The organism is Escherichia sp. KTE52, from assembly GCF_000408325.1.
Taxonomy (GTDB): Bacteria; Pseudomonadota; Gammaproteobacteria; order Enterobacterales; family Enterobacteriaceae; genus Escherichia; species Escherichia marmotae.
The window spans coordinates 1,253,740-1,296,479 of the sequence record NZ_KE138680.1; the positions used below are offsets into that span (position 1 = coordinate 1,253,740).

A 42,740-nucleotide genomic window follows, 5' to 3' on the forward strand; every position below is an offset into this window, starting at 1 on the left:
GCAACTTTTGCAGAGAAGTGAACAACATTGGCAGCATCTGCCGGGAACCGGATCTCGTCGCGCCAGCCAGATTATTGAATGGAAGAATAATGTGCAAATCAAGACGCTAGGTAGCTGGTTGGCTACCCAGCAGATCGCAGGTTTTGTACCTTAATGACCTTCGTGGCTGTAATAAAAAACGGGTAATCCCAGTTTAAGACGCAGTGCCAGCAAGCGAGCAAAAAAGCCAAACACCAGGGTGGAGATAATCACCACATCATGGTTGGAAACATAGTGTTGCAGTGCGATATACAGCACGGCGGAAGCAAATGAAACCCCGGCATACAGTTCTTTCTGAAAGACCAGCGGGATGCGTTTACAGAACATATCGCGCAAAACACCGCCAAATACGCCGGTTGTCACCGCAGCGACAACGGCAATGACCGGGCCGTGGCCCATATCCAGCGCGACCTGTGCGCCAATGATAGAAAAGACCACCAGTCCGAGCGCATCTAACACCAGAAAGACTTTGCGCAGGTAAGGCATTACGGGAGCAACAATAGTGGTGAGTACCGCGGCGGTGGCGACGATAATCACATATTCCGGATGTTTGACCCAGCCGAGCGGATAGTGGCCCAAAAGTATATCCCGTACTGAACCGCCGCCGATTGCAGTGGCGGTCGCAATAATAATTACGCCAAATGTATCCATGCGCCGCCGTCCGGCCGCCAGCGCTCCCGTCATGGCTTCGGCAGTAATGCCAACCAAATACAAAATGTGTAACAGCATGGTTCTCTCCCTAAAAATCTGTCTGGCAGGGTAGCGATTTGTACGCATCGTCACGATTGAGATTTTTTAAGGTGAGAGGTTATTGATAATATTTAGTTATGTGAAATTGGTGTTTTCTGTAGTTTTAATGCGTTTCTCTTAGATTGTCAGAAGAAAAATGCATTAGAAATATTAGGGCGTGTTTTAAAGTAAATAAGAAGTCTGTATACGTAGTGCCGTTGTAATTTAACAACGGCCTACGGAATTATGAGGGTTACTCGATATTCTGAATCTGTTCGCGCATTTGTTCGATCAGTACTTTCAGTTCAATAGCTGAATTAGTTACTTCGGCATTGATAGACTTCGAGGCCAGGGTGTTCGACTCGCGATTAAACTCTTGCATCATAAAGTCCAGACGACGGCCAACCGCTTCTTTTTTCTTCAGAATGTTGTAGGTCTCTTTGACATGCGCTTCGAGGCGGTCCAGCTCTTCGGCAACGTCAATTCGTTGCGCCAGCAGCACTAACTCTTGCTCCAGGCGATTGTTTTCCAACTGTACCTGAGCATCTTCCAGTTTCGCTACCAGACGTTCACGCTGCCATTGCAGGATTTCCGGCATATGGGCACGAACTTTAGCCACTTCGGCGGTGACACCTTCCAGACGCTGCTCGATCAACGCTTTCAGCGCCTGACCTTCGGTTTCGCGCGCGACAATAAAGTCGTCAAGAGTACCATCCAGCGCAGCGAGAATTTCAGCGGCAATGGCGTCGAGATCCTGCTCCTGAGCTGCCATCACACCCGGCCAGCGCAGGATATCAACCGGGTTGATTTCCCCTTCGTCGCTCTGCATTTTTACCCAGTTAGCAGCAGTTACGAGCTGTTTAGCCAGCTTTTCGTTGAGAATCAGCTCGCCTTGTGCGCTAACATCTGGCTCATAGCGCAGGGTGCATTCCACTTTACCGCGCGTCAGGCGAGAACGAATACGCTCGCGAACGACAGGTTCAAGGCTACGGAACTGCTCCGGCAGACGAAAGTAAGTTTCCAGATAACGCTGGTTTACCGAGCGCATTTCCCAGGTTGCGCTCCCCCATTCACCCTTGATTTCACGCCGGGCGTAGGCGGTCATACTGCGGATCATAGACGTTCCTGTTTTTGAAAGGAGAGGTGGAAGGATTATAGCCATCGATGCCTTGTCAGGATAGGAATAACCGCCGGAAGTCCGTATAATGCGCAGCCACATTTGTTTCAAGCCGGAGATTTCAATATGCGTCCAGCAGGCCGTAGCAATAATCAGGTGCGTCCCGTTACCCTGACTCGTAACTATACAAAACATGCAGAAGGCTCGGTGCTGGTCGAATTTGGCGATACCAAAGTGTTGTGTACTGCCTCTATTGAAGAAGGCGTGCCGCGCTTCCTGAAAGGTCAGGGGCAGGGCTGGATCACCGCAGAATACGGTATGTTGCCGCGCTCCACCCACACCCGTAACGCCCGCGAAGCGGCGAAAGGTAAGCAGGGCGGACGCACGATGGAAATCCAGCGTCTGATCGCCCGTGCATTGCGTGCAGCGGTTGATTTGAAAGCGTTGGGTGAGTTCACCATTACGCTGGACTGCGACGTACTTCAGGCCGATGGCGGCACGCGCACTGCTTCGATCACCGGTGCTTGCGTGGCGCTGGCAGATGCGCTGAATAAGCTGGTTGAGAATGGCAAACTGAAAACCAACCCGATGAAAGGCATGGTAGCTGCGGTTTCGGTGGGTATCGTTAATGGCGAAGCGATTTGCGATCTGGAATATGTTGAAGACTCTGCCGCAGAAACGGACATGAACGTGGTGATGACCGAAGATGGGCGGATCATTGAGGTTCAGGGAACGGCAGAAGGCGAACCATTCACCCACGAAGAACTCCTCACCTTGTTGGCGCTGGCCCGAGGGGGAATCGAATCCATTGTAGCGACGCAGAAGGCGGCGTTGGCAAACTGATTTTTAAGGCGACTGATGAGTCGCCTTTTTTTTGTCTGTAGAAAAGTAAGATGAGGAGCGAAGGCATGAAACCATATCAGCGCCAGTTTATTGAGTTTGCGCTTGGCAAACAGGTATTAAAGTTTGGTGAGTTTACGCTGAAATCCGGGCGTAAAAGCCCCTATTTCTTCAACGCCGGACTATTTAATACCGGGCGCGACCTGGCACTGTTAGGCCGTTTTTACGCTGAAGCGTTAGTGGATTCTGGCATTGAGTTCGATCTGCTGTTTGGCCCCGCTTACAAAGGTATTCCGATCGCGACCACAACCGCTGTGGCACTGGCGGAGCATCATGACCTTGACCTGCCATACTGCTTTAACCGCAAAGAAGCAAAAGACCACGGCGAAGGTGGCAATCTGGTTGGTAGCGCGTTACAAGGACGAGTAATGCTGGTGGATGATGTGATCACCGCCGGAACGGCGATTCGTGAGTCGATGGAAATTATTCAGGCCAATGGCGCGACGCTTGCTGGCGTGCTGATTTCGCTCGATCGTCAGGAACGTGGTCGTGGCGAGATATCAGCGATTCAGGAAGTTGAGCGTGATTACAACTGCAAAGTGATCTCTATCATCACCCTGAAAGACCTGATTGCTTATCTGGAAGAGAAGCCGGACATGGCGGAACATCTGGCAGCCGTTAAGGCTTATCGCGAAGAGTACGGGGTTTGATAAAAAACGCCGGATGGTAAGTCATCCGGCGTCATTTTATTGCAACTGCGCGGCAATCAACGGCCAGCGAGCGTCAAAGTCATCCGTCGGGCGGTATTTAAACTCGCTGCGGACAAAACGAGACAGCATCCCTTCACAAAATGCCAGAAGTTGGCTTGCCAGCAACGTTTCATCGGTGGTGTAACCTTCACCCTCACGCATTCTCTTTTCACGCAATACCTGACGCAGTTGCGCTTCAATACGCTCGAACAGTTGGTTGATGCGCCCTTGCAGGCGGTCTTGTTCGAACATTAGCGCATGGCCGGTGAGGATACGGGTCAGGCCTGGATTACGCTCGCCAAAACCGAGAAGTAGCAACACAATCAGACGCAGACGCGCAGTGGTGTCCTTCTCATCTTTCAGAATCAGATTAATGCGAGTAATCAGGCTATCTTCGATAAACTCAATCAGGCTATCGAACATGCGGGTCTTACTGGGGAAGTGGCGATACAGAGCCGCTTCGGAAACGCCGACAGAGGCGGCCAGTTTCGCCGTCGTGATACGTTGGCTTCCATCGCTGGATTCCAGCATCAGCGCCAGAGACTGAAGTATTTCTTCGCGACGGTTCCTTTTCGCAGTTTGTTTTTCTGCCATGTTACAAAATACCCCTGAAAATAAGCACTTGCCAGGCGGCACCCACGCTATGACCGCAAACAAAATGTTTGCGGCGATGTTATGACGTTATTTGGATGCGTATGTGTTACTGACGACCAGAGTGACCAAAGCCGCCTTCACCGCGGTCAGTAGCGTCAAAATCTTCCACCAGATTAAATTCAGCCTGTACCACCGGAACAAAAATCATCTGTGCGATACGTTCACCAGGTTGAATGGTGAAGCTGTCCTGACCACGGTTCCATACAGAGATCATCAATTGGCCCTGATAGTCGGAATCGATCAATCCCACCAGGTTGCCGAGCACGATACCGTGCTTATGGCCCAGCCCGGAGCGCGGCAGCATCATCGCCGCCAGTGAAGGATCGGCAATATGAATCGCCAGTCCGGTCGGCACAAGTGTCGTGTCGCCCGGTGCCAATTCTACGGCGTCGTCGAGGCAAGCGCGCAGGTCAAGTCCGGCAGAACCAGAAGTGGCATAAGTCGGGAGTGGAAATTCCTTCCCAACGCGCGGGTCCAGAATCTTAACGTCGATTTTCTTCATCATAACGGGTCACAATCTCGTCGAGTAATAATTGGCCAAGGAGCTCTTTTCGCTCAAGCGGTAAGATTTTATCGCCATCTTGCCAGAAAAGGTGTAATGCGTTTTTGTCGCTATTAAAGCCTTGAGTTGGCTGGGAAACATCGTTCGCGCAGATCAGATCAAGGTTTTTACGGATACGTTTTTGTCGGGCGTATTCTTCCACATTATTTGTTTCGGCCGCAAATCCAACAACATAAGGCCGATGGTCTTTTAATGCGGCAACACCGGCGACGATATCGGGGTTTTTAACCATTTTTATTGTTAATTCATCGCCCGGCGTGGCCTGCTTTTTGATTTTTTCGCGGGCAACGGTAGCTGCGCGATAATCCGCAACGGCAGCGCAACCGATAAATATATTTTGCTGTTGTACAGAAGCCTTCACGGCCGCTTCCATCTCCAGTGCGGTTATCACGTCAATACGTTTCACAAACGGTGGCGTCGGTAGCGAAACCGGGCCAGAAACCAGCGTGACGTTTGCTCCTCTACGTGCTGCTGCTGCGGCAATGGCGAATCCCATCTTGCCGGAGCTGTGATTAGAGATGTAACGCACCGGATCGAGTGGTTCACGTGTCGGACCCGCGGTAATCATAATATTCAGATGTTTCAGGTCGTTGACGGGGGAGAAATGGGCCACCGCCATATCAACAATGGTTAACGGATCGAGCATTCGCCCTGGGCCGATATCACCACAGGCCTGGCTGCCGCTATCTGGCCCCCAGATCAACAAACCTCGCGAGGCAAGTACCTCTAAATTATGCTGAGTAGCTGCAGCCCGATACATCTGCTGGTTCATTGCTGGCAGCACGGCAACAGGCGCAGGCGTCGCAAGGCAAATCGTTGATACCAGATCATTCGCCATACCAGCAGCAACGCGGGCAATCAAATCCGCTGTCGCTGGAGCAAGAATCACTAAATCAGCCCATTTTCCCAGCTCAATATGGCCCATTGCCGCTTCGGCAGCCGGGTCCAGCAGACTGTCGGAAACGGGATAACCAGAGACTGCCTGCAAGCTAAGTGGAGTGATAAAGGCTTTTGCCGCTTCGGTCATGGCTACACGGACGTCGGCCCCGCGATCGCGCAAACGACGCACCAGTTCAGGGGTTTTATAGGCAGCAATACCGCCGCTGACGCCGAGAACGATTTTTTTACCGGCCAGGCTCATGATGATTTTTCCTGTTGGGTGACACCAGAAGTTGGCGATTTTATCACAATACTTTTGTTGTCGTGCTTTCACCTGAGAATCACTTTGCGAGGCGCTTTCCAGGATTGAAAACTGACCGTCGATTTAACCAAACGACTATGACAGGATGCGCCCTCCACAAAGGAGGTGAAGGTGAAAAGCAATGCTGACTTGTTGATGCCACGTGAAAAAATGCTGAAGTTGGGTATTAGCGCGTTAACGGATATTGAACTGCTGGCGCTGTTTCTGCGTACAGGAACGCACGGAAAAGATGTGCTAACCCTGGCAAAAGAGATGCTGGAGAATTTCGGCTCTCTTTACGGCTTGTTATCCTCTGAATATGAACAAGTTAGAGGCGTTCATGGAATAGGTGTGGCGAAATTCGCCCAGTTAAAGGGGATTGCCGAACTGGCCCGGCGTTACTACAACGTGCGGATACGCGAAGAAAGCCCGTTACTTAGCCCGGAGATGACGCGCGAGTTTTTACAAAGCCAGCTTACGGGCGAAGAGCGCGAGATCTTTATGGTGATCTTTCTCGACACTCAACACCGGGTACTTACTCACAGCCGATTGTTTTCCGGCACACTAAACCATGTGGAAGTCCATCCGCGTGAGATTGTTCGGGAAGCGATAAAAATAAACGCGGCGGCACTGATCCTTGCCCATAATCACCCTTCGGGTTGTGCTGAACCCAGTAAAGCGGATAAACTCATCACCGAACGGATAATAAAAAGTTGTCAGTTCATGGATTTACGCGTGCTCGACCATATCGTGATTGGGCGTGGAGAGTATGTTTCTTTTGCCGAACGCGGCTGGATTTAACCCGCTATGCGCGATCCTTCGGGATCTTTGTCTGTTCGGGACTTGAGCACATCGCTGAGTCAGCGTATACTACGCCACCTTTGAGAATCTCGGGTTTGGCATTTGGGCCTGGCAATCGAGAGTTCACATAGAACTGCGATGACCGGGCTGTAAAGCCTGACGAGGCGCCAATACCCCATACGAAGCTCGAGCTAATTTGATTTTTGGAGAATAGACATGTCCCGAGTCTGCCAAGTTACTGGCAAGCGTCCGGTGACCGGTAACAACCGTTCCCACGCACTGAACGCGACTAAACGCCGTTTCCTGCCTAACCTGCACTCTCACCGTTTCTGGGTTGAGAGCGAGAAGCGTTTTGTCACCCTGCGCGTATCTGCTAAAGGTATGCGTGTAATCGATAAAAAAGGCATCGATACAGTTCTGGCTGAACTGCGTGCCCGTGGCGAAAAGTACTAAGTACTTAGAGGAAATAAATCATGGCTAAAGGTATTCGTGAGAAAATCAAGCTGGTTTCTTCTGCTGGTACTGGTCACTTCTATACCACTACGAAGAACAAACGTACTAAGCCGGAAAAACTGGAACTGAAAAAATTCGATCCAGTTGTACGCCAGCACGTGATCTACAAAGAAGCGAAAATCAAATAATTCTCGCTTTGATGTAATAAAAACCTCGCTCCGGCGGGGTTTTTTGTTATCTGCTTGCCCCCATATTGACTGCATCTGTTCATTCCAGGAGATGCTATGCCTGAATTACCAGAAGTTGAAACCAGCCGCCGCGGCATTGAACCGCATCTCGTTGGCGCGACCATTCTTCATGCGGTGGTCCGCAACGGGCGTTTGCGCTGGCCAGTCTCGGAAGAAATCTACCGTCTAAGTGACCAGCCGGTGCTTAGTGTGCAGCGCCGCGCTAAATATCTGCTGCTGGAATTGCCGGAAGGCTGGATCATCATTCATCTGGGTATGTCTGGCAGTCTGCGCATACTTACGGAAGAACGTCCTCCTGAAAAGCATGACCATGTTGATTTGGTGATGAGCAACGGCAAAGTGCTGCGATATACCGATCCTCGTCGCTTTGGTGCCTGGTTGTGGACCAAAGAGCTGGAAGGACACAATGTGTTGGCACATCTTGGACCGGAGCCGCTTAGCGATGATTTCAACGGCGAATACCTGCATCAGAAATGCGCGAAGAAAAAGACAGCGATTAAACCCTGGCTGATGGATAACAAGCTGGTGGTGGGCGTGGGGAATATCTATGCCAGCGAGTCACTGTTTGCTGCGGGGATCCATCCGGATCGGCTGGCGTCATCGCTGTCGCTGGCGGAGTGCGAACTGCTGGCACGGGTGATTAAAGCAGTGTTACTGCGTTCTATTGAGCAGGGCGGCACGACGCTGAAAGATTTTCTGCAAAGCGACGGAAAACCAGGTTATTTCGCGCAGGAATTACAGGTTTACGGGCGTAAAGGCGAACCGTGTCGGGTTTGTGGTACGCCGATTGTGGCGACTAAACATGCGCAGCGGGCGACATTTTATTGCCGACAGTGCCAGAAGTAATTCATGCGAGCCGGATGGCATTCCATCCGGCATAAAAGCTACGCTAACTTCGCCATCAGCGCCTGATGGACATTCTTCGGCAGGAAATGGGTGACATCACCCTGATGGCGCGCAACTTCTTTCACCAACGATGAAGAAATAAACGACCACTCTTTCGAAGGCATCAAGAAGACGCTTTCCAGCTCCGGCATTAAGTGGCGATTCATATGCGCCAGTTGCATTTCATATTCAAAATCTGCTACCGCACGCAGGCCACGAATCAGTACCGTGGCTTGTTGATTACGGGCGAAGTTCGCCATCAAATCACTAAAACCGACCACTTCAACGTTATCCAGATGTGCGGTTGCCTGCTGAGCCAGCGCCACACGCTCTTCCAGGGTAAACATTGGTTTTTTACTGGGGCTGGCGGCAATCGCCAGAATAACGTGATCGAACATCTGCGTAGCGCGCGTCACGATATCGATATGACCATTGGTAATGGGATCGAAAGTCCCCGGATAAATCGCCCGTTTTTGCATAACAACCTCAATGCGTTTTCGGTGGCAGGTAAGGTTCCAGCAGTTGAAGCAGACGCTGCAGCGCGCCCTGGTTTTGATACAGCACTTCAACGGCATGACGGCCATAGAAACTACGGTAATCGGCGTCAGTGAGCAAAGAGGAAACCTCTTTTGCCAGTGACGCGGCATCGGTGACGGTAATCAGCCCGCTTGCCTGCTCCAGCCGTGCGCAAATGTCTTTAAAGTTAAAAGTATGCGGCCCCATCAGTACCGGAATAGCGTGTGCGGCGGCTTCCAGCGGATTATGCCCACCGCGTTCGACCAATGAACCGCCAACAAAAGCGAGATCGGCAATGCCATACAGCAGCATCAGCTCGCCCATCGTATCGCCAATTACCACTTGTGTACTGGCGGAAGGGATTTCTCCGGAAGAGCGTGTGATATAGCTTAGCCCAGCCTGGCGGACAAGGTTAATCGCATCCGGGAAGCGTTCCGGATGACGTGGAACAAGAATAAGCAATAAATTAGGGAACTGCTGCAACAGCGCCTGATGTGCGGCAATCACCACACTCTCTTCGCCATCGTGAGTGCTGGTGGCAATCCATACCGGACGATGAGGAGCCCACTGGCGGCGCAGCGTTACTGCTTTAGCGGCTAGCTGCGGAGTTACTGAGATATCGAATTTCAGGCTACCAGTCACAGTCACCTGATTATTTTTTGCGCCCAACGCTACAAAACGCGCGCCATCTTCTTCGTTTTGCGCGGCGATTAGTGTAATACGACGCAACAAGCGACGAACAAATTTGCCCAGTTTGGCGTAACCCGCCGCAGAGCGTGCAGAAAGTCGCGCGTTGGCGATAACCAGCGGGATCTTGCGCTTATGTAGTGCCGCAATCAGGTTAGGCCACAGCTCCGTTTCCATAATCAACACCAGTTTAGGATCGACTTTATTAAGAAAACGGTTGAGCGCATCGGGTAGATCGTAAGGCAGATAGACGTGCTGAACATCTTTACCGAAAGCAGATTGCACGCGTTCCGAGCCGGTCGGCGTCATAGTCGTGACGGTAATTGGCAAATCAGGATAGCGATGACGCAGTGCGCGCACCAACGGGATCGCCGCCAGGGTTTCACCGACGGAGACGGAGTGCAGCATGATGCCGCCTTGTTTCAGCGGATGGCGGTAAAAACCGTAACGTTCACCCCAGCGTTTTCGATAGGCCGGAGCCTTACGTCCGCGCACCCAAAGCCGTATCCAGATCAACGGCTGAATAAGGTAGAGAAGGGCGGTGTAAAGCAATTCAAGCATAATAAATAGCTGACTTATGGATGTGCTGGGGATTCTATGTATTTAGCTGGGGCTTTACCATTACTTTTCCCGTTTTTGACTTAAATAGCTTCTGTTTGGCCTGAACTGCCGCTACATCTCCAGTTTTTTTGTATTTTTATGCGATTTATTGAAACTCGACCCTATTTTCAACTCTACATCGGCTATACCGGTATTATCTGCGCGCTTTTTCTTATCTATATGATTTTTATGATTAAAACATATTTTGTGTATAAAAATCATTCGGGTCGGATTGCTGCGAAAGAAATGCTACACTAGCACGTCAAAGTAAGTGCGTTATCAGTATTCAGGTAGCTGTTGAGCCTGGGGCGGTAGCGTGCTTTTTTTCTGCTTAACTTAACCAGACAATCATACAAAAGAGTCGCTAGTGGAAAAGCCATTTCGAAAAATCCTGGTCATAAAGATGCGATATCATGGAGATATGTTATTAACCACTCCTGTCATCAGTACGCTCAAGCAGAATTATCCTGATGCAAAAATCGATATGCTGCTTTATCAGGACACCATCCCTATTTTGTCTGAAAACCCGGAAATTAATGCGCTCTACGGTATAAGCAATAAAAGTGCAGGAACATTCGATAAAATTAAAAATGTGCTTTCATTGATAAAAACTCTGCGTGCGAATAATTACGACCTGGTCATTAATCTTACGGATCAGTGGATGGTGGCACTGTTGGTACGTTGTTTACCCGCACAGGTGAAAATATCGCAACTTTATGGTCATCGGCAGCATAGCATCTGGAAAAAAAGCTTTACACACTTAGCGCCAATACACGGCACACATATTGTTGAGCGTAATTTATCGGTCCTTGAGCCATTAGGTATTACCGATTTCTACACTGATACAACAATGAGTTACGCCGAAGATTGCTGGAAGAAGATGCGCCAGGAATTAGATGCTCTGGGCGTGAAAGAGCATTATGTTGTTATCCAGCCGACTGCTCGTCAGATATTTAAGTGCTGGGATAACGATAAATTTTCTAAGGTTATCGATGCGTTGCAACAGCGAGGGTATCAGGTTGTGCTGACCTGCGGGCCTTCGGCAGATGATCTCGCCTGTATCGATGAAATAGTGCAAGGCTGCCAAACAAAACCTGTCGCTGGCCTTGCGGGTAAAACACGGTTTACTGAACTGGGTGCTTTAATTGATCATGCCGTACTCTTTATTGGTGTGGATTCTGCACCAGGACATATTGCAGCGGCAGTGAAAACGCCAATAATTAGTTTATTTGGTGCAACTGATCACATATTCTGGCGTCCCTGGACTGAGAATATTATTCAATTCTGGGCGGGGAATTATCAGCAAATGCCGAGCCGACATGAACTTGACCGCAATAAAAAATATCTTTCTGTTATCCCCGCGGAAGATGTTATCGCCGCTACGGAAAAGCTGCTGCCAGAAGATGCCCCTTCAGTTGACAGGAATGCACAATTATGATCGTGGCGTTTTGTTTATATAAATATTTTCCTTTTGGTGGGCTTCAACGTGATTTTATGCGTATTGCATCAACCGTTGCCGCACGAGGCCACCATGTTCGGGTCTATACGCAGTCGTGGGAAGGCGAGTGCCCAAAAACATTTGAGCTTATTCATGTGCCAGTTAGGTCCCATACCAACCATGGACGCAATGCAGAATATTATGCCTGGGTACAAAATCATCTCAAAGCGCATCCCGCTGATCGCGTTGTTGGGTTTAATAAGATGCCTGGGTTGGATGTTTATTTTGCCGCTGATGTTTGTTACGCCGAGAAAGTTGCGCAAGAAAAAGGTTTTTTATATCGTCTAACATCACGTTATCGTCATTATGCCGCATTTGAGCGAGCGACTTTCGAGCATGGTAAATCGACGAAACTCATGATGCTGACTGATAAGCAAATCACCGATTTCCAGAAGCATTATCAAACTGAACCTGAACGTTTTAAAATTCTTCCCCCCGGCATCTATCCGGACAGAAAATACAGCGCGCAAATCCCAAATAGCCGTGAAATTTATCGCCAGAAAAATGGCATAAAAGAGCAACAAAACTTATTGCTACAAGTTGGATCAGATTTTGTTCGTAAAGGTGTGGATCGCTCAATTGAAGCTTTGGCAGCGTTACCGGAATCATTACGCCACAATACGCTTTTGTTTGTTGTTGGCCAGGATAAACCGCGAAAATTCGAAGTGCTGGCAGAAAAACTCGGCGTGCGGAGCAACGTGCATTTCTTTTCCGGTCGCAATGATGTGTCAGAATTAATGGCTGCAGCCGATTTATTATTGCATCCCGCTTATCAGGAAGCTGCTGGTATCGTTCTCCTTGAAGCGATCACTGCTGGATTACCTGTTTTGACAACAGCGGTATGCGGCTACGCGCATTATATTGCCGATGCCAATTGTGGAACGGTTATCGCTGAACCTTTCTCCCAGGAACAATTAAATGAAGTTTTACGTAAAGCATTAACACAATCTTCATTGCGAATGGCCTGGGCGGAGAATGCTCGCCATTATGCCGATACTCAGGATTTGTATAGCTTGCCAGAGAAAGCCGCGGATATCATTACAGGTGGTTTAGATGGTTGAATTAAAAGAGCCGCTTGCCACACTTTGGCGTGGTAAAGATGCTTTTGCCGAAGTTAAGGAACTGAATGGTGAGGTCTTCCGCGAACTGGAGACACGTCGCACATTACGCTTTGAACTGTCCGGGAAAAGCTATTTTCTTAAATGGCACAAGGGGACAACATTAAAAGAGATTATAAAAAATCTGCTCTCATTGCGGATGCCCGTTTTGGGTGCAGACAGAGAGTGGCATGCTATTCATCGCCTGAGTGATGTCGGTGTTGATACGATGAATGGCATTGGGTTTGGTGAAAAAGGTTTAAATCCATTAACCCGTACATCATTTATTATTACCGAAGATCTCACTCCCACGATTAGCCTTGAAGATTATTGTGCAGATTGGGCAGTCAACCCACCTGATGTGCGTATTAAACGTATGTTGATCACGCGAGTGGCAACCATGGTGCGTAAAATGCACGCAGCAGGGATAAATCACCGTGACTGTTACATTTGCCACTTTTTGCTTCATTTGCCATTTACTGGCCGGGAAGATGAATTAAAAATTTCGGTTATCGATCTACATCGGGCGCAGATACGCTCAAAAGTACCGCGCCGTTGGCGCGATAAAGACTTGATTGGCTTATATTTCTCATCAATGAATATTGGTCTGACGCAGAGAGATATATGGCGATTTATGAAGGTTTATTTTGGAATGCCTTTACACGAAGTTCTATTGCGGGAAGTTAACTTAATTAAAGAAGCAGGAATTAAGGCGCAAAAAATAAAAGAAAGAACAATAAGGAAAAAGCTTTAAATGTTCATTTCTTATAATAAGGGCTTAAAAATTGTTAAATATTAGGAACTTCGTCGCTAAGAAACAAAATTTATTTCAACACGAAATACCGAATGTTAAACATTTGCATATAGCATTATGCTTTGACCGTGGATTCATAATGCCAGCGGGTGTTGCATTATATTCAATCATTTCAAATAATAGTGATATTAATCTTCACTTTCACCTTCTTGTTTCAGGAATAAGTGAAAATGAATGCTCCGTATTTTCCGAACTAGAGGGACCGAATACGTCAATATCAGTATATCATGTGACAGATGAATTTGATATTAATCCGGACACCTTAATCCTGGGCATCCCTTTATCAACGTGTTTGCGTTTTTTAATCCCAGAGGTTATTGATGATAAAATAACAAATATACTTTATCTTGATTGTGATATCATATGTAATAGCTCTTTATATGAGCTCGTTGATTACGATTTAAATGATTATATAGCATGCGTTATCCCTGACTCACCAGATATGCAAGACCGTGTGAAACAGTTAGACTATGGCATTGAATTTATCAATTATTTTAATGCCGGAGTTATGCTTATTAATACCAGCGCATGGAAAAACGAGAACATAACACAAAAAGCGTTGGAGATGATCAACAATGGGAAAGTATATAGGTATGCAGACCAGGATGTGCTAAATATTTTACTTAATGGGCGATTATATTATCTCGATAAAAAATATAATAAAAAGACAACATTATCAGTAAGATGTGATGAAGAACAAAAAAATTTACCCAACACAATTATAATGCATTATGTTACTCAGAATAAACCATGGTATAAAATATTTAGGGCACAAAACTTTGAACGTTATTTTTATAATTCACCGTGGAGACATCATAAAAGGATGTTATCACCATCATCAAGTGATATTAGGTTAAAAGCTAAAGTTTATTGGTCCGAAGGGAAATATGGCAAAGCCATTTCTTATTATTATCATTATCTGTTCGCTAAATTATTCAACGTGAAAATTTAGATGGAAAACTAATATAATTATGAAAATAGCATTTATCGGCGAAGCGGTTTCTGGATTTGGTGGCATGGAAACGGTTATCCGCGATGTCATTAATACCTTCAGGCAACAACACATCCAAAGTGAAATGTTTTTCTTTTGTCGCAATGACAAAATGGATAAGGGATGGTTGGAAGGTATTGAATACTCGTGTTCATTTTCCAATATTCGGTTAGGTTTTTTGCGTCGAACGAAACATATTCATGCTTTAAGCAAATGGCTTCAGAATTATCAGCCAGATGTTGTTATTTGTATTGACGTTATCTCGTGTTTGTATGCGGCCAAAGCACGTAAAAAATCAGGAATTGATGTGCCAGTATTTTCATGGCCACATTTTTCTTTAGATCACAAAAAACATGCTGAATATGTCACCTGTGCCGACTATCATTTAGCAATCAGCTCTGGCATTAAACAGCAAATGATTAATCGGGGTGTACCAGAATCGACGATAAATGTTATTTTTAATCCAGTCGAAGCTAAAGACACAGTCATTCCTGCGCCTGAGGAAGGCGAAACGGCAACGTTCATTTATGTTGGGCGTATGAAATTCGAGGGCCAGAAGCGGGTTAAAGACCTCCTTGATGGCTTATCACGAGCGCAAGGTGACTGGAAACTCCATGTACTGGGTGATGGCTCCGATTTTGAAAAATGCCAGGCTTATAGTAGAGAATTAAATATTGATGACCGAATTGTCTGGTATGGTTGGCAACAACATCCTTGGGAATTAGTCCAGCAAGATATTAAAAAAGTGAGTGCGTTATTACTCACGTCATCTTTTGAAGGTTTCCCAATGACTTTACTTGAAGCTTTATCATGGGGAATTCCTTGTATCAGTGCCGATTGTGTCTCCGGACCTGCTGACATTATTCAATCTGATGTTAATGGTCATCTGTATCAACCGGGAGATATTACTGGTTTTGTAACTCTTCTGAATAAATATATAGCAGGTGAAATTCATATCGAACATGGAAAAATTCCTTCATCGATAGATAAGTTTTATAAACCGAAGTATTACGACAGATTACATAAGATAATTATTTCTGCTATTTCCCGGAGGAAATAATGCAGCAGGTGTTTTTCCAGGAAACTGAGTTTCTTAATTCAGTTATTGATTATAATCATAAAGTAGAAACAGAAAATCTTTGTCTGGACATCGCTTATGGAACTGACAAAAATTTTCTTTTTGGTTGCGGAATATCGATTGCTTCTATATTAAAATATAATGAAGGAAGTCGATTGTGTTTCCATATTTTTACTGATTATTTTGGTGATGATGATCGTAAGTATTTTGATGCCCTGGCGTTACAGTATAAAACCAGAATTAAAATATATCTGATTAATGGTGATCGACTTCGATCATTGCCAAGTACCAAGAACTGGACTTATGCAATATATTTTCGATTTATTATTGCGGATTACTTTATTAATAAGGTGCCTAAAGTCCTTTATCTGGATGCAGATATCATTTGCCAGGGGGCTATTGAGCCACTAATCGATTTCTCGTTTCCAGACTATAAAGTCGCAATGGTTGTTACGGAAGGCCAGGCTGACTGGTGGGAAAAACGCGCACATTCGTTAGGTGTTGCGGGGATTGCTAAAGGTTACTTTAACTCCGGTTTTTTATTTATCAATACAGAACAATGGGCAGTCGAGCAGGTTTCTGCGCGAGCCATTGCAATGTTAAATGAACCAGAAATAATCAAAAAAATAACACATCCTGATCAGGATGTATTAAATATGCTGCTGGCAGACAAACTTATTTTTGCTGATATTAAATATAACACCCAGTTTAGCTTAAATTATCAACTCAAAGAAAGTTTTAAAAACCCAGTAAACGAAAATACTATTTTTATCCATTATATCGGTCCAACCAAGCCCTGGCATGACTGGGCCTGGGATTATCCTGTATCACAAGCCTTTATGGAGGCAAAAAATGCTTCGCCATGGAAGAATACGGCGTTGCTGAAACCTAACAATAGCAATCAATTAAGGTATAGCGCAAAACATATGCTTAAAAAGCATAGATATCTAAAAGGATTTAGCAATTATCTTTTGTATTTTATTAAAAAGATAATGCATTAAAACTGGGAAACTATAAAATAATGATATAAGGGTAGCATTGTGGACTCATTTCCTGCCATAGAGATAGATAAAGTTAAAGCCTGGGATTTTCGGCTAGCTGATATAAATACTTCTGAATGTTTAAATGTTGCCTATGGTGTCGATGCTAATTATCTTGATGGTGTAGGTGTTTCTATCACATCAATTGTTCTAAATAATCGACATATTAATCTTGATTTTTATATTATTGCTGATATCTACAATGATGACTTTTTTCAAAAAGTCGCAAAACTTGCAGAACAATACCAATTAAGAATCACGTTATATAGAATTAATACTGATAAGCTTCAGTGCTTGCCTTGTACACAGGTCTGGTCAAGAGCAATGTACTTTCGTTTATTTGCATTTCAATTGTTGGGTTTAACGCTTGATCGTTTGCTTTATCTTGATGCGGATGTTGTTTGTAAAGGTGATATTAGCCCGCTATTGCATCTGGATTTAAACGGAGCGGTGGCTGCTGTTGTTAAAGATGTTGAGCCAATGCAGGAAAAGGCAGTATCAAGGTTGTCTGATCCTGAACTACTGGGGCAGTACTTTAATTCTGGTGTCGTTTATTTAGACTTAAAAAAATGGGTTGACGCAAAACTAACAGAAAAAGCGTTGTCTATTCTTATGAGCAAAGATAATATTTATAAATATCCTGACCAGGATGTTATGAATGTCTTACTGAAGGGAATGACAATATTTTTACCTCGTGAGTACAATACAATTTATACAATTAAAAGTGAATTAAAAGATAAAACACATCAAAACTATAAAAAGTTGATTACAGAAAGTACTCTTCTTATTCATTATACAGGTGCTACTAAACCGTGGCACAAATGGGCAATATATCCATCGGTGAAATACTATAAAATAGCGTTAGAAAATTCCCCCTGGAAAGATGACTCTCCGCGAGATGCAAAATCAATTATTGAATTTAAAAAAAGATATAAACATCTGTTAGTGCAACATCATTATATCTCAGGAATCATAGCAGGAGTCTGTTATCTTTGCCGAAAATATTACCGTAAATAACATTTAACTGGTTTATCATGATTCAGAAGAACAAGATCAAAGACTTAGTTGTTTTTACCGATGAAAGCAATTCAAAGTATCTCAATGTATTAAATGACTTCTTGTCTTATAATATAAATATCATCAAAGTTTTTCGTTCTATTGATGATACGAAAGTCATGCTTATTGATACCGATTACGGTAAATTAATACTTAAGGTCTTTTCCCCGAAAGTTAAGCGTAACGAACGTTTCTTTAAGTCGCTGTTAAAAGGTGATTATTACGAACGCCTTTTTGAGCAAACCCAAAAAGTACGAAATGAAGGGTTAAATACCCTCAATGATTTTTATTTGTTGGCTGAGCGAAAAACCTTACGATTCGTCCATACTTATATTATGATTATCGAGTATATTGATGGTGTAGAGTTGTGTGATATACCCGATATTGATGATGTGCTAAAAAATAAAATTCAGCAATCAATTAATTCATTGCATCAACATGGTATGGTTTCTGGTGATCCCCATCGTGGTAACTTCATTATAAAAAATGGTGAGGTTAGAATTATTGATCTTTCAGGAAAACGTGCTTCAGCACAGCGTAAAGCGAAAGATCGTATTGATTTAGAGCGTCATTACGGTATTAAAAATGAGATTAAAGATCTAGGTTATTATCTTTTAGTATATCGTAAAAAAATGCGCAATTTTATGCGGCGTTTGAAAGGGAAACCAGCACGCTAAAATAGAAATATCCAACAATTACGTGTCTTCACCAGGACAGTTTTAAGCGGAGTTATTTATTTCACAGGTTTATCATGAAGAATATTAGATACATTGACAAAAAAGATGTTGAAAACCTGATAGAAAATAAGACATCTGATGATGTTATTATTTTTCTGTCTGGTCCCACATCGCAAAAGACGCCTTTGTCGATATTACGGGCAAAGGATATTATTGCTGTCAATGGTTCAGCGCAATATCTGTTAAGTCATAATATTGTTCCCTTTATATATGTACTTACAGATGTTCGCTTTTTACATCAGCGTCGTGATGATTTTTATAAATTTAGCCAGAGAAGTCGTTATACCATAGTAAACATTGACGTTTATGAACACGCTTCCGAAGAAGATAAACTTTATATCCTCCAGAACTGCCTTGTATTACGGTCTTTTTACCGCCGGGAAAAAGGTGGTTTTATAAAGAAGATCAAATTTAATATTTTGAGTCAGATTCACAAAGAACTGCTGATCTCTGTACCTTGGTCTAAAAGAGGTCGTCTGGTCGGATTTTGCAAGGACATCAGTCTTGGTTATTGCTCATGTCATACTATTGCCTTTGCTGCAATTCAAATAGCATATTCACTGAAGTATGCACGGATTATTTGTTCTGGTCTGGATTTAACTGGTAGCTGCTCGAGATTCTATGATGAAAATAATAATCCCATGCCCTCGGAATTGAGTAGGGATTTATTCAAAATATTACCATTCTTCCGTTTTATGCGTGATAATGTAGAAGATATTAATATTTATAATTTATCTGATGATACAGCTATTTCTTACGATGTAATTCCATTCATTAAACTTCAAGAAATCAGTACCGAAGAATCAAAAGATGAGACAAGAATAAAAATACAATATGAAGTCTCAACTGATTCTTATGCTAATTAAACATCATGAAACTAAAATAATATGGTATAAAAATGCGCCTAGGAACTTTTCATAAAAAGAAAAGATTTTATATAAACAAAATCAAGATTAATTTCCTTTCTTTTATGTTTCGTAGGGAAATTAATAATCAAGTTACAGAACCTGCGCAAGTTAAATCATGTCTTATAATTCATGATAATAATAAACTCGGTGATCTAATTGTATTAAGTTCGATTTATCGTGAACTTTACAGTAAAGGGGTTAAAATAACCATTCTCACAAATAGAAAGGGTGGGGAGTTTCTCTCTAATAATAAAAATATATTTGATTTCTGTATTAAAGAATCAACTGGCTTCCTTAAAATGCTTAGTCTATGTAAGCATCTGCGGGATTTACAGTTCGATATTGTATTAGACCCCTTTGAAACTATGCCTTCATTTAAGCATAGTTTAATATTATCAAGTTTAAAAGATTCTTACATTTTGGGTTTTGATCAATGGTATAAGCGTTACTATTCATTTTACCATCCCCACGATGAATGTTTAAAAGAACACATGAGTACACGAGCAACAGAAATACTGAAGCATATTTATGGTGAGGGTGAATTTTCCACCGACTACGACTTGCATTTACCTGTAGATGTTGAAAATAAAATAAAAGATTTTATTGGAAATACAAAAATAGTCATCATTAACCCATTAGGTGCAAAAAAAATATGCCGACTTACTCCTGAACAAATAAAATTTATATATCAAGAAGTGAAGATATGGTTTAAAAATTATCGAGTGATATTTACCGGGTTACCGCAAGATTTATTGACAATACCAATATCTGAAATTGAAACACTACCTTTCAACGAATTTATTTATACTGTTGCGTTGACCAGGTATAGTGATTTTGTCATTTCTGTTGATACAGCTCTTGTTCATATCGCTGCGGCTTATCATAAACCAACGCTTGCATTTTATCCTAATTCACGTGCTCCGGAATATCCCTCACATTTAATTTGGGCTCCGAATAATCATCAATCTATACAAATAGTATCCCCAACATTTACGGTAAAAGATATCGATACTGAAACTTTAACTGATTCAGTAAAGAGATTAAGTTGTATAGATAAGAAGTGAGTTTTAACTCACTTCTTAAACTTGTCTATTCTTGATTAATAGTATTGTTGCGATTATTAATAACGAGTAAGAGAACTATGGCGGATATAACGATAATTGGAATGCTGCGTGCCCATATGATCACATCACTGAGTCCAACCCCCATAATACCAAGCGTTAATATCAACAAACCCAATGCGCGTTTTTTATATGCTGTATAAAATAGTGAGAAATAGAAGAATATAGTGGAAAAAATTCCCATCATACCTTTCAGTGAAGCAGCTTCAATTATCTCATTATGCAGATGTACGTTAGAAAAATCCAATGCTCCTCTCAGTCTGCTGTGTTCTGCGACTAACAAATTCATACTTTCAGCGCGCGACTCTGCAGATCTAAATGAAAAAGGTGATTCTTTGAATATATCTAAACCAATTTCATACATTGCTAGTCTTGCACCTAAGGAAGTCACGCTATTAGCATTGGTGTAACTGTTTAAATCATTTAACGCTTCATTATAACGATATTGAATTGGTTTATTAAATATAATAACAACACTAGCCAATATGGTAATTAGTAGAATGATAGCGGTGCTGAATTTTTTTGGTGATTTGTTATAATAAGCTATTAATGCAACAGTACAAATCACAGGGAAGAGCAGTAGGGTTGCTCTGGTTTGTGTTAGTGCCAGAACATAAAGCACCGCGCAACTATTTAATAAAAATAAAAAAGGATGATTTTTTTTAGTATAAAGAATTGCAACACCACTAACTATGCCTATTAACATAGTTGAATATGCCGCTCCTGTTGCCGTTCCTATACCAAAAGAAATGCGATCATGTTCATAAATGCTATTAATATAAAATGCATATGCGGCAATTATAAATGACAGAGAATACATAACATATAATGCAATTTCTTTTTTTTGTTTTAGTTTGCTGGTAAGGGCTAAAAAAACAATAAAAGAACCAAATAAAAATATTTTGGCAGTATTTAAGTAATTATGGTAAGTAGCACGAAATGGTGAGTTATCTACTTTAAATAAAGAATACCAAATTAAATCAAGCAATCCTATAAAAAATATAGAAAGGGGAAGAATAAGTTTTTTTATATTATAATTTCCTTGTCTACCACGTAAAATTAGTGATAATAAGCAAACTACAGCAGTGATATTATATATCTTTATGCTGAAAGTGTTATCGACGAATGCAATTATCAACGAAAAAAAACTTAATATATAAGTCATTATCTCTAAAATCGTAGATGATTTTAGAGCATAAGGTTTCCATGATTGGAGTTTAATGAAGGTTGGCATGTTTTACCTTTATAATGATGATAATTTTTCCAAAACTGCGTGACCGTTGAGATTAATTAAGCTTTTCCCCGGGGCCCTACAAACCACCTGATTCTTCCCATATCCGCCAATTAATCCCGGATCGGTCGGTCCATAAACAGTGATATTGGGTTTATCCAGAGCCGCAGTTAAATGGCTTAACCCCGTATCTACCGAAACCACGAATTTCGCCCCGGCCAGCACTCGGGCAACTCCTTCCAGACTCATCTTCGGCAATACGTCGACATAATCAAATCCCTCCGCCAGCCTTTTCGCCCGAGCTTCTTCATGCGGTGCGCCCCAAGGGAGTTTAATGCGGATCCCCGAATCTGCCAGCAAGCCGATTAATTCTCGCCAGTGCTCTTCCGGCCAGTGCTTATCATCACGGGTCGTGGCATGCAGAAATACAGCATATTCACCAGCATCCGGTAGTGGATTTGTCAGGAAATGCTGCGCAATAGCATAATCGCCCTGGGTTTGTGGTTTGCTATACCCCAGGCTTTTAGCGAACAACTCACGGGTTCGTTCTACGGCGTGCTGCTGTTTCGCAATATGGTGCTTGCGATTATAAAACAGGCTTGCCAGTGGTTCGCGAGCAGTTTGCCAGTCCATTCCATGCTTAACGCCATGCGCCAGACGTGTCACCAGCGCGGCACTTTTTACCAGTCCTTGCGCATCAATAATCGCGTCATAGTTTTCCGCCCGTAGCGCTTCACGAAACGCTTTCCGCTCTGCTTTAACAGGCGCTGAAAACCACGCTTTACGCCAGCGACGTATCGCTACCGGAATAACCCGCTCAACGGCGGCGTGCCAGGAAGGAATTTGTGCAAAACCTTCTTCCACCACCCAGTCAAACGTAATCCCCGGGATTGCCTGCTGTGCATCGGTGAGCGCGGGCAGCGTGTGGAGAACATCGCCCATCGACGATGTTTTGACGATCAGTACCCGCATCCGTCAGGCTTCCTCTTGTAACAACAGCGTGTTGAGTTCTTCCAGCACGAGTTGTGGCGTAATGTCGACCAGGCTCTGGTGATAACCCTCTGCGGCGTCACCTTTACGCACTTTGTGATAACCCGTAATCAGGCGGATCACCCGCGCTTTATGGGAAAGCGGCGGTGTGAAGTCCGGGCTGCTCGGGCCATACAGTGCAACCAGTGGGCGATTAAGCGCTGCCGCAACGTGCATCAGCCCTGAATCATTAGTGACAATGGCTTTACAAGCCGCAATCAGGATAACTGCTTGATCAAGCTGCGTTTCCCCTGCCAGATTACGACACCACGACTGCTGCTCGGTATTCAATGCCGCAAGGATCTCATTACCCGCTTCATGATCTTTAGCCGAGCCAAACAGAACCACCTGATAACCTTCATCAATGAGCTGTTTCGCCAGTTCCGCGTAGTGGTAGTGCGGCCAGCGTTTTGCCGGACCAAACTCTGCACCAGGGCAAAAGCCAATCATCGGGCGTTCCGATGAGAGGGAAAATTGATTACAGGTATACGATTTTTCACCTTCGCTCACTTGTAGCTGCGGCCATAGCAGTGGCTGCGGCAGATCTTGTGCTGTGCGCATAATGCCTTTGTCGTAGGCCAGCGCGACATAGCGTTCCACCATCAGTGGCCAGGCTTCTTTATCAAGTACGCGAACATCGTTGAGTAAACCATAGCGCATTTCACCACGCCAGCCGGTGCGATGAGGAATACCTGCGAAGAAAGGCACTAATGCTGATTTAAAGGAGTTGGGTAAGACGTAGGCGCGGTCGTAACGTTTTTCGCGCAGGCTATGCCCCAGCTTGCGGCGTTCGCTAATCTCCAGCGCCCCATGACCGAGGGGCATGGGAATGGCTTCGTTGACTTCCGGCATCCGCGACAATAACGGACGGCACCAGGCAGGTGCCATCACGTCGATTATCGCCTGGGGATAGCGCGCCTGGAGCGTACGATAGAGACTTTGCGACATCATCATGTCGCCAACCCAAGACGGGCCGATCACCAGTATTTTCATTCAAAGCTCTTATGCGTCGCGATTCAACCAGGCCATATATTCCGTTACGCCTTCGGCAACGGTTTTGAATGGTTTGTCATAACCCGCAGCACGCAGGTTAGTGAGATCTGCCTGGGTGAATGCCTGATAACGGCCTTTCAGTTTATCCGGGAACGGAATGTATTCGATCTGGCCTTTCTTGTGATAAGCCAGCGTCGCATCCGCCACGGCCTGGAAAGATTCTGCACGACCGGTGCCGAGGTTAAAGATGCCGGAAACGCCATTTTCCAGGAACCACAGGTTCACATCAGCCACGTCGCCCACGTAGACGAAGTCGCGTTTAAAGTTTTCGCTACCTTCGAACAGTTTCGGTGATTCACCGTTGTTAAGCTGAGTGTTGAGATGGAAAGCGACGCTCGCCATGCTGCCTTTATGGCCTTCACGCGGCCCATAAACGTTGAAGTAACGGAAACCGACAATCTGCGAGTTCGCTTCTGGCAGGATTTGACGAACATATTCATCAAACAGGAATTTTGAGTAACCGTAGACGTTCAGTGGTTTTTCGTATTCGCGGGATTCGATAAAGTCGGAGGTGCGTCCGCCATAGGTGGCTGCGGAAGATGCATACAGGAATGGGATTTCGCGTTCCAGACAGTAGTGCAGCAGCTCTTTGGAGTATTGATAGTTGTTATCCATCATATACTTGCCATCCCACTCGGTGGTGGAAGAGCACGCGCCTTCATGGAAAATCGCTTCGACATCACCGAACTCTTCGCCAGCCATAATCTGGATCAGGAAGTCTTCCTTATCCATATAGTCTGCGATATTCAGATCCACCAGGTTCACAAACTTGGTGCCGTCTTTCAGGTTGTCCACCACCAGAATATCGGTGATGCCTTTATCATTCAGGGCCTTAACGATGTTGCTGCCGATAAAGCCCGCGCCGCCGGTAACGATGATCATAACTGTAACCTTCGAATTATGGAGTCAGAGACAATCTCAGACACGAATACTTCTATCATATCACTACACGGCGTTGGCTTCAGCCATTCACCGAAAGTGAGAATGATGGGCGTTATTTATTCTAAATTTTACAGAAGTGTTAACGCGTCATCTCGTCGCGACCTGTAAGTTTGGGTAATATGTGCGGGAATTTGTCCTGTCTGGAGAGTCGCAATGCGTGGAGAATTTTATCAGCAGTTAACTAACGACCTGGAAACCGCAAGGGCGGAAGGGTTGTTTAAAGAAGAGCGCATTATCACGTCTGCGCAACAAGCGGACATCACTGTGGCTGATGGAAGCCACGTCATTAACTTTTGTGCCAATAACTATCTCGGGTTGGCGAACCATCCTGAGCTGATTGCGGCGGCAAAGGCGGGAATGGATTCTCACGGTTTCGGGATGGCTTCAGTACGTTTTATTTGCGGTACTCAGGATAGCCATAAAGAGCTTGAGCAGAAACTGGCAGCATTCCTGGGTATGGAAGATGCGATTCTCTACTCATCCTGTTTTGACGCCAACGGTGGTCTGTTTGAAACGCTGCTGGGCGCAGAAGACGCCATTATCTCTGACGCGCTGAATCACGCTTCGATCATTGACGGTGTGCGTCTGTGCAAAGCCAAACGCTATCGCTACGCCAATAACGATATGCAGGAGCTGGAAGCGCGGCTGAAAGAAGCGCGTGAATCCGGGGCGCGCCATGTGTTAATCGCCACCGATGGTGTGTTCTCTATGGATGGCGTAATTGCCAACCTGAAAGGAGTTTGCGATCTCGCGGATAAATACGACGCTTTGGTGATGGTCGATGACTCTCATGCTGTCGGTTTTGTCGGTGAAAACGGCCGCGGTTCTCATGAATACTGCGACGTGATGGGCCGTGTCGATATCATCACCGGCACGCTGGGTAAAGCGCTGGGCGGTGCTTCCGGCGGTTACACCGCGGCGCGCAAAGAAGTGGTTGAGTGGCTGCGCCAGCGTTCTCGTCCGTACTTATTTTCCAACTCGCTGGCACCGGCCATTGTCGCCGCTTCCATTAAAGTGCTGGAGATGGTCGAAGCGGGCGGTGAACTGCGTGACCGCCTGTGGGCGAACGCGCGTCAGTTCCGTGAGCAGATGTCAGCCGCTGGCTTTACCCTGGCTGGTGCCGATCACGCCATTATTCCGGTCATGCTTGGTGATGCTGTAGTGGCACAGAAATTTGCTCGTGAGCTGCAAAAAGAGGGCATTTACGTTACCGGTTTCTTCTATCCGGTCGTACCGAAAGGTCAGGCACGTATTCGTACCCAGATGTCTGCGGCGCATACTCCTGAGCAAATTACGCGTGCGGTCGAAGCGTTCACGCGTATTGGTAAACAACTGGGCGTTATCGCCTGAGGATGTGAGATGAAAGCGTTATCCAAACTGAAAGCGGAAGAGGGCATCTGGATGACCGACGTTCCTGAACCGGAACTCGGACATAACGACCTGCTGATTAAAATCCGTAAAACAGCCATCTGCGGGACTGACGTTCACATCTACAACTGGGATGAGTGGTCGCAAAAAACCATTCCGGTGCCAATGGTCGTAGGCCATGAATATGTTGGTGAAGTGGTTGGTATTGGCCAGGAAGTGAAAGGCTTCAAAATTGGCGATCGCGTTTCCGGTGAAGGCCATATTACTTGCGGTCATTGCCGTAATTGCCGTGGTGGTCGTACTCATCTGTGCCGCAACACGATCGGCGTCGGCGTTAATCGTCCGGGTTGCTTCGCTGAATATCTGGTGATCCCGGCATTCAACGCCTTCAAAATTCCCGACAATATCTCCGACGACTTAGCTGCGATTTTCGATCCGTTCGGTAATGCGGTACACACGGCGCTGTCGTTCGATCTGGTTGGCGAGGATGTGCTGGTTTCTGGTGCGGGGCCAATTGGTATTATGGCGGCGGCGGTGGCAAAACACGTCGGCGCACGCAACGTGGTGATCACCGACGTTAACGAATACCGTCTGGAGTTGGCGCGCAAAATGGGCATCACTCGCGCGGTTAACGTTGCCAAAGAAAACCTCAATGATGTAATGGCAGAACTCGGCATGACCGAAGGGTTTGATGTTGGTCTGGAGATGTCCGGTGCGCCAGCGGCGTTCCGCACCATGCTGGACACCATGAATCACGGCGGTCGTATTGCGATGCTGGGTATCCCGCCGTCTGACATGTCTATCGACTGGACAAAAGTGATCTTTAAGGGCTTGTTCATTAAAGGCATTTACGGCCGTGAGATGTTCGAAACCTGGTATAAAATGGCGGCGCTGATTCAGTCTGGTCTGGATCTCTCGCCAATCATTACCCATCGTTTCTCCATCGATGATTTCCAGAAAGGCTTTGACGCCATGCGTTCTGGCCAGTCCGGGAAAGTTATCCTGAGCTGGGATTAACACAAAAAAGGGCTGGCATTCCAGCCCTTTTTCCTGAGGATAATCCGTTAAATATGTAAAATCTTGTCAGTACAATAAAGAATAAGTAATTGCGCTGTTCTCTTATATAGCTGTTCTCATTATCTCTCTAACCTGAAGTTACTCTCACCCGTAAAAATAATATCTCACAGGCTTAATAGTTTCTTAATGCAAAGCCTGTACAAAGGAACGGTAATTTCAGAGGTCGTCGGTAACTTATGATGAACAGCACCAATAAACTTAGTGTTATTATCCCGTTATATAATGCGGGCGATGATTTTCGCACGTGTATGGAATCTTTAATTGCGCAAACCTGGACTGCTCTGGAAATTATTATTATTAACGATGGTTCAACGGATAATTCTGTTGAAATAGCAAAGCATTACGCGGAAAACTATCCGCACGTTCGCTTGTTGCATCAGGCGAATGCTGGCGCATCGGTAGCGCGTAATCGTGGGATTGAGGCGGCGACGGGCAAATATGTCGCTTTTGTCGATGCAGATGATGAAGTCTATCCCTCTATGTACGAAACGCTGATGACAATGGCGTTAGAGGATGATCTCGACGTGGCGCAGTGCAATGCTGACTGGTGTTTTCGTGATACCGGGGAAACCTGGCAATCTATTCCCACCGATCGCCTTCGCTCAACCGGCGTGTTAACTGGCCCGGACTGGCTGCGGATGGGGCTTTCTTCCCGCCGCTGGACTCACGTTGTCTGGATGGGCGTTTATCGCCGCGATGTTATTGTAAAAAATAACATTAAATTTATTGCCGGATTACATCATCAGGATATTGTCTGGACAACAGAATTTATGTTTAACGCGCTGCGCGCGCGATATACCGAGCAACCATTATATAAATATTATCTGCATAATTCGTCAGTGAGTCGTCTGAATAGACAAGGGAATAAAAACCTTAATTATCAACGCCACTATATTAAAATCACGCGTCTGCTGGAAAAATTAAATCGCCAGTACGCCGACAAAATTACGATTTATCCGGAATTTCATCAGCAAATAACGTATGAAGCATTGCGCGTTTGCCATGCGGTACGTAAAGAGCCGGATATTATTACCCGCCAGCAGATGATTGCCGAGATATTTACTTCCGGCATGTATAAGCGCCTGATTACTAATGTGCGCAGCGTGAAGGTGGGTTATCAGGCGTTGCTGTGGTCTTTCCGCTTATGGCAATGGCGCGACAAAACACGGTCGCACCATCGCATTACGCGTAGCGCCTTTAATTTGCGCTAGCGTTAAGTTTTGCCGCTTCGGGCTGTTTGCCCCAGCCTTGCCACTGATGCTGGAAGTAAACGATCAGTGTGCTCTGGCTGATGCTTTCGCTTAATACTTCAAAGAAGCGATTAGCATAAACCGGTTCCAGCGGTTTCTTCGGTTTACACAGCTTCACACCACGGAACGGATTACGCGGCGCGTTGGGCACGGTGTTTTTCGGCGGAGTCGATGTATCGACCTGCGGTTCATTCAGCAAGCTGCTGGCTTTCACCAGCGTAATGTCTGGCGGCAGGTTATAAACCATCTGCTGCAGCACACGTACCGTTGAAGGGTGAGGATGACCAATGGCGATCGTCGAACCGTTGCGACGCGCCAGTTCAATTGCGCGATTAAACTGCACACGAATATCCGCTTCGTTTTGCGAATCGTCGAGGAATACCTTCCGTTTAATAACTTTCACGCCAGTACCTTGCGCAGCGCGCATCGCCTGGGTATTGCCGATGGTTACGCTGTCGAGGAAGTAAAGATTGTAACGTGCCAGCGCCTGCATCACTTTCTGCATACCAAACAGGTTCGAGGTCATCTTGCTGCCCATGTGGTTGTTGATCCCCACAGCATAGGGCACGTTATTGACTGCACTGCGAATGATGCGCTCAATTTCGTCGCTACTCATTTCCGGGCGCAACGTATTTTTTTCCAGCGGCTGTTTACTCAATGGTGCCATCGGCAGATGAATCAACACTTCGTGACCGCTGTTATGCGCTTTGGTCGCCATCTCTCTGGCGTGCGGCGAGTCGGGTAGCACGGCGATGGAGATAGCGGATGGCATCGCCAGCACCTGGTTTTCGTTGTGCGGGCGATAGCCAAAATCATCAATAACGATGGCAAGTTTGCCAGCAAGTACGGGGGAGGAAAGCGCCAACAGAGCGGCAAATGCAAGAACGTTACGACGAAATGGAAACAAAACTTATCTTCCCAACCACGGCTGTGGATTGACCGCCTGACCCTGGCGGCGAATTTCGAAATAGAGTGAAGGCCGACCCTGACCGCCACTGCTGCCCACTAGTGCAATTGGCTGACCCGCGCGAACCTGCGAGCCAACGCTCACCAGTGCGCTCTGATTATAGCCGTAAAGACTCATATCGCCTTTACCGTGCTCAACCACCACCACCAGACCGTAGCCTTGCAGCCAGTCAGCCAGAATTACTCGACCGTCGGCAATCGCTTTAACTTCAGTGCCTTCAGAAGCACCAATAACCATCCCTTTCCAGCGCAGCTCGCCCTGTAGCTGTTCGCCATAGCGATGCAGTGTTGGCCCACGAACAGGCCAGAATGCCTGACCACGCGGTGCACCTAAACCACCGGTACGGGACATCAGCGATTTTTCGCTTTCGGTTGGTTTGTAGGTGGTGCCTTTGCGCGTCGCTTCTTTCTGCCTGTCGCGCACTGCCTGGGCTTCGCGCGCTTCACGTTCAGCACGTGCTTTCGCTGCCGCTTCTGCACGAGCAATGCTATTGCGCAGACGAGATTCGTTGGCGCGCAGCTCGCTTAACTGTTGCTGACCTTGTTGAATGGAAGACTCCAGCCCTGCCAGCGTCTTCTTACGCTCATTCAGCGCCTGGGTCAGCTTCGCCTGTTGGGCGCGCTGTTCATATAACAGTGTTTGTTGTTCGCTCTGTTTCTCTTCCAGTTCAGCACGCTGCATGGCAACTTCTGCGCGCGTCTGCTTCAGCTCAGCGATGGTTTCTTGTCGCGCCTGGTTGAGGTAACCGAAGTAAGCCTGCAAACGCTGGCCGCGCTGGCTTTCTTCACCGCTAAGAATGAGCTGAATACCGGTATGCTCACCCTGACGAAACGCGGCATCCAGTTGCGCGGCGAGGCTGCGTTCCTGAGCGGCTTTTTGCTGCTCCAGCTTAGCAATTGACGCGTTCATCTCATCAATCTGTTTATTCAGTTGATTGAGCGTGTTTTGCGTTTCGCGCAGCTTACGGGTGGCTTCAGAGATCGCCTCTTCCTGCTTTTTCAATTGTGCGAGCAGGCTTGCGCGTTGTTGCTGTTGTTGGCGTACCGCGCGCTCTTTCGCGGCGATATCGGCCTGAATAGACTTGAGTTGGTCGCGGTCATCCGCCTGGGCGGAAAAAGTGCACAACAATACGCCAGCGCTAAGAACGCTGGCGTAAATGATGGGCCTGACTGCAAACCTGCGCGGTTTCGTGGCCCGTGTCATGGTATTAATCGCCTTTCCCCTCATGGGGAGGGATTATTCCACGATGAACAGCGGCTTACCAGTCATCTCTTGCGGGATTTCCATACCCATTAAAGAGAGCATGGTCGGCGCGATGTCAGAAAGTTTGCCACCTTCAACCGCTTTCACGTTCTTATCGCCAACGTAAATCAGCGGAACAGGCAGGTTGGTGTGCGCCGTGTGCGCCTGACCGGTAGCCGGATCGCGCATCTGTTCAGCGTTACCGTGGTCAGCGGTGATCAGCAGTTGACCGCCAACAGATTCAACGGCTTTCGCCACTTCATCCACGCAGTGATCCAGCGCTTCTACCGCTTTAACTGCCGCTTCCATCACCCCGGTGTGACCTACCATGTCGCCGTTCGGGTAGTTACAGATGATGGTGTCGTATTTGCCGCTCTTGATTGCCGCAACCAGTTTTTCGGTCAGTTCTGCGGAGCTCATTTCCGGTTGCAGGTCGTAGGTCGCGACTTTCGGTGAGTTGATCAGAATGCGATCTTCGCCTTTGAACGACTCTTCTACGCCGCCGTTAAAGAAGAAGGTGACGTGGGCATATTTTTCGGTTTCGGAAATACGCAACTGAGTTTTGTCATTTTTCGCCATCCACTCACCGAAGGTGTTAACCAGAGAGGCTGGTGGGTAAGCCACTGAGGTTTTGATGTCGGCGGCGTATTCGGTCAGCATCACGAAATCAACGTTAACCACTTTCTTACGGGCGAAACCGTCGAAATCAGCGTTAACGAACGCGCGGGTGATTTCACGGGCACGGTCAGCACGGAAGTTCATGAAAATCAGTGCGTCGCCGTCTTCCATTGCTGCATCTGGCTGGCCTTCGGCACGGATGACAGTCGCTTTCACGAATTCATCGTTTTCGTCACGAGCATAAGCGGCCTGCAAACCGGCAACGGCGGTATCAGCCTGGAATTCGCCCTGCGCCAGAGTCAGCAGGTCATAAGCTTTTTCAACGCGATCCCAACGGTTGTCGCGGTCCATCGCGTAGTAACGACCAATAATGGACGCTACGCGGCCTTTACCCAGTGCGGCAAATTTCTCTTCGAATTTTTTCAGAGAAGCTTCAGCGCTGCGCGGTGGGGTGTCGCGACCGTCGAGGAATGCGTGCAGATAGATTTTTTCTGCGCCACGTTCAGCGGCCAGTTCTACCATTGCCATGATGTGATCTTCGTGGCTGTGTACGCCGCCTGCGGAGAGCAGACCCATAATGTGTACAGCTTTGCCCGCGTTTTTCGCTTTATCTACCGCGCCAGTTAGCACCGGGTTAGCGAAGAACGCGCGATCTTTGATTTCAACGTCCAGACGAGTCAGGTCCTGATACACGATGCGGCCGGCACCCAGGTTAACGTGACCTACTTCGGAGTTACCCATCTGACGGTCAGGCAGACCGACTTCCAGACCGGAAGCGTCGATCAGGGTATGCGGACGATTGGCCCACAGTGCATCCATTACCGGGGTTTTTGCACTAAAAATGGCGTTATCCTGCTGTTCTTCGCGATAGCCATAGCCATCCAGAATCACCAGTACCATAGGTTTTTTAGAAACCGACATTGCGACAACCTCATACTCAAGAGTCAAAATTTGCGTAATTTTACTACAGCTGAATCGATAAAATAGCCTCTGAAGATCAAATTATGACGCCGCACAGTGAAAGCCGGGGGCTGATTTGCGATTTTTTTTCGTAGCGCCCCGCAAAATTGCATTCCAGTGCACGCGCTGGCTGTATTTGCTGCAACGCGCAGGTATACTCCTTTCCTGGTTTTTTTAATCACTACGTCGGGAGTTGTTACCCCCCATGCAAGAAATTATGCAATTTGTCGGCCGCCATCCCATGCTGAGTATCGCCTGGATCGCGTTACTGGTGGCGGTCCTGGTTACTACGTTCAAAAGCCTGACCTCGAAAGTGAAGGTGATTACACGTGGTGAAGCGACGCGTCTGATCAACAAAGAAGACGCTGTGGTTGTGGATTTACGCCAACGTGATGACTTCCGTAAAGGCCATATCGCTGGCTCTATCAATTTGTTGCCGACCGAAATCAAAGCCAACAATGTTGGTGAGCTTGATAAGCACAAAGACAAACCGGTTATCGTGGTTGACGGTTCTGGCATGCAGTGCCAGGAGCCAGCAAACGCGCTGACGAAAGCTGGGTTTGCGCAAGTATTTGTGCTGAAAGAAGGCGTAGCTGGCTGGGCTGGCGAGAACTTGCCTCTGGTGCGCGGCAAATAATTTACCTGTCGTTTTTTATGCCGCTGATAGTTAGCTGCAATTATGCCCCCAGTGACTTATTGATATAAGCTTCTGGGGATATTCTATTTTGTCGCTACCCTGCAACATAAAACAACAGGTAAAAAACAGGAGCTAAATTATGGCCAATGTTGAAATTTATACCAAAGAAACCTGCCCTTATTGCCATCGTGCGAAAGCATTGCTGAGCAGCAAGGGCGTGAATTTCCAGGAACTGCCGATTGATGGCAACGCCGCTAAGCGTGAAGAGATGATCAAACGCAGTGGCCGCACCACGGTTCCGCAGATTTTTATTGACGCACAGCACATTGGCGGCTGTGACGACTTGTATGCATTGGATGCACGTGGTGGACTGGATCCTCTGCTGAAATAACGTGTGAACGTTGGCATTACATTGCGCAGTATTTAAGGACAACACTTAAGGGTTTTCTACACATGTCAGAACAAAACAACACCGAAATGACTTTCCAGATCCAGCGTATTTATACCAAGGATATTTCTTTCGAAGCGCCGAACGCGCCGCACGTTTTCCAGAAAGATTGGCAGCCAGAAGTTAAACTTGATCTGGATACGGCATCTTCCCAACTGGCAGATGACGTTTACGAAGTGGTACTGCGTGTTACCGTAACGGCATCCCTGGGCGAAGAAACCGCGTTTCTGTGCGAAGTTCAGCAGGGCGGTATTTTCTCCATCGCGGGTATCGAAGGCACCCAGATGGCACATTGCCTGGGCGCATACTGCCCGAACATTCTGTTCCCGTATGCTCGTGAATGCATCACCAGCATGGTATCCCGCGGTACATTCCCGCAACTGAACCTTGCGCCGGTTAACTTCGATGCTCTGTTCATGAACTATTTACAGCAGCAGGCTGGCGAAGGTACTGAAGAACATCAGGATGCCTGATGAACCAACGTAATGCTTCAATGACTGTGATCGGTGCCGGCTCGTACGGCACCGCTCTTGCCATCACCCTGGCAAGAAATGGCCACGAGGTTGTCCTCTGGGGCCATGACCCTGAACATATCGCGACGCTTGAACGCGACCGTTGTAACGCCGCGTTTCTCCCCGATGTGCCTTTTCCCGATACGCTCCACCTTGAAAGTGATCTCGCCACTGCGCTGGCAGCCAGCCGTAATATTCTCGTCGTCGTACCCAGCCATGTCTTTGGTGAAGTACTGCGGCAGATTAAACCGTTGATGCGTCCTGACGCGCGCCTGGTATGGGCAACCAAAGGGCTGGAAGCGGAAACCGGGCGTCTGTTACAGGACGTGGCGCGCGAAGCGTTAGGCGATCAAATTCCGCTGGCGGTTATCTCTGGCCCCACTTTCGCGAAAGAGCTGGCAGCAGGTTTACCAACGGCTATTTCGCTGGCCTCTACCGACCAGGATTTTGCTGACGATCTCCAGCAACTGCTGCACTGCGGCAAAAGTTTCCGTGTCTACAGCAACCCGGATTTCATTGGCGTGCAACTTGGCGGCGCGGTGAAAAACGTCATTGCGATTGGTGCGGGGATGTCTGACGGTATCGGTTTTGGGGCGAATGCGCGAACGGCGCTGATTACCCGTGGCCTGGCTGAAATGTCGCGTCTGGGCACGGCGTTGGGTGCCGAGCCAGCCACCTTTATGGGCATGGCAGGCCTGGGTGATCTGGTGCTTACCTGTACCGACAACCAGTCGCGTAACCGCCGCTTTGGCATGATGCTCGGTCAGGGCATGGATGTACAAAGTGCGCAGGAGAAGATTGGTCAGGTGGTGGAAGGTTACCGCAATACGAAAGAGGTTCGCGAACTGGCGCATCGCTTCGGCGTTGAAATGCCAATAACCGAGGAAATTTATCAAGTATTATATTGCGGAAAAAACGCGCGCGAGGCAGCATTGACACTATTAGGTCGTGCACGCAAGGACGAGCGCAGCAGCCACTAAACCCAGGGAACTTTTGTTACCGCTATGACCCGGCTCGCGCAGAACGGGCCGGTCATTACCTCATCGTGTGGAGTAAGCAATGTCGTGTGAAGAACTGGAAATTGTCTGGAACAATATTAAAGCTGAAGCCAGAACGCTGGCGGACTGTGAGCCAATGCTGGCCAGTTTTTACCACGCAACGCTACTCAAGCACGAAAACCTGGGGAGTGCATTGAGCTATATGCTGGCGAACAAGCTGTCATCGCCCATTATGCCTGCCATTGCTATTCGCGAAGTGGTTGAAGAAGCTTATGCCGCCGACCCGGAAATGATCGCTTCTGCGGCCTGCGATATCCAGGCGGTGCGTACCCGCGACCCGGCAGTCGATAAATACTCAACGCCATTGTTATACCTGAAAGGTTTTCATGCCTTGCAGGCGTATCGCATTGGTCACTGGTTGTGGAATCAGGGCCGCCGTGCACTGGCAATTTTCTTGCAAAACCAGGTATCTGTGACGTTCCAGGTCGATATCCATCCGGCGGCAAAAATTGGTCGCGGTATCATGCTCGACCACGCGACGGGCATCGTCGTTGGTGAAACGGCGGTAATTGAAAATGACGTGTCGATTCTGCAATCCGTGACGCTCGGTGGCACAGGTAAAACCAGCGGCGATCGTCACCCGAAAATTCGTGAAGGCGTGATGATTGGCGCTGGTGCGAAAATTCTCGGCAACATTGAAGTTGGTCGTGGCGCGAAGATTGGCGCAGGTTCCGTGGTGCTGCAACCAGTGCCGCCGCATACCACTGCCGCTGGCGTTCCGGCGCGTATCGTCGGTAAACCAGACAGCGATAAACCGTCAATGGATATGGATCAGCATTTCAACGGCATTCACCATACGTTTGAGTATGGCGATGGGATCTGATGTCCTGTGATCGTGCCGGATGCGATGCTAACGCATCTTATCCGGCCTACAGTAACTAATCTCTCAACACCGCCCCCGGATACCCCAACTGCCGCCAGGCTTCATACACCACCACCGACACCGCATTGGACAGGTTCATGCTGCGGCTGTCCGGCACCATTGGAATACGAATTTTTTGTTCAGCGGGCAGGGCGTCAAGGATGGTTGCGGGTAAGCCACGTGTTTCCGGGCCGAACATCAGATAATCGCCATCCTGATAACTTACGGCGCTATGTGCGGGCGTACCTTTAGTGGTAAGGGCAAACAGACGCTGGGGATTTTCCGCCTCAAGAAACGCGCTATAGTCATGATGACGCGTAACGGCGGTAAATTCGTGGTAGTCCAGCCCCGCGCGGCGCAGGCGCTTGTCGTCCCAGGCAAATCCCATCGGTTCGATGATATGCAGACGAAAGCCGGTATTAGCGCAAAGACGAATGATGTTGCCAGTGTTTGGCGGAATTTCTGGTTCGTAAAGTACGATGTTTAGCATACTGCCCCCTTAGTGCGGGGGCAGGATAGCAGATATTAATCTAACCCTTAAGCTGCATTCCCTTTCGCCATCGGAGCCAGTGCCGCAGGCAACTCTTTACCCAGCCCCTGAACCAGCGAGTCTTCCGTGATTTCGCTAATTGATTTCGCGCCAGTCAGCGTCATCGCCACTTTCATCTCTTTCTCGATCAAATTCAGCAAGTTTGCTACGCCCGCCTGGCCCGCCGTGGCCAGTGCATACAGGAAAGCACGGCCCAGCAGTACGGTATCGGCACCGAGTGCGATCATACGCACAACGTCAAGCCCGTTACGAATGCCGCTATCCGCCAGAATCGCGATATCGCCTTTCACCGCATCTGCAATAGCAGGCAGTGCGCGGGCGGAAGAGAGCACGCCATCCAACTGACGACCGCCGTGGTTAGAAACTACAATGCCATCCGCGCCAAAACGGACTGCATCACGGGCATCTTCCGGATCGAGGATCCCTTTGATCACCATCGGGCCATCCCAGAAATCACGGATCCACTCAAGGTCTTTCCAGGAGATGGATGGATCGAAGTTATTCCCCAGCCAGCCGATGTAATCTTCCAGTCCGGTCGGTTTACCGAGATAAGCTGAGATATTACCTAAATCATGCGGACGACCGTTCAGGCCCACATCCCAAGCCCATTGCGGATGAGTCACCGCCTGCAAGTAGCGGCGCATTGCGGCATTCGGACCGCTCATACCCGAGTGTGCGTCACGGTAGCGTGCGCCCGGCGTTGGCATGTCAACGGTGAAAACCAGCGTCGAACAACCCGCGGCTTTTGCCCGTTCCAGCGCGTTACGCATAAAGCCGCGATCGCGCAGCACATAAAGCTGGAACCACATTGGGCGTTTGATGGCCGGTGCAACTTCTTCAATCGGGCAAACGGAAACCGTTGAGAGAGTAAACGGAATGCCATGCGCATCTGCCGCTTTTGCTGCCTGGACTTCGCCGCGACGCGCATACATGCCGCACAAGCCCACCGGAGCCAGCGCTACTGGCATCGACAATTTCTCATTAAACAGCGTCGTTTCCAGGCTTAAGTCAGACATGTTTTTCAGAATGCGCTGGCGCAGCGCCACGTCGGACAAATCTTCTACATTACGGCGCAGGGTGTATTCAGAATATGCGCCGCCATCCATATAGTGGAACAGGAACGGCGGCAGAATGCGTTGTGCGGCGGCGCGATAATCGCTGGCTGCGGAAATAATCATGCGTTTTTCTCCCTCGAATGCTCATGATGCTCACCGGGCAGGCGGGTAATGCGTGCGCGGCGTGCCTGATCTTCATCGAATCGTTTTATGGTGGTGTGGACAAAACTGAGATGCGCCATCATCGCTTTACGCGCACCGTCGGCATCACCAGCAAAAATGGCGTCAATGACTGCCTGATGCTGTTCAGTCAGTTGCGAAAAAACGGGCGGAACCAGATACATCCGCTGGCGACTTTGCATTACCGAGGACTGCAGGACATCAAAGAAACCGCGCATGGTCTGTAGCAGAACAATGTTATGTGAGGCTTCGGCAATCGCCAGATGAAAACGAACGTCTGCTTGTGAGGCGAGGTCCGGGTCTTCGCTGAGCGTTGCCTCAAAGCAAAGCTGAATTTTCTCTTTGTCGCCAGGCGTGGCGCGCATCGCCGCATGCCAGGCGGTGCTGGCTTCAATGGCGTAGCGGGCTTCCAGAATATCGAAGCTGTAATCCGGATCATCGGCCATCAGCGTTTTCAGTGGTTGGACGATGTTTTGCTCCGACCATGCATCATGACGCCAGCGAATAAACGTCCCGCCGCCGCGTCGGCTGAGCAGCACGCCTTCGCTTACCAGTTTTGCCAGCGCCTCGCGTAATGAATTACGCGACACGCCGAGCTGCATCGCCAGTTGACGTTCAGCGGGCAACTTCATGCCCGCCTCCAGATTTTTTTCATCAATCAGCGCCCGCACACGATCTGCTACCTCGTCTGACAGGCGTCTGGGTATAACCATCATTAAGGAATCATCCACGTTAAGACATAGGCCTGCAGCGTGGTGATCACGCCCACCATACAGGTGAAGATCAGGCTGTGTTTGACAGTAAAGCGGAACAAATCAGACTCTTTGCCAACCAGGCCTACTGCCGCACAGGCGATGGCGATAGATTGCGGAGAGATCATCTTGCCGGTGACGCCGCCGGTAGTGTTGGCTGCAACCAGCAACAGGTCAGAGACGCCAATTTGTTGTGCTGCTGTGGCTTGCAGAGCGGCAAACAGGGCGTTAGATGATGTATCCGAGCCGGTCAGGAATACACCCAGCCAACCAAGGAATGGCGAGAAGAAGGTGAATGCGTGGCCGGTGTGTGCCAGAGCCAGCGCCAGTGTTGACGACAACCCGGAATAGTTCGAAATAAAGGCGAACGCCAGCACCATACCAATGGAGTAGATGGGCAGCGCCAGCTCTTTCAGCGTGTTGCCGAAGGTGCTGATAGCGTCAGACGGTTTCATTTTCAGCCAGATAACAGAGAGCAGCGCAGCAAACAGAATGGCGGTGCCGGTGGCAGAGAACCAGTCGAACTTAAACACGGCTGCATAGGCGGTGGCTTCGCTGACCACCGGCGGCATACGAGCAACCAGTTTATCGAGGTACGGCACCGGAATGTTGATGACCCACTCATACAGCGCTCCGCCCGAAGCGAACAGGGCTTTAAACGGTGGAATACTCCACAGTGTTACGGTGGCGGTCAGGAACAGGAACGGTGTCCAGGCACGCAATACCTGACCTGCGGTGTAACCGGTGTGAGCCAGCGTCATATCAACCTGTGACGCCCCCAAATCACCGAAGCGGAAAACGCGCACCGGCTGCCAGCGTTTGAGGAACAGTGTCAGGCAGAGTAGCGATACCAGCGAAGAGATAATGTCCGGCAGTTCCGGCCCAATGAAGTTGGAACTGAGGTACTGTGCGATGGCAAACGAACCACCCGCAACCACGACCGCAGGCCAGGTTTCTTTGATACCGCGCCAGCCGTCCATAATTGCCATGATCCAGAACAGCACGATAATAGTCATAAATGGTAGCTGGCGGCCTACCATCTGGCCAATCTCAAAGCTGTCGATGCCTGTTACCTGCCCGGCAACCAGAATCGGAATACCCATTGCGCCAAATGCCACCGGTGCGGTGTTAACAATCAGGCACAGCCCAGCGGCGTACAGTGGTTTAAAGCCCAGACCGACCAGTAAGGCTGCGGTAATCGCGACCGGTGCGCCGAAGCCTGCAGCCCCTTCGAGAAATGCGCCGAAACAGAAACCGACGATCAGCATTTGCAGGCGCTGGTCAGGGGTTATTGAAAGAATGGACGAGCGGATGATGTCAAACTGCCCGGTTTTCACCGAGATCTTATAGACGAATACCGCTGCAATAATAATCCACGCGATCGGCCACAGGCCGTAGAAGAAGCCATAAACCACGGAGGCCAGCGCGTTGGCGACCGGCATTTTATAGAACAGTAAAGCTACCGCCAGAGCGATAGTGACCGTCCAGGTGGCGGCGACGTATCCTTTCAGTTTGAGCTTAATCAGCGCAAAGAAGAAAAACAGGATGGGAAGCGATGCTATCAGGCTGGAAAGCCAGATATTCCCGGCGGGATCATAGTTTTGTTGCCAGAGATTCATTGCAGGTCTCCTGGAGGCCACGCACATCGTGTAATGAGTCTGTTGCTCATCTCCTTGTCACACGTTGTGTAAAAGTGGCACTGCCAATTTTGTTGTGTAGGGATAATGACAACGAATGGTTAACTAAATGTTATGCAATGGCAACGTTAATGTGAGTTTGAATTGATGAACTGTGAACCAGAGGCCAGATAAGGGAAGAATTGGTAGGGCCAATTTGGGGTGAGGAAGGTGTCTGGTAAAGAAAAGGGCAATCCTCATCAGAGAATTGCCCGCAGATTGTTGACCTGGTGCACCTTATTTTGCCGGATGCGGCGTGAACGCCTTATCCGGCCTACAGGAATTTGTGGAATCCCCCTGTAGGCCGGATAAGCGTAGCGCATCAGGGTTTACCCATTCGTTAATGGATAATTACCACTGAATACCGGCACCGAGTGCGGCGGAGTATTCGCCCTGGCTATTGGTACTACCTTGTAATTTGTAGACCCAACGACCGTTGGCACTCACCATTGATACACCTAAAGCAACAGCCGATTCACCGTTATAAGTACCGCCACCAATAGAAGCCATGCTGGCACCTGGCGTGTAGGCCTGAGGCAGACCAGTCATCGCCATTGCCGAAGCGATACCACCGCTCATTTTTTTCTCTACGCCCTTCACTTTGTTATCCATTTCAACCATTTTCTGGTCTGTGTAGCTATTGGTATCCTGGATACTTTGTTTTAGCTGTGCGTAGTTAACCGCATCGTGATCGTTCACAGCGGCTGACACATTACTGATTTGCGTCGTGCCCCCCTTACCATCACCCAGGTTTAACGTACTGTAGTTAATCGTACCGTCTTCATTCGTACTGTAACGAACACCACCCTCAGTGGACGATTTCAACTGTGCGACGTTCACTGCATCAGTGTCATTTTTACCGGCAGCAACATTGGTGATGCGGCGCTGATTAGTTGATGACCCCACAGATATGGTATTAGTTTCATCGGCGATCGAACCTGTACCTAAGGCTACACTGTTATCTGCAGCAGCGATTGATCCTGAACCGATAGCGACGCTGTCCGCCCCCTGTGCATTGGCATCCGCACCGGTTGTATTTGCCTTGAAGTATTTCGTACTTCCGGTAGTAACAATATCGCCAATACCATTCTCGATGTTGGTAACACGGGTATCGAGATTGCTCACCTGATTGTTCAGGTTATTGATACTGGTCGTGTTGATCTCAACGCGCGCATCCGTCACTTTCAACTGGCCAACATTAACCGCATCGGTATCCTGTGAGCCCGCTGCCACATTAGTGATTTGCCTCTGACCATTGGTGCTGCCTACAGAGAATTCACCCACCGAGTTTTGCGGGGCATCCATATTGTAAGCGGTATAGTTGCTTTGGGCCCCAACGGTGGTTTGAGAACCATTACCCATTGCAATGCTGTTAGCATGGTTCGCGCGAGCACTGGAACCGATAGCGATACCGTTAATTGCGTCCTGTACCACTAAGGAGCCAAAACCAATACCAATTCCGGCATCACCATTGACCACTGTTTTTGCACCCATCGCCAGAGAGTCCGTCCCAACGGCCAGTGAATCCTCTTCTTTCGAGTTTGAGTGGAAGTACTTAGCAGGAGTGCTTGCAACTGAACCTATCGCATTTTGCAACTGACGGACAGTGACGACGTCATGAGCCTCTGAACCATCTGCGACGTTAATGATTTGGCGATAACTTTCACCATCTTTACCTACAGATAGCGCACCGAGTAATTCGCCATCAGTGGTGTCATAACCAATGACAACCCCGTTTTCCGTTACGCTGCCAGAACGGGAGCCCTTGACGATGACACGGTCAGAGGTTGAGCCACTGCCCAGTGCTATACCGGAGTCGATCGAGCTGACACTGTCTCGACCAATAGCGAGGCTGTTTTCACCCGATGCGGTCGCGTTATAACCCAACGCGGTAGAGCCGACGCCCGCTGCGCTGGCATCTATAAAGGTCAAGCCGGTATCGTTTGTACGGACGTAATTTACACCTGCACCATGCTCTTCAATATAGGTCGTACTGGTGTCGCCAGCGAGCTGGTTAATCATATCGCTATTCTGGTTGATGAGCACATTTGTGGCATACAACTGAGAACCATTAACCGCATCGGTGCTATCAACCGCCACGTTACCGGCTTTTACATTAGTGATTTTACTGGTGGTATCACCATCGTGGGCCGCACTAAAGGCACCTGCGTTATCATCCCAAATCATTGCATCATCAAGCGTCGAGTCTATCGCGCTCAGTGCATCACCTACATTATCGTAGTCAGTATTAGCGATAGTATAGGCTGGTGCGTTGATTGTGCCGTCAGCATTAACAGTGGAACCACCGCCAAGAATGTCACTAATAGAGTTGCTTACATCATAGAGCTGTCCACCGTTCACTGCGTCTGCGCTGTCTTTAGAAATTGAACCGGCGGCGACGTTAGTGATTTTACTGGCACTACCACCATGACTGGCTGTGAATGTGCCTGTTTTGGCATCCCAGGCAAGGGCATCACCGAGTGAGGCTACAACTGAGGAGTCAATAGCGGCTAATGCTTCACCTACGTTATCGTAATCAGTGCCCCCGATATTATAGGTTGGTCCAGTAAACACGCCGCTTGAATCAACAGAGGCATTTCCACCCAAATAGTTAGCGATAGAACTGCTCAAACCATACAGTTGTCCGCCATTTACGGCATCGGTACTTGACGACGATAGTGTTCCCGCCGCCACATTAATGATTTTGTTGGTGGTGCTGGTGCCGTGTTTGGCACTGAACGCCGTACCATTCCACTGCAGGGAATCATCTTCCAGACCCGTGATTGTGGTGTTGATATCCGCGACATCATCAGTCAGGTTGGTGATGTTGGTGGTGTTGGTGGCAACGTTATCGTTTGTCGTTTTCAGTTGCG

Annotated in this window: 44 protein-coding genes (1 of these 44 running past the window's edge); 25 read left to right on the top strand and 19 right to left on the bottom strand. The window is 47.8% G+C overall.

Translation table 11 applies throughout. From position 1 onward, the window contains the following. On the top strand, positions 1-154 hold the final stretch of the coding sequence (ligB, locus tag A1SC_RS05725) for an NAD-dependent DNA ligase LigB (RefSeq protein ID WP_016262719.1). It extends 1,532 nt beyond the left edge of the window; the window shows 154 of its 1,686 coding nt (coding positions 1,533-1,686); the start codon falls outside the window, past its left edge; its stop codon occupies positions 152-154. Here ligB and A1SC_RS05720 read toward each other — a convergent pair. Both A1SC_RS05720 and A1SC_RS05715 read right to left on the bottom strand, forming a co-directional pair. Beyond that, positions 151-768, bottom strand: a complete 618-nt coding sequence (locus A1SC_RS05720; RefSeq protein WP_001517449.1) for a trimeric intracellular cation channel family protein — start codon at positions 766-768, stop codon at positions 151-153. The genes ligB and A1SC_RS05720 overlap by 4 nt on opposite strands. A gap of 253 nt (positions 769-1,021) precedes the next feature. Then, a complete protein-coding gene (locus tag A1SC_RS05715) occupies positions 1,022-1,885 on the bottom strand; it encodes a YicC/YloC family endoribonuclease (RefSeq protein WP_000621334.1) in 864 nt (287 codons plus the stop codon). A 126-nt stretch (positions 1,886-2,011) separates the two neighbouring features. Between A1SC_RS05715 and rph the strand changes: the two genes are divergently transcribed. Together rph and pyrE are read left to right on the top strand one after the other, a co-directional pair. Next, complete coding sequence (gene rph, locus A1SC_RS05710) at positions 2,012-2,728, top strand: ribonuclease PH (protein ID WP_001247086.1); 717 nt, start codon at positions 2,012-2,014, stop codon at positions 2,726-2,728. 65 nt (positions 2,729-2,793) lie between these two features. Then, on the top strand, positions 2,794-3,435 hold the full coding sequence (gene pyrE / locus A1SC_RS05705) for an orotate phosphoribosyltransferase (RefSeq protein ID WP_001517450.1): 642 nt from the start codon (positions 2,794-2,796) through the stop codon (positions 3,433-3,435). Between the two features lie 36 nt (positions 3,436-3,471). On the opposite strand, the gene slmA is transcribed toward pyrE, so the two are convergent. The 3 genes from slmA to coaBC all read right to left on the bottom strand — a co-directional run bounded on the left by slmA (position 3,472) and on the right by coaBC (position 5,831). Continuing rightward, on the bottom strand, positions 3,472-4,068 hold the full coding sequence (gene slmA, locus A1SC_RS05700) for a nucleoid occlusion factor SlmA (protein WP_000818603.1): 597 nt from the start codon (positions 4,066-4,068) through the stop codon (positions 3,472-3,474). Positions 4,069-4,174: 106 nt separating this feature from the next. Continuing rightward, positions 4,175-4,633, bottom strand: a complete 459-nt coding sequence (gene dut, locus A1SC_RS05695; RefSeq protein WP_000976070.1) for a dUTP diphosphatase — start codon at positions 4,631-4,633, stop codon at positions 4,175-4,177. Beyond that, on the bottom strand, positions 4,611-5,831 hold the full coding sequence (coaBC, locus tag A1SC_RS05690) for a bifunctional phosphopantothenoylcysteine decarboxylase/phosphopantothenate--cysteine ligase CoaBC (RefSeq protein WP_000050132.1): 1,221 nt from the start codon (positions 5,829-5,831) through the stop codon (positions 4,611-4,613). Before coaBC ends, dut begins: the two co-directional genes overlap by 23 nt. A gap of 171 nt (positions 5,832-6,002) precedes the next feature. On the opposite strand from coaBC, the gene radC reads away from it, so the two are divergent. The 4 genes from radC to mutM all read left to right on the top strand — a co-directional run bounded on the left by radC (position 6,003) and on the right by mutM (position 8,218). Continuing rightward, positions 6,003-6,671, top strand: a complete 669-nt coding sequence (gene radC, locus A1SC_RS05685; protein ID WP_001517452.1) for a RadC family protein — start codon at positions 6,003-6,005, stop codon at positions 6,669-6,671. A gap of 216 nt (positions 6,672-6,887) precedes the next feature. After that, positions 6,888-7,124: a 50S ribosomal protein L28 gene (rpmB, locus tag A1SC_RS05680; protein WP_000091955.1), complete on the top strand. Its 237-nt coding sequence runs from the start codon at positions 6,888-6,890 to the stop codon at positions 7,122-7,124. 20 nt (positions 7,125-7,144) lie between these two features. After that, positions 7,145-7,312, top strand: coding sequence for a 50S ribosomal protein L33 (gene rpmG, locus A1SC_RS05675; RefSeq protein ID WP_001051798.1), 168 nt, complete (start codon positions 7,145-7,147; stop codon positions 7,310-7,312). Positions 7,313-7,408: 96 nt separating this feature from the next. Beyond that, entirely contained in the window at positions 7,409-8,218 is an 810-nt protein-coding gene (gene mutM, locus A1SC_RS05670) for a bifunctional DNA-formamidopyrimidine glycosylase/DNA-(apurinic or apyrimidinic site) lyase (protein ID WP_001114550.1), read from the top strand. Between the two features lie 38 nt (positions 8,219-8,256). Here mutM and coaD read toward each other — a convergent pair whose 3' ends face one another. Both coaD and waaA read right to left on the bottom strand, forming a co-directional pair. Continuing rightward, the gene (coaD, locus tag A1SC_RS05665; protein WP_001517454.1) at positions 8,257-8,736 is read right to left on the bottom strand and encodes a pantetheine-phosphate adenylyltransferase; all 480 of its coding nucleotides are present in this window, start codon (positions 8,734-8,736) and stop codon (positions 8,257-8,259) included. A gap of 7 nt (positions 8,737-8,743) precedes the next feature. Continuing rightward, positions 8,744-10,021, bottom strand: a complete 1,278-nt coding sequence (waaA, locus tag A1SC_RS05660) for a lipid IV(A) 3-deoxy-D-manno-octulosonic acid transferase (protein WP_000891578.1) — start codon at positions 10,019-10,021, stop codon at positions 8,744-8,746. A gap of 406 nt (positions 10,022-10,427) precedes the next feature. On the opposite strand from waaA, the gene rfaQ reads away from it, so the two are divergent. The 10 genes from rfaQ (at position 10,428) to A1SC_RS05610 (ending at position 20,343) form a co-directional block, all read left to right on the top strand. After that, the gene (rfaQ, locus tag A1SC_RS05655) at positions 10,428-11,498 is read left to right on the top strand and encodes a lipopolysaccharide core heptosyltransferase RfaQ (protein WP_001517455.1); all 1,071 of its coding nucleotides are present in this window, start codon (positions 10,428-10,430) and stop codon (positions 11,496-11,498) included. After that, positions 11,495-12,619, top strand: coding sequence for a lipopolysaccharide glucosyltransferase I (gene rfaG / locus A1SC_RS05650; protein WP_016262720.1), 1,125 nt, complete (start codon positions 11,495-11,497; stop codon positions 12,617-12,619). The genes rfaQ and rfaG overlap by 4 nt, the downstream gene beginning before the upstream one ends. After that, entirely contained in the window at positions 12,612-13,409 is a 798-nt protein-coding gene (gene rfaP, locus A1SC_RS05645; protein ID WP_016249414.1) for a lipopolysaccharide core heptose(I) kinase RfaP, read from the top strand. The genes rfaG and rfaP overlap by 8 nt, the downstream gene beginning before the upstream one ends. Positions 13,410-13,440: 31 nt before the next feature. Further along, positions 13,441-14,421, top strand: a complete 981-nt coding sequence (locus A1SC_RS05640) for a glycosyltransferase family 8 protein (RefSeq protein ID WP_024214641.1) — start codon at positions 13,441-13,443, stop codon at positions 14,419-14,421. A 19-nt stretch (positions 14,422-14,440) separates the two neighbouring features. Then, positions 14,441-15,520 (top strand): lipopolysaccharide 1,6-galactosyltransferase, encoded by a 1,080-nt coding sequence (gene waaB / locus A1SC_RS05635; RefSeq protein ID WP_016262722.1) that lies wholly within the window; start codon positions 14,441-14,443, stop codon positions 15,518-15,520. Continuing rightward, complete coding sequence (gene waaO, locus A1SC_RS05630) at positions 15,520-16,539, top strand: lipopolysaccharide 3-alpha-galactosyltransferase (RefSeq protein ID WP_016262723.1); 1,020 nt, start codon at positions 15,520-15,522, stop codon at positions 16,537-16,539. The genes waaB and waaO overlap by 1 nt, the downstream gene beginning before the upstream one ends. A gap of 39 nt (positions 16,540-16,578) precedes the next feature. Further along, positions 16,579-17,595: a lipopolysaccharide 1,2-glucosyltransferase RfaJ gene (gene rfaJ / locus A1SC_RS05625; RefSeq protein ID WP_000376837.1), complete on the top strand. Its 1,017-nt coding sequence runs from the start codon at positions 16,579-16,581 to the stop codon at positions 17,593-17,595. A gap of 17 nt (positions 17,596-17,612) precedes the next feature. Continuing rightward, complete coding sequence (rfaY, locus tag A1SC_RS05620) at positions 17,613-18,311, top strand: lipopolysaccharide core heptose(II) kinase RfaY (RefSeq protein WP_000615163.1); 699 nt, start codon at positions 17,613-17,615, stop codon at positions 18,309-18,311. A gap of 74 nt (positions 18,312-18,385) precedes the next feature. Then, the gene (waaZ, locus tag A1SC_RS05615; RefSeq protein ID WP_000790282.1) at positions 18,386-19,237 is read left to right on the top strand and encodes a 3-deoxy-D-manno-oct-2-ulosonate III transferase WaaZ; all 852 of its coding nucleotides are present in this window, start codon (positions 18,386-18,388) and stop codon (positions 19,235-19,237) included. Positions 19,238-19,269: 32 nt separating this feature from the next. Then, a complete protein-coding gene (locus tag A1SC_RS05610; RefSeq protein ID WP_016262724.1) occupies positions 19,270-20,343 on the top strand; it encodes a glycosyltransferase family 9 protein in 1,074 nt (357 codons plus the stop codon). Between the two features lie 25 nt (positions 20,344-20,368). On the opposite strand, the gene A1SC_RS05605 is transcribed toward A1SC_RS05610, so the two are convergent. From A1SC_RS05605 to rfaD, 4 genes are read right to left on the bottom strand one after another with little or no spacing between them, the layout of a single operon-like run. Beyond that, positions 20,369-21,634: an O-antigen ligase family protein gene (locus tag A1SC_RS05605; protein ID WP_001141924.1), complete on the bottom strand. Its 1,266-nt coding sequence runs from the start codon at positions 21,632-21,634 to the stop codon at positions 20,369-20,371. A 9-nt stretch (positions 21,635-21,643) separates the two neighbouring features. Continuing rightward, positions 21,644-22,603, bottom strand: a complete 960-nt coding sequence (rfaC, locus tag A1SC_RS05600) for a lipopolysaccharide heptosyltransferase RfaC (RefSeq protein ID WP_001264628.1) — start codon at positions 22,601-22,603, stop codon at positions 21,644-21,646. Positions 22,604-22,606: 3 nt separating this feature from the next. Continuing rightward, complete coding sequence (rfaF, locus tag A1SC_RS05595; RefSeq protein ID WP_000699256.1) at positions 22,607-23,653, bottom strand: ADP-heptose--LPS heptosyltransferase RfaF; 1,047 nt, start codon at positions 23,651-23,653, stop codon at positions 22,607-22,609. A gap of 9 nt (positions 23,654-23,662) precedes the next feature. After that, positions 23,663-24,595 carry an ADP-glyceromanno-heptose 6-epimerase gene (gene rfaD / locus A1SC_RS05590; RefSeq protein ID WP_000587764.1) on the bottom strand — a complete coding sequence of 311 codons (933 nt, stop codon included), beginning with the start codon at positions 24,593-24,595 and terminating at the stop codon, positions 23,663-23,665. Positions 24,596-24,808: 213 nt separating this feature from the next. Here rfaD and kbl point away from each other — a divergent pair, with 213 nt between their 5' ends. The 3 genes from kbl to waaH all read left to right on the top strand — a co-directional run bounded on the left by kbl (position 24,809) and on the right by waaH (position 28,311). Further along, the gene (gene kbl, locus A1SC_RS05585; protein ID WP_016262725.1) at positions 24,809-26,005 is read left to right on the top strand and encodes a glycine C-acetyltransferase; all 1,197 of its coding nucleotides are present in this window, start codon (positions 24,809-24,811) and stop codon (positions 26,003-26,005) included. A gap of 9 nt (positions 26,006-26,014) precedes the next feature. Continuing rightward, complete coding sequence (tdh, locus tag A1SC_RS05580) at positions 26,015-27,040, top strand: L-threonine 3-dehydrogenase (RefSeq protein ID WP_000645981.1); 1,026 nt, start codon at positions 26,015-26,017, stop codon at positions 27,038-27,040. Between the two features lie 236 nt (positions 27,041-27,276). Further along, complete coding sequence (gene waaH, locus A1SC_RS05575) at positions 27,277-28,311, top strand: UDP-glucuronate:LPS(HepIII) glycosyltransferase (RefSeq protein WP_000982071.1); 1,035 nt, start codon at positions 27,277-27,279, stop codon at positions 28,309-28,311. Here waaH and A1SC_RS05570 read toward each other — a convergent pair. From A1SC_RS05570 to gpmM, 3 genes are read right to left on the bottom strand one after another with little or no spacing between them, the layout of a single operon-like run. Further along, entirely contained in the window at positions 28,298-29,257 is a 960-nt protein-coding gene (locus A1SC_RS05570; RefSeq protein WP_016262726.1) for a divergent polysaccharide deacetylase family protein, read from the bottom strand. The genes waaH and A1SC_RS05570 overlap by 14 nt on opposite strands. Positions 29,258-29,260: 3 nt before the next feature. Continuing rightward, a complete protein-coding gene (gene envC, locus A1SC_RS05565) occupies positions 29,261-30,520 on the bottom strand; it encodes a murein hydrolase activator EnvC (RefSeq protein ID WP_001517464.1) in 1,260 nt (419 codons plus the stop codon). Between the two features lie 33 nt (positions 30,521-30,553). Next, on the bottom strand, positions 30,554-32,098 hold the full coding sequence (gene gpmM, locus A1SC_RS05560) for a 2,3-bisphosphoglycerate-independent phosphoglycerate mutase (RefSeq protein ID WP_001517465.1): 1,545 nt from the start codon (positions 32,096-32,098) through the stop codon (positions 30,554-30,556). Between the two features lie 244 nt (positions 32,099-32,342). Here gpmM and A1SC_RS05555 point away from each other — a divergent pair, with 244 nt between their 5' ends. The 5 genes from A1SC_RS05555 to cysE all read left to right on the top strand — a co-directional run bounded on the left by A1SC_RS05555 (position 32,343) and on the right by cysE (position 35,615). Beyond that, positions 32,343-32,774, top strand: a complete 432-nt coding sequence (locus A1SC_RS05555) for a rhodanese-like domain-containing protein (protein ID WP_001517466.1) — start codon at positions 32,343-32,345, stop codon at positions 32,772-32,774. Between the two features lie 139 nt (positions 32,775-32,913). Further along, positions 32,914-33,165, top strand: coding sequence for a glutaredoxin 3 (grxC, locus tag A1SC_RS05550; protein WP_000024387.1), 252 nt, complete (start codon positions 32,914-32,916; stop codon positions 33,163-33,165). A gap of 62 nt (positions 33,166-33,227) precedes the next feature. Further along, the gene (secB, locus tag A1SC_RS05545) at positions 33,228-33,695 is read left to right on the top strand and encodes a protein-export chaperone SecB (protein WP_000003377.1); all 468 of its coding nucleotides are present in this window, start codon (positions 33,228-33,230) and stop codon (positions 33,693-33,695) included. Then, positions 33,695-34,714: an NAD(P)H-dependent glycerol-3-phosphate dehydrogenase gene (gene gpsA, locus A1SC_RS05540; RefSeq protein WP_001517467.1), complete on the top strand. Its 1,020-nt coding sequence runs from the start codon at positions 33,695-33,697 to the stop codon at positions 34,712-34,714. Before secB ends, gpsA begins: the two co-directional genes overlap by 1 nt. Positions 34,715-34,793: 79 nt before the next feature. After that, the gene (gene cysE, locus A1SC_RS05535; RefSeq protein ID WP_001277564.1) at positions 34,794-35,615 is read left to right on the top strand and encodes a serine O-acetyltransferase; all 822 of its coding nucleotides are present in this window, start codon (positions 34,794-34,796) and stop codon (positions 35,613-35,615) included. 55 nt (positions 35,616-35,670) lie between these two features. Here the strand turns inward: cysE and trmL are convergent, their stop codons facing one another. The 5 genes from trmL to A1SC_RS05510 form a co-directional block, all read right to left on the bottom strand. Then, positions 35,671-36,144: a tRNA (uridine(34)/cytosine(34)/5-carboxymethylaminomethyluridine(34)-2'-O)-methyltransferase TrmL gene (gene trmL / locus A1SC_RS05530; protein ID WP_000932355.1), complete on the bottom strand. Its 474-nt coding sequence runs from the start codon at positions 36,142-36,144 to the stop codon at positions 35,671-35,673. Positions 36,145-36,191: 47 nt separating this feature from the next. After that, positions 36,192-37,382 (bottom strand): quinone-dependent L-lactate dehydrogenase, encoded by a 1,191-nt coding sequence (lldD, locus tag A1SC_RS05525; RefSeq protein ID WP_000586943.1) that lies wholly within the window; start codon positions 37,380-37,382, stop codon positions 36,192-36,194. Further along, the gene (gene lldR / locus A1SC_RS05520; RefSeq protein WP_001517469.1) at positions 37,379-38,155 is read right to left on the bottom strand and encodes a transcriptional regulator LldR; all 777 of its coding nucleotides are present in this window, start codon (positions 38,153-38,155) and stop codon (positions 37,379-37,381) included. Before lldR ends, lldD begins: the two co-directional genes overlap by 4 nt. Next, on the bottom strand, positions 38,155-39,810 hold the full coding sequence (gene lldP / locus A1SC_RS05515) for an L-lactate permease (RefSeq protein ID WP_001055313.1): 1,656 nt from the start codon (positions 39,808-39,810) through the stop codon (positions 38,155-38,157). The genes lldR and lldP overlap by 1 nt, the downstream gene beginning before the upstream one ends. Positions 39,811-40,218: 408 nt before the next feature. Beyond that, a partial coding sequence (locus A1SC_RS05510; RefSeq protein WP_016262727.1) for a YadA family autotransporter adhesin occupies positions 40,219-42,740 on the bottom strand: 2,522 nt, incomplete at its 5' end.

Excerpts from the sequence above, each read along its gene's own strand:
- lldD (WP_000586943.1), bottom strand. The coding sequence starts at position 37,382 with ATGATTATTTCCGCAGCCAGCGATTATCGCGCCGCCGCACAACGCATT.
- gpmM (WP_001517465.1), bottom strand. The coding sequence starts at position 32,098 with ATGTCGGTTTCTAAAAAACCTATGGTACTGGTGATTCTGGATGGCTAT.
- kbl (WP_016262725.1), top strand. The coding sequence starts at position 24,809 with ATGCGTGGAGAATTTTATCAGCAGTTAACTAACGACCTGGAAACCGCA.
- tdh (WP_000645981.1), top strand. The coding sequence starts at position 26,015 with ATGAAAGCGTTATCCAAACTGAAAGCGGAAGAGGGCATCTGGATGACC.
- A1SC_RS05715 (WP_000621334.1), bottom strand. The coding sequence starts at position 1,885 with ATGATCCGCAGTATGACCGCCTACGCCCGGCGTGAAATCAAGGGTGAA.
- secB (WP_000003377.1), top strand. The coding sequence starts at position 33,228 with ATGTCAGAACAAAACAACACCGAAATGACTTTCCAGATCCAGCGTATT.
- coaBC (WP_000050132.1), bottom strand. The coding sequence starts at position 5,831 with ATGAGCCTGGCCGGTAAAAAAATCGTTCTCGGCGTCAGCGGCGGTATT.
- rfaC (WP_001264628.1), bottom strand. The coding sequence starts at position 22,603 with ATGCGGGTACTGATCGTCAAAACATCGTCGATGGGCGATGTTCTCCAC.
- lldR (WP_001517469.1), bottom strand. The coding sequence starts at position 38,155 with ATGATGGTTATACCCAGACGCCTGTCAGACGAGGTAGCAGATCGTGTG.
- pyrE (WP_001517450.1), top strand. The coding sequence starts at position 2,794 with ATGAAACCATATCAGCGCCAGTTTATTGAGTTTGCGCTTGGCAAACAG.
- waaO (WP_016262723.1), top strand. The coding sequence starts at position 15,520 with ATGCAGCAGGTGTTTTTCCAGGAAACTGAGTTTCTTAATTCAGTTATT.
- coaD (WP_001517454.1), bottom strand. The coding sequence starts at position 8,736 with ATGCAAAAACGGGCGATTTATCCGGGGACTTTCGATCCCATTACCAAT.
- rpmG (WP_001051798.1), top strand. The coding sequence starts at position 7,145 with ATGGCTAAAGGTATTCGTGAGAAAATCAAGCTGGTTTCTTCTGCTGGT.
- slmA (WP_000818603.1), bottom strand. The coding sequence starts at position 4,068 with ATGGCAGAAAAACAAACTGCGAAAAGGAACCGTCGCGAAGAAATACTT.
- waaH (WP_000982071.1), top strand. The coding sequence starts at position 27,277 with ATGATGAACAGCACCAATAAACTTAGTGTTATTATCCCGTTATATAAT.
- A1SC_RS05610 (WP_016262724.1), top strand. The coding sequence starts at position 19,270 with ATGCGCCTAGGAACTTTTCATAAAAAGAAAAGATTTTATATAAACAAA.
- rph (WP_001247086.1), top strand. The coding sequence starts at position 2,012 with ATGCGTCCAGCAGGCCGTAGCAATAATCAGGTGCGTCCCGTTACCCTG.
- trmL (WP_000932355.1), bottom strand. The coding sequence starts at position 36,144 with ATGCTAAACATCGTACTTTACGAACCAGAAATTCCGCCAAACACTGGC.
- A1SC_RS05555 (WP_001517466.1), top strand. The coding sequence starts at position 32,343 with ATGCAAGAAATTATGCAATTTGTCGGCCGCCATCCCATGCTGAGTATC.
- waaZ (WP_000790282.1), top strand. The coding sequence starts at position 18,386 with ATGAAGAATATTAGATACATTGACAAAAAAGATGTTGAAAACCTGATA.
- dut (WP_000976070.1), bottom strand. The coding sequence starts at position 4,633 with ATGATGAAGAAAATCGACGTTAAGATTCTGGACCCGCGCGTTGGGAAG.
- A1SC_RS05605 (WP_001141924.1), bottom strand. The coding sequence starts at position 21,634 with ATGCCAACCTTCATTAAACTCCAATCATGGAAACCTTATGCTCTAAAA.
- gpsA (WP_001517467.1), top strand. The coding sequence starts at position 33,695 with ATGAACCAACGTAATGCTTCAATGACTGTGATCGGTGCCGGCTCGTAC.
- mutM (WP_001114550.1), top strand. The coding sequence starts at position 7,409 with ATGCCTGAATTACCAGAAGTTGAAACCAGCCGCCGCGGCATTGAACCG.
- cysE (WP_001277564.1), top strand. The coding sequence starts at position 34,794 with ATGTCGTGTGAAGAACTGGAAATTGTCTGGAACAATATTAAAGCTGAA.
- rfaP (WP_016249414.1), top strand. The coding sequence starts at position 12,612 with ATGGTTGAATTAAAAGAGCCGCTTGCCACACTTTGGCGTGGTAAAGAT.
- lldP (WP_001055313.1), bottom strand. The coding sequence starts at position 39,810 with ATGAATCTCTGGCAACAAAACTATGATCCCGCCGGGAATATCTGGCTT.
- rpmB (WP_000091955.1), top strand. The coding sequence starts at position 6,888 with ATGTCCCGAGTCTGCCAAGTTACTGGCAAGCGTCCGGTGACCGGTAAC.
- grxC (WP_000024387.1), top strand. The coding sequence starts at position 32,914 with ATGGCCAATGTTGAAATTTATACCAAAGAAACCTGCCCTTATTGCCAT.
- waaA (WP_000891578.1), bottom strand. The coding sequence starts at position 10,021 with ATGCTTGAATTGCTTTACACCGCCCTTCTCTACCTTATTCAGCCGTTG.
- waaB (WP_016262722.1), top strand. The coding sequence starts at position 14,441 with ATGAAAATAGCATTTATCGGCGAAGCGGTTTCTGGATTTGGTGGCATG.
- rfaY (WP_000615163.1), top strand. The coding sequence starts at position 17,613 with ATGATTCAGAAGAACAAGATCAAAGACTTAGTTGTTTTTACCGATGAA.
- rfaF (WP_000699256.1), bottom strand. The coding sequence starts at position 23,653 with ATGAAAATACTGGTGATCGGCCCGTCTTGGGTTGGCGACATGATGATG.
- rfaD (WP_000587764.1), bottom strand. The coding sequence starts at position 24,595 with ATGATCATCGTTACCGGCGGCGCGGGCTTTATCGGCAGCAACATCGTT.
- envC (WP_001517464.1), bottom strand. The coding sequence starts at position 30,520 with ATGACACGGGCCACGAAACCGCGCAGGTTTGCAGTCAGGCCCATCATT.
- A1SC_RS05720 (WP_001517449.1), bottom strand. The coding sequence starts at position 768 with ATGCTGTTACACATTTTGTATTTGGTTGGCATTACTGCCGAAGCCATG.
- rfaG (WP_016262720.1), top strand. The coding sequence starts at position 11,495 with ATGATCGTGGCGTTTTGTTTATATAAATATTTTCCTTTTGGTGGGCTT.